This is a genomic window from Lysinibacillus sp. NPDC058147 (genome assembly GCF_042884205.1).
Classification (GTDB): domain Bacteria; phylum Bacillota; class Bacilli; order Bacillales_A; family Planococcaceae; genus Lysinibacillus.
The window spans coordinates 148,737-206,407 of the sequence record NZ_JBHVUJ010000005.1; the positions used below are offsets into that span (position 1 = coordinate 148,737).

A 57,671-nucleotide genomic window follows, 5' to 3' on the forward strand; every position below is an offset into this window, starting at 1 on the left:
AAGTCGGTTGCATCACTCGCGCAATTTTTACATCCAACTGATCCACGCAACATCACATTTGTTGCTGCTCGTGGAGGTATTGGACATGAAATGCAAATGCAAGCCAATACACTTGTCTCAACATTTGCCATGCAGATGGATGCAAAGTATCGCACCTTGTTTTTACCGGAGCATTTAAGTGAGCAGGCCTATCAAGCAATGCTGACAGAGCCAATGGTAACTGAAATGATGAAATATTATGATCATGCAGACTGTGTCATTCATGGTATTGGTTCGGCAGAGGAAATGGCTGTTCGTCGTAATTCATCGCCTGAAGATTTACGGATACTCGAAGAAAAGGGTGCAGTTAGTGAAGCATTTGGCTATTATTTCAATGCAGAAGGCGAAATTGTACATCGAATTCGAACAATCGGTATTCAGTTAGAGCAAGTTCAAAGAAGTAAGCAGATCATTGCAGTTGCTGCTGGAAAACAAAAAGTGAAGGCAATGCTATCGTACTTTAAGGTAGCGCCTAAGCAAACTATTTTTATAACGGATGAGGTAGCCGCAAAAGCTATCGCTGAAAGTTTAACTTCTTAATAAATTAACTACGGAACTCGTATTTCAGCGGGTGCTACAACACTCTCTGAATGAGAATAAAGCCAATTGTGGATATTATAAATGTCCGAGGCAAAATTAATTATTTAAACAATATTGGAGGAATTGACAATGGCATTAAAATTAGCGATTAACGGATTTGGACGTATTGGACGATTAGTATTTCGTGAAGCTATGAAGCACGATGAAATCGAAGTGGTTGCAGTAAATGACCTAACAGATGCAGGTCAGCTTGCACACTTATTAACTTATGATTCAGTACACGGTATCTACGATGCTGATGTTTATGCAGAAGGCGATTCTTTCGTAGTAAATGGAAAAAAAATTAACGTGTATGCAGAAAAAGATCCTGCTAATTTACCTTGGGGTGAACTAGGTGTTGATGTAGTACTTGAATGTACAGGTAGATTCCGCTCGATGGAAGAAGTGGGAAAACATGTTCAAGCAGGTGCAAAGAAAGCTATCCTTTCGGCTCCAGCGAAGGGCGAAATGCCAACGTTTGTAATGGGTGTTAACCATGAGGATTACAACCCTGCAACAGATGATGTTATTTCAAACGCTTCTTGTACAACGAACTGTCTAGCGCCAGTTGCAAAAATACTTGATGAAAAATTCGGTATTGAGCGCGGTATGATGACGACAATTCACTCTTATACAAACGATCAACGTATCCTTGACTTCCCGCACTCTGATCCACGTCGTGCACGTGCTGGTGCAGTGTCAATGATTCCAACAACAACAGGAGCTGCAGTAGCAGTTTCAAAAGTATTACCTCAACTAAAAGGTAAATTAGATGGCTTCTCTATGCGTGTACCAACACCAAACGTTTCATGTGTTGACTTAGTAGTTGAGCTAAAATCAGAAGTAACAAAAGAATCCATTAATGCTGCATTAAAAGAAGCTTCTGAAAACGAGCTTAAAGGCATTTTAGGATACAACGAATTACCTTTAGTTTCAATTGACTACAATGGTAACCATAACTCTTCAACTGTAGATGGTCTTTCTACAATGGTATTAGAAAATAGTATGGTAAAAGTTCTAGCATGGTATGATAACGAAATTGGTTACTCTACTCGTTTAATGGACTTAGCTTTATATATCGCAGAAAAAGGATTAAACACTAAATAAGTGTCATAATTCGAAAACTAAAGTAAAAAGTGTGACATAATACTGCTTTTTGCGCACAAAAAGTATAGCCTTTATAATATCTTAAAGATATAATATACAAGGGTAATGGGAGTAAGGGAAATTTACCCTTACTCCTTTTTTATACGAAATATAAGATGAACACGTGTTAAATACATGCAATAGGCGTATTCCTTATGATGGTTATGCAATTGCAAGACATAGTACGTGACTTTTGCTACTATAAAAGCAAGTAAAGGGTACTTCACCATAACGTGGGTTGATTTCGTTCCGATTGGGTTTTCTAGGAGCAGCATATGAGCCATAAAATCTCTAACTTCCAGTGATGAAAGTTGGGATGACATTACGAAAAAAGTAAATAACGCTATGTGATGATGGATCAACTATTTTTATCTAATACAGTTAAGTGAATGATGTGAGGAGCCAAGATGGGTGAATCCAGAAAAATTCACGAATAAAACTTTGAAGGGGGTTTCTTCATGTTAAATAAGAAGACGATGAAAGATATTGATGTAAAAGGTAAGCGGGTATTTGTACGTGTTGATTTTAATGTACCGATGGCAGATGGTGCGATTACTGACGAAACACGTATTCGAGCAGCAATTCCTACAATTGAATATTTAGTGGAACAAGGTGCCAAAGTAATTTTAGCTTCTCACTTAGGACGTCCAAAGGGTGAAGTAAAAGAGGATATGCGCCTAACTGCAGTAGGTGTACGTTTAGCTGAATTAATGGGTAAACCTGTTACAAAATTAGATGAGTCGATTGGTCAAGAAGTAGAAGAAGCTGTTGCAAATATGCAAAATGGCGACATTATTCTTCTTGAAAATGTTCGCTTCCACGCTGGTGAAGAGAAGAATGATCCAGCATTAGCAGAGCAATTTGCAAAATTAGCGGACGTTTATGTCAATGATGCATTCGGTGCAGCTCACCGTGCACACGCGTCAACTGAAGGAATTGCAAAGTATGTACCAGCAGTATCTGGTTTCCTTATGCAAAAGGAGTTAGATGTGCTAGGTAAAGCTCTATCTAACCCAGAGCACCCATTTACAGCTATTATCGGTGGTGCCAAAGTTAAAGACAAAATTGGTGTTATTGAAAGCTTATTAGAAAAAGTAGACCATCTAATTATCGGTGGCGGTTTATCCTTCACATTCATTAAAGCGCAAGGCTATGATATCGGTAAATCTTTATTAGAGGAAGATAAAATCGACTTAGCAAAATCCTTTATTGAAAAAGCAAAGGCAAAAGGCGTGCAATTACATATGCCAATCGATGCCGTTGTCGCAAACGAATTTTCAAAAGATGCTGAAACACAAATTGTAGATGTAGACGCTATTCCAGCGGATTGGATGGGCTTAGATATTGGTCCGAAAACAGCTGCTAAATATGCAGAAGTTATTAAAAATTCTAAATTAATCATTTGGAATGGACCAATGGGTGTCTTTGAAATGGATAAGTTTGCGAATGGTACAAAAACTGTAGCTGACGCTATGGCAGCAACAGCTGGTTATACAGTAATCGGCGGCGGTGATTCTGCAGCAGCAGTAGAAAAATTTGAAGTTGCCGATAAAATGGACCACATTTCTACAGGTGGCGGTGCATCGCTTGAATTAATGGAAGGCAGAGAGCTTCCTGGAATTGTGGCATTAAACGATAAATAAATCAAAACATAAACGTTTACTAATGAAAACATAGGAGGCAATAACGATGCGTAAACCAATTATTGCAGGTAACTGGAAAATGTATAAATCATTTGAAGAGGCTATTCAGTTTGTTGATGCGGTACAGGACAAACTTCCTTCAAGTGATAAAGTAGACGCTGTTGTTTGTGCACCAGCACTTTACCTACCTACGCTTGTGCAAGTTGCTAGTGAATCTGAATTAGCAATTGGTGCACAAACGATGCATTATGAAAACGAAGGTGCATTCACTGGAGAAATTAGTCCAGCTCAGCTAGCAAGCGTGGAAGTAGACTATGTTATTTTAGGACATTCTGAACGACGTGAATATTATAACGAAACAGATGAAGCCATCAATAAAAAGGTTGCTGCAGCACTTGCGCATAATATCGTACCAATTATTTGCTGTGGAGAAACGCTTGAGGAACGTGAAGCGGGGACAACTGAGCAAAAGGTTGCGCATCAAATTACAGCAGCACTTGCTGGTTTTGGAGCACAAGAAGTGGAACATATGGTGATCGCCTATGAACCTATTTGGGCAATTGGTACAGGTAAAACAGCTACAGCAGAAGATGCTAACCAAGTATGCGGAGCAATTCGTGCAGTAGTGAAGGAATTATATAACGATGAAACGGCCAATGCTGTACGTATTCAATACGGCGGTAGCGTAAAACCTGAAAACATTCAGGAATTATTATCAAAAGAGCATATCGATGGCGCTTTAGTTGGTGGAGCAAGCTTACAACCAGAATCATATTTAAAATTATTGGAGGCGGCAGCTAATGCCTAAAAAGCCAGTAGCATTAATCATTCTAGATGGCTTTGCATTTCGCGATGAAACGTTCGGAAATGCAGTAGCCCAAGCAAACAAACCTAACTTCGATCGTTTTTGGAATGAGTTCCCGCATTCAACTTTAACTGCTGCAGGTGAAGCGGTAGGGTTACCTGAAGGTCAAATGGGGAACTCTGAAGTTGGACACCTAAATATAGGTGCTGGACGTATTGTCTACCAAAGCTTAACACGCTTAAACAAATCTATTCGTGAAGGAGATTTCTTTACGAATAAAGCATTATTAGATGCAATAGCACATGCTAAAGCTCATCAATCTAAGCTTCATATTATGGGTTTACTTTCAGACGGTGGCGTACATAGCCATTATGAGCATATGTTTGCACTATTAAAGCTTGCCAAACAACAAGGCTTAGACAAAGTCTTTGTACATGGTTTCTTAGATGGTCGTGATGTTGGGCCATCAACAGCTTTAGGCTATATTGAAGAAACTGAAAAACAAATGAAGGACATTGGCGTAGGTCAATTCGCTTCAATTCATGGCCGTTACTATGCAATGGATCGTGATAAACGCTGGGATCGTGTAGCCCTTACTTACAATGTACTGGTTGATGGTGTTGGTCAAACAGCTGACAGCGCAGCAAGTGGCGTAGCTGAATCATATGAGCGTGATGTAACAGATGAGTTTGTTATTCCATTTAGCGTTCAAGAGCAAGGAGAAGCAGTGGCAACAATTGAGGATAATGACGCTGTTATTTTCTTCAACTTCCGCCCTGACCGTGCTATTCAACTATCTAAAGTGTTTACAAATAGTGAATTTGATGGTTTTGCTTTATCAGCTAACCATCCAAAGAATTTAAAATTTGTATCATTCACACATTACAGTGATGAAGTGCATGCTCAAGTTGCGTATGAAAACGACAACTTAAAAAATACGATTGGTGAAGTGTTAGCTTCTAATGGCAAAACACAGCTTCGTATTGCAGAAACAGAAAAGTATCCGCATGTTACATTCTTTATGAGTGGTGGGCGTGAGGAGAAATTTGAAGGGGAAGAGCGTATTTTAATTGCATCTCCAAAAGTTGCAACATACGATCTAAAACCTGAAATGAGTGCTTATGAAGTAACAGAAGCATTGCTTGCAGAGATTGCGGCCGATAAATTTGATGGCATTATTCTTAATTTCGCTAACCCTGATATGGTTGGGCATAGCGGAATGTTAGAGCCAACAATCAAGGCCATTGAAACAGTCGATGAATGTCTTGGTAAAGTAGTAGATGCACTCCTTGCAAAAGGTGGCGCAGCTATTATTACAGCTGACCATGGTAACTCTGATGAAGTTCTTACTTTAGAAGGGGCTCCAATGACAGCTCATACAACAAACCCTGTTCCAGTAATTGTGACAAAACCAAATTTAATGTTAAGAAATGGTGGCATTTTAGCCGATTTGGCGCCAACCATGTTAGAATTATTAGAGGTGTCACAACCTTCTGAAATGACAGGTCAATCATTAATTGAAAAAGAGGAGAATTAATTATGCCATTTATTACACAAATTTATGCGCGCGAAGTTTTAGACTCACGTGGGAATCCAACGGTAGAAGTTGAAGTATTTACAGAATCAGGTGCTTTTGGACGCTCAATCGTACCATCAGGTGCATCAACAGGTGAATATGAGGCAGTAGAATTACGCGACGGTGACAAATCTCGTTACCTAGGCAAAGGTGTATTAAAAGCAGTTGAAAATGTAAACACAATTATTGCTCAAGAATTAGAAGGTAACTACTCAGTTCTTGATCAAGTAGTAATCGACAAAGCTTTAATCGAGCTAGATGGCACAGAAAACAAAGGTAAACTAGGTGCCAACGCCATTCTAGGTGTATCAATGGCAGTTGCACATGCTGCGGCAGATTACTTAGATGTACCTCTTTATCAATATCTTGGTGGATTTAACTCAAAACAACTACCAGTACCAATGATGAACATCATAAACGGTGGCGCTCACGCTGACAACAACGTAGACATTCAAGAATTCATGGTAATGCCTGTAGGAGCAGAATCATTCCGTCATGCATTACGTATGGGTGCTGAAATCTTCCACAGCTTAAAAGCAGTACTTAAAGCTAAAGGCTATAATACAGCTGTAGGTGACGAAGGTGGTTTCGCACCAAACCTTGGTTCTAACGAAGAAGCCATTACTGTAATTTTAGAAGCAATCGAAAAAGCTGGCTATAAACCAGGTGAAGAAGTAAAACTTGCAATGGACGTTGCTTCTTCTGAATTATTCAATAAAGAAGATGGCAAATATCACTTAGACGGTGAAGGTGTTGTCAAAACTTCTGAAGAAATGGTTGAATGGTACGAAGAGCTAACAAACAAATACCCAATCATCTCAATTGAAGATGGCTTAGACGAAAACGATTGGGCTGGACACAAATTATTAACAGATCGTATTGGCACTCGCGTACAATTAGTAGGCGACGATCTATTCGTAACAAATACGAAAAAATTAGCAGCTGGTATTGAGCAAGGTGTTGGTAATGCAATCCTTATCAAAGTAAACCAAATCGGTACGTTAACAGAAACATTTGAAGCGATCGAAATGGCAAAACGCGCTGGTTACACTGCAGTTATCTCTCACCGTTCTGGTGAATCAGAAGATGCAACAATTGCTGATATCGCAGTTGCTACAAACGCTGGTCAAATCAAAACAGGTGCTCCATCTCGTACAGACCGCGTAGCTAAATACAACCAACTTCTTCGCATCGAGGACCAACTTGGTTCAACAGCTGAGTATCTTGGTTTAAAATCATTCTATAACTTAAAATAAGCTATTACTAAGTAGCTTTACTAACATCGCCTCAAAGGTATGCAAATACTTTTGAGGCGATTTTTTTGTTGTTTATCGGCGGGGGTTATTGGCAAAGTGATCGGGTGGTGCAGGAAACTGATCAGGTAGTGCAGGAAAAGGGAGGAAAAAGTGATCGGGTAGCGCAGGAAACTGCTCAGGTAGGAGGACAAAGTGATCGGGTAACGCAGGAAACTGATCAGGTAGGAGGGAAAAGTGATCGGGTAGCGCAGGAAACTGCTCAGGTAGGAGAGAAAAGTGATCGGGTATCCCGAGAAACTGCTCGGGTAGGAGGGAAAAGTGATCGGGTAGCGCAGGAAACTGCTCAGGTAGGAGAGAAAAGTGATCGGGTATCCCGAGAAACTGCTCGGGTAGGAGAGAAAAGTGATCAGGTAACGCAGGAAACTGCTCGGGATTGTTATCGGCAAATTCCCCGATAAAGAAGGTTATAAGATCTACCTAATAGCAATGAATAATACGCTGGCCAACTATGGATTTATAGGTACTTATTACTAGTTGAGTCAGACGTAAAAGAATGATAGAATCTTGAATGGAAATGTAGTAAATTATTACTACATGTAAGAAAGGTGATTGATAAAAATGCAACAACAAACTTCTGAAAAAAACTATATAGTAATGATTTTACTATGTTTCTTTTTAGGTGGCCTAGGAATACATCGTTTCTACGTAGGTAAAATTGGTACTGGTATTTTAATGATTATAACTTTAGGTGGACTAGGTATCTGGGCATTGATCGATTTTATTATGATTATTATCGGCAATTTCAAAGATAAAGAAGGAAAAGAAATAAAACCTTCTTAATTATAATGGAAAAGGCGTCAGTTAACTGCAGTTAGCTGGCGCCTTTTTGAATGGAAAAATGTTGTTTACTATGAACTTGAAATTAAGTTTTAAATAGAATTATTCCCATTTAACATAGAAACAGTTACTTGTTATGAATTTTTAATTTTAATAAATATACAAGATGGTCATCATTTATCATTTTTTTCACGTCATTCTCGTCCTCCAAGCTATATGTTCGTAAAGAGTTTCCTTTTGATTCTCTGTATACACCCAATACATAAGTTTCATTTAATTTTAATTTTACTGTTTCATCTTCAAATGCAGAGTACCATCCACTTATACTACTTTCACTAGATTGAATTTTGTCGATTTTTTGAGGGATGGATTTAACACTTGGTCCATAAAGAAAAGCAAAGGATTCATCATCTGTATTTATTATCCCAAACCCTATATTGCCTTCCTCTACTTTGTTTGGACTTTGCCCATATGATAGTGTCAGTAATGAATTAGACTCCAATTGCCCATCTTTGTAACTCTCAACCCACAGATCAACCCAATTTTTATCGGCATGATTTAATTTGAAACTATAGTCAAACAGTATACCTAAATTTAAATCTTTGAAAGTACTCGCATATTTAGAATCGGTGTTAATTGAAATAGTCGCTAATTCTGTTTCCTTTTGACTAGTACAACCTGAAAGAAATAATAAAAATAATGTCGATAGGATACTAAAAATAAAATATTTATTTCTCAATAAACCTCACCTTTCAATCAATTTACTGACTTTACCAAAAAAGGCAACTCCCTTTATAGATTATTATTCGACAAATCTTGTAAAAAGTCCTTGCCATGCTTTATAAGGAAAAAATGTACTTAACAAGTGCAGTATTTAGTCCGTTATTATATATTTAATTCAAAACATAAATTACCTATAGGGGAAAAGATTAGGAAATACAATATTGAAAGGAAAGTGGTATGACTATGAAAATTTTTGAGACAGAACGACTTATCCTTCGTTTACAAACAACAGATGATGCAGATTTTATCCTTGAGCTAGTAAATGATCCTTCATGGTTGCAGTTCATTGGTGATCGCGGTGTGAGAACAGTAGAGGATGCATGTGAATATATAGTAAACGCACTTCGTATGTATGAGCAATTTGGATTTTGTTTTTATTTAGTTGAAAGAAAAGAAGATCAAATCCCCCTTGGACTTTGTGGTTTAAATAAAAGAGTGTCGTTAGAAGATGTGGATATTGGCTACGCTTTTCTTCCTAGGTATTGGGGAAAGGGATACGCCTATGAAGCGGCCTCAGCGACATTGGCATATGGCATAGATAAACTAGGACTAAATCGTATTGTGGCTATCACAACTCAAGATAATCACGCTTCAGCCAAGCTACTCGAAAAGATAGGCTTGGAGTTCGAAAGATTAGTCCAGTTTTCCAATGATGCTGAAGAACTTAGACTTTTTTCATTTGATAATCAATAAAAATTAATATGAAAGCAAAGGTGAGCATGTGAATATTAGAGAAGCGAATAAATTAGATTATCCGGAATTAAGAAAAATCTATCTTGAATCCCGTCGTGAAAATTTCCATTGGGCGGTCTTAGAAGAAATGACTTTAGACGATTTTGATAAAGATACTATAGAAGAACATATAATAGTAGCGGAAGAGGATCATCAAATACTTGGATTTGCTTCATTATACTTGCCAGATAACTTCATTCATAATTTATTTATTCATCCTAATTTCTTAGGGAAAGGTGTAGGGGGTCACTTACTAAATGCTTCCGTTAACAAAATGAATAAACCGTTAAGATTAAAATGTGTATCTGAAAATCATAAAGCGTTGAAATTTTATGAGAAGAATGGTTGGAAGAAGGTAATTGAAGAAGGGGAGAAGGAAAAATATTGGGTTATGAAATATGAATAAAGGATTAACAAGGTATTAAATAAACTTCACATAAGAGGGGTTCCGAGTTCATTTGTAATGAAGAAGGGGGGCAGGAGCATGAATTTTAATATGAAGGAAGCTATTGAAATTCTGGAGCGTACACCGCAAACATTGGAGTGTTTATTGATCGGATTATCAGATGAGTGGCTACAATGCAATGAAGGGGAAGGAACATGGAATGCTCATGAAGTGATAGACCATCTGATTGAGGGAGAGAAGAATAATTGGATGCCACGATTAGAATTTATCCTTAAAGAAGGTGAAGGAAAGGCATTTCCCCCATTTGATCGATATGCTCATTTACACAAAGAGAATGAAGGTTCTATTCAACAAGCATTATTGGAATTTAAGGAGATTAGAGCTATAAATATAAACAAGCTACAGGCTCTTCTTAATCCTGATTTGCAACTAGAATTGCAAGGGTATCATCCTGATTTTGGTGTAGTAAAAGTAAGGGAATTACTTTCTACGTGGGTTGTTCATGATTTAACGCATATCTCTCAAATTGTTAGAGTAATGGCAAAGCGATATACAACAGATGTTGGACCGTGGAGTGAATACTTAGGAATATTAAAAAAGAACTAAGGTAACGGTGCACTCTCGCACAAAAATACATCTTATTAAAAAAGAGACAGTCTTAAGTGAGTAACACTTTAGACTGTCTCTACGTTCATTAAACGAGAACAATGCACTTTATTTCTGTGCCCAATATTTGTCTAGCTCTTGATCTAGATAGACCCAGCCCTTCCATGCAATATGAATCGTATCCATAATGAAATAAGGATCATAGTCATGACCTGAGAAATCAACAAATGGAACACCATTATCAGTCAATATCTGGTTCATTTTTGCGTAATATTTTTCACGACGATCAGCAGGATATTCAGTGTAGTCATACCAATGACCGTTTACTGGGATAGAAACGAATAGAGGCTTTGCACCAGCATCTTTTAAAATATCAATGACAAGCTGTAAATCCTCATATTCAGGTGAAGTCGTATAATCTTCGTTTTTGCGCATTCCTTCAAACTTTTTAATATTAGCATTTACAAGACGTTTATAAAATCTGTTTTCAATCATTAAATCATTGGAAACACGTTTTTCGCCATATTTTTCGGCATTTTGTAGTTGTTGCTCAAAGGTTTGGTCAACAACTAGTTTGTCATTGTTTTTTAACTTACTTCCTTCTCGAGGGAAGAGCGAGTAATACAAATCTTTTTTCTCTAAAAGTGCCTTTTGGACATGGCCGGCCATCACTGCAAGTCGCCCGATGATTGGTTTTTCCTTACCACCAGATAATTTATATTCATAAATTGTTTTTAGCAGCTCATCACGATTGACAGTATCAAATTCAAGCAGGCGTTTCATTCCTCGATTTCGAAGATCTTCATCAATGTCCTTATTATATGCTAAATCATATGCATGCAACATCGAATAGTTAGGAGAAAAATGTAATTCATTCATTCCCTTTTTCGTAAACCATTGTGGGGAAACGATGAAGACAATTTTCTTATCCTTTAAATTCTTTTCCTGTGCAGCAAAATTTAAAAAGTGTGTAATAGACTGCATTCCACCACGCCCGACCATAAATGTCGTATACGGAGCATTTGTAGCTCGAGCATAATTATAAGGGTGGAAAGGGTCAAAACGATTTAATTCTGAGGAGCCGTATAAAGGCAGAGTGTTAGGCTCCTGTAACATCCGCTCCTGGAAATACATCCCTTGGAACACTAATGGAGACATACTTGTCTTTGCCTGCTCTACATCTTCATCTGAAATCCAAGCTTTTATCCAGGAATTAGGGAAGAATATCAAGGCGGCAAAAAGAACAAAAGCAATTAATATTGATAGAAAGCCTTTCTTAATCATTGTCTTTCAGCTAATTCCGCTGCAATACGATTTGGCGTGTTCCATTCCTCACGGTTGAAATCAGTAATTGGCACTGAAATATTAAAACGGTTTTCAATTTCCACTAATAAATTAATTGTACCGAATGAATCAAGAAGTCCTTCTTCAAATAAATCGATATCTTGGTTTTCTAAAATGATATCGTCCTCACATAACTCTACTAGCATTTCTAAAACTTGTTGTTTATCCATATTATAAATCTCCTTTATTGTTTAGGCTGCGGTATTCATAAAAACATGAACAGAGCCATTAATTAAAATAATGTTCCTGAAAAAATATAGAAACCAAAGCAGATGGCGTTAAACGTAATAAATACGCCGATTGCATGAGTCCATTTATTTTTCGGCCAAATCTTACGCTTCTTATTCCAACGTTCAAATTTATCGAAGCAGATAATTAACAGGGCATGGTAGAGACCGTAGACAACAAAGTGCAATTCTAATCCGTGCCAAATACCCATTAAAAAGAACAGTAAAAAGAAGCCAAGATAAGAAACTGTATATTTGTTTTTAATCCATTTTTTCTTAGTCATCCAAAGTACGAAGCGCATATAAACATAATCCCTGAACCAGAATGAAAGGCTCATATGCCAACGGTTCCAGAAGTCTTTAATATTGCGACTCGCAAATGGACGGTTAAAGTTAATTGGCGTTTGAACACCCATAATGCGACTGACACCAACTGCAAAAGCACTATAACCTGCGAAATCAAAAAATAGATAAAAACTATACATATACATATACGCTATTTGCCCTTGAAAAGGTGTCAAATAGTTATAAGTTTGATTTGGTAAATAAATAAGTGTGTAGTTGTATATTAAATAAGCCAAAATAAATTTATATAAAAAGCCTACAAATATATAATTGATCCCACTTAACAGGAGCTTTTGATAGTCTTGACCAGATGGCACTGTGTGCATATCTTTATAAAAGCGTCTCCAACGATCAATAGGTCCCGAAGTTATTGTTGGGAAGAACAGTAAGAAATAAGCAAGCTCAACTACTGAAATTTTATCCTTAATTAAGCCATCACGTGTTTCTAAAATCATTTGTACCGACTTAAAGGTAATATAGGATACCCCTAAAAATCCGAATAAATTATTAAGGCCAAGCATAGGCAGAACCTTCACAAGTACAAGTGGCAAAATGGACAGCAGTACAGCAATTACGAATACGGACGTGCTATTCTTCTGTGAGCGATATTTTTGGTAACCGACAATTAATAGTAACTGAAATACTGTAAATAGTATAAGAGAAGTTGAGCCATTAAGGGAGTTACCAAAGATAAGAGCTAACACGATAATCGAAATAAAGATATTATAGCGTTTAGCTGATTTCCCACGTAGTCCTAAAATAATGGTTGGCAATAATAAAATACCAATGATGATGAAGAAAAATATATTTCCATAAGCCGTCATACTGTTTCCATAACCGCCAATCCTTTACGATCAACTTTACCGTTAGTATTTAAAGGTAAAGTGTCAATGTATTTGAACGTTTTCGGAATCATATAAGATGGTAAATACTCCGCTAATAATGTTTTGAGCTGCTTCGTCATTTTGAAGGCAGAGTCTGTCAATGGTTCTCGTAGAACAACAAATGCACTTAGTGAAACAATTTCATCATCTTTTGAAATAGGTATAACAACACAGCTAGCAACAGCTGGAAGATTGCCAATTTGCTTTTCAATTTCCTCGATTTCTAAACGATAACCGTGTAGTTTCACCTGAAAATCTTTTCGTCCAGAAAAGAACAGATAGCCATCTTTTTCATAACCAACGTCCCCAGTTTTATAAATACGTTGATCCCCTATTGTAGGAAACGCTTTAAGTGTTAAATCAGGTGCCCCAAGATAACCTGCACTTACAGTCGGTCCAGAAATAATAATCTCGCCATCTTCTTGCAAGGATAGATTAGGCTCAGATAGAGGAGCGATTGGTAATTGGTCAAATTGTTCCAAAAGTTCCTTTGTTACTTCTACATAGGATACAGCAACGGTTGTTTCAGTAGGACCGTATAAGTTAAAAATAGAAGCTTGTGGGAAGCGCTGCATTAACTCTTTAGATACGGATACTGGTAAAACCTCTCCGCAGAATAAAAATGTATCTAAAGAAGGCATTAACGCCTGATCCCATTCTTTGTTCATTAAACATATCTTCGCAAATGAAGGTGTAGACGTCCAAACGCGAATATCAGATGAAGCTAATGACTCAAATAACGCTTTTGGATTAGCGATTTGCTCTTGCGTAATAGCGTAAAGTGTTTGCCCACTAACGAGTGCAGGATATAAATCCATCACAGATAAATCAAAGGAATAAGGCGCTTGATTTAGAAACACACCAGACTCCTGTAAAGGGAAATGTTCATGCATCCAAGCAACAAAATGTGCTAAATTATCAGCTGTAATTTGAACACCTTTTGGCTTTCCAGTAGAACCGGATGTGTAAATAATATAATGAATTTCTTGATCCTTAACCCAAGTTGAAGGCTCTGTCGAAATGCTTGTAGCTTGAGCCACTAAATCACTTACTTCTACTACAGGGACTGCTTGATTCAAGCTTAATGCTTCAGTTTTAAGTAACAAGCAGGCCTCAGAAGCTTCTATAATAATCTGTAATCTTTCAGACGGTGTAGAAGAGTCAACCGGTACATATGGATGACCTGCCTTTACAGCACCTAAAAAGGCAACGATTTGTAAAGGTGACATATGCCCGTAAACAACGATAGGTTGTTGTCTTTTTAAATCAAGAGCCATTAAATATTGTGCTACACAATCAGAAAGTTGCCAAAGCTCACCATACGTTAAGGACTCACTATTGGTTTGATATGCAGTTCGGTGTGGATGCTGCTGTGCCACTTTTTGAATAGCCTCTAAAATACTTAACATAGTTTATATCTCCTTTTTTTAAAATTCCGTATATATAAATGGTCCTGCGTTCATATCATGGAAGCCATGAATAAGAAACAAGAGCACCAAAATGATGAAATAAAATAACGTAAAGCCTATAAAACGTAAATGCTCATTATTTTTAATGGATTGCATTTGTCCACCTCCAATTAAAAATGAAAAAAGATTATAACTTTGTAAATATACTAAATAAATAGACATTTTTTCAAGTTTTTTCTAAAAAATTAATCTTTCATTAATTAAATTTTTAACACTGTTTTGACGGATTGTAGATAAAAATGTTGCTAAATTTCTAGATATTCATAAAATCATAAGATTAATTTAAGGTAAAATTAAGGTTTCGAAAAAGTGCCTAAAATACAGGGAAGAAAGTGATTTTTAAATACTCTTTGGTCCACCTCAACTTGAAATTTACTAAACTTATAATCATTTTTTATTATCGCTGTTTTTGCGCTTCATGTGTACTTAAAAAATCCTTAAATATAGTAATAGGACATTTGACAACGATTTATGCAACTAACCATTTGTTTGGTTAGTTGCATAATAAATGAAAGTAAAAACAAAGTAAAATCAAAGAAAATTCGAATAAAATATGAAATGCAAAGGAGGATAAACAATATGGAAGCTTAGTAAGGACTGTTGCAGAAACGTATTTTAGCAAAAAGAAAAGCGCCACCATCAAGTTAATTATCCTTATGATAGCGCAATTATTCTTATCCCAGTACAGAATCAAAAGTAGGTGGGAGATTAACTCCTGTAAAAGCCCGATTGGTGAAGACTAATAATCAGTGGTCGCTGATTATAGGTTCACTTAAGAGCATTTAACACTTTTTTAGAAACGTAAAAATCAGTGCCATTGTAGACATTGATGGTGTCAAACGTATGCGTTTTCGCTGTCTTGGCTTGTTCGTATATTAAAATGTTCTTATTAACTGGGAGTGTAATGGTTACATCATTTTTTCGTGCAATAAATTTAGGGTTTTCTTTATCAGTTAAGTCAATTTTGGATGTGTAGCCTTTTTCAGTGAAAGCCTTCGTTGCAGGTATATATAAATCATCCGTAAGCTTCTTTAAATCGAAGTCCATAAACTTTGCCATTGCATGTGCTAAATCCGTGTTTTCTACAAGTCCTGTAATTTTAGATGGTCCGAATGAGTATAAGAATACATCATCACCAGTATGCCCACCGGTTGTAAAGCCAATGTTGGCGCGATTTGCAAGCATTTTTACCATTTCATCTCCCGTATCTTCAGCTAATTGTAATGTTGTTAGCTCGTCCACAGATAGATCATCTAATCCGTAAAGTGCAGCGACTTCTACAATATTTGATTTATCTTCTTTTAATTGGCTTAGCGCACCTTCAATAGTCATTTTAGCTTTCTTAAGAGGAGCGATATAGGAAGAGACAGGTGTGTGGGGATAAGTTCTTGAAGTGTTGGTATTCCCCATTGAAATACCACTGTTGGCATGGTCTGTAACAGCAATGACCATAGTATTACCATCTTCTTTTGCAAAATCAACAGCTTCCTTGACTGCAGCATCAAACGCTAAAATATCGCTAATCATACCAATTGTGTCATTGGCGTGCGCAGCCCAGTCCACTTTACTACCTTCTATAAATAGAAAGAAGCCGTGTTCATTCTTTTTAAGGGTATCAATAGCTTTACCTGTCATCTCAGCAAGAGTTGGCTCGGATGCTCTTGTTTTGGCACGATCTATATCGTAAGCAAGGGCACCTGGAGCAAAGCTACCCCAAATTTTTGACGCTTTACTTTTTAAAAGCTCATCACGCGTTTTAACGATGTCGTAATTTTCTTCCTTAAGGACATCCACTAAATTCTCGCCATCTTTACGAGCATTTTTAGTTGTGCCTGGTGCCAAAGACTCTAAGCCACCGCCTAACACAACATCAATGTTTTGATAAACTTGCTGCTCTGCGATGTCATCATATTGGCTTCTATGTTTCACATGAGCAGAAAAGCCAGCTGGTGTAGCATGTTGAATTTCCGAAGTAGAAATCAATCCAGTTGCCTTGCCTTGCTGTTTAGCTCCTTCTAAAACATTGGCTACAGGCCTATAAGCGTCCTCTTTGGCAATTTGCTCTAGCCCTGGTGAATTAATAACGGATGGTAGCACACCCACAAATTTATTATTTGACTTATGACCAGTTGCTAACGCAGTAGCGGCAGGAGCTGAATCAGTAATGGCTGAATCGGCAGAGTATGTACGCACTGCCCCTGATAAAATTTCATCCATCGCTAAGCTTTTACCTTTGTACCAACGAGAAAGTGTAACGGCATTATTACTACTACCATCCATAACGAGCATAATCACATTTGTTGGCTTCCTTACTTGAGAGGCTTGTACTTGCGGCCCTGCGATACTAATTGACGATAAAGCAATGGCACTAGCTAACAACAATGAACTCCATTTTTTTGATTTCATGATTTTTCTCCTTTTGGTGTATTCACAAGTAAGCTTAAAGGAAGGTTAAAGTAAGGATGAATTAAGAGGGGATATTGTTAATTCTTAAAGCGTGAGGTTGATTTGACTAGGCGTTTCCCAGGGGCTAATCCCCTAGGAATCGCCTAACCAATTTTTATCATGTGTGTGTAGAAAATAGAATCTGACTTACTATCTAGTGAAGAAGGCGTAGGTTATAAATTTTGTGAATGCTTTTCACCGTCAATGGTTTCGTATAATAAAGCCCCTTTATCATCAATGAACAGGTTTAGAACCTCTTCCTCTAATAACACTTCTTCTGAGCCGTCGTTTAAAAATATTTTCGTTAAAAAGCCGGCATTATCATAATCACTGCAATAAATCGCATCGTCAGAAGCCGCCAAGTAGTAGCAGGATGTTTCTGTAATTTGTTTGTTTTGTTTTGTTACTAAATCATAGGCGTATACCATACCATCAGCTATGCTATTATAATAAATAACGTTTCCAACAGTATCTGTGTACCACATATCATGCATAAAATCGTATGCATTACTTGTAGCAGCAAAATAGTTTTCATTTGCCCATACATGATCTTCACTTAGTTTCTCGTCATTTACTAAAAAATATGCGTAGGCAATAGCATAAGGTTCATCAGGATTGACATCATTCCAAGTCGTATCAACATGGTACCAATCACCATTAACATTTACTAAATTCCATGCGTGAAGCTGATTATCGCTATAGCCGTATACATATTTAGCATCAAGGCCAGCCGCCAAAAATAAACGATAGGCTAATAGTGCATAAGCTTGACAAACGCCAGTTTTTTTACTGATTAATTCATAAACGGACTGTCCTTCTAACGCATCTTCATCAGAATAAGTGGCTAGTTGTACGACAAAGTCATTAACGGCTTTAGCACGATGAAAATCATCCATGTCTTTTGTAATAAACTTATTTGCAAATTCCTGAACATAAGCATCAACTTTCTTTTCCTTCTTGGCATCCGTTATATATGTAAAATCAAACTCTACCTCGTAGCCATTATCTACTTCCCGTACTTCTCCGTTAAAATCATCGATATATCCTGCTGTATAAGGATTAACGAAAGAAATTATGTTATAAATATCATTTAATTGTTTTTCAAATGTATCCCAATCTAATTTGCCTCTATACATTACTGTAAAGTGAGGGTCAAATTCTGCTACATGCTTTTCGACTTTTCTTGAAAATTGTAGCAAAGCGGGATCTTCCTTGAATAATGTCGTTGAAAAAAGATCTTCCGCAGAAAACTCAACTGATTGTGCTTTACTAGTAGGCTCCTTGTGATCCATAGAGGTCTCTTCTCTAGATTCAGGTTCCTCTGGTAATGCTACTTCGATGGCTTTGATAACAGCCGAGCAAGCGGTAAGCATGCTTAAAATAATAAGCAAAAAAATCAGCAATATACTCTTTTTCATAATTCCTCCCATTATAATTATATTATTGGCGCATCACTAAAACGTGAAGTTGATTTCAGCGCTTTCCTGCCCATCCACACTCCAGGAATGGTCTATGTGGCGACTATGTTTTTAACTATTATAGGATAATGTGGATGCAAGGTGGTATGTTGATTTTTCGGTAAAACTAACCGGTAGAGGGATATTGAGGGCATTTATTAATCTCAGTTTGTCAAGAGAACCTTTTTTTGTTATAATGTGATATGTTGTGATGTTCGAAGTTCGGGAGGTGCAGTGAATGCATACAGTAGTATTAGTTTCATTAGTTATCGTATCAATAGCGTTAATCGTTGTAGTATTACTTCAATCTAGTAAAAGTGCAGGCTTGTCAGGTGCCATCTCGGGTGGAGCTGAACAACTATTTGGAAAGCAAAAAGCACGCGGTATGGATCTAATCCTTCACCGTGTAACAATTGTGTTAGCAATAATATTCTTTATTTTAGCACTCGCTATTACAAAAATCTAATAGTTGAAGATATATCGCCTAACCTTATTGGTTGGGCGTTTTCTTTTATGGTTACATAGTTGGTTCAGCAAAGCGAAGCGGGGAAATACCCGCGAATTTGCAAAATGGCGGATGGAAAAGCTAGTGATGGATAGGATCCTCAAAATCGTGGATAGAAGAGCCAAAATGATGGATAGGATCCCCGAAATCGTGGATAGAAGAGCCTAAATGCCGGATAGAATCCTCAAAATGCTAAAAAAGCCCATAAAATTAATCAATAAAACCTCTAACAATCGCCAAAGCTTTTGAGGAAGCTTCGGTATGGCTATAATGGTTATAGTATGTATTTGGATGAAGGAGAGCTCGCAATGAAAAAATCGTTATCACAGCCTTTTTTCTTTCAGGCAGGACCTAGAGCAGTTTTATTATTGCATGGATTTACGGGAAGCTCGGCGGATGTGCGAATGCTTGGTAGATATTTAGAGAAAAAAGGGTATACTACATTAGCACCTCATTATAAAGGTCACGGTGTGGAACCAGAGGAACTTATTACAACAGGTCCTGCTGATTGGTGGCAGGATGTCGTAGCCGCGTACAAACAGTTACAGGATGCGGGTTATGAAGAAATTGCGGTTGCTGGCTTGTCATTGGGTGGTGTAATGGCTTTAAATGTTGCGCTGAATAACCCGATTAAAGGTATAGTGACAATGTGTTCCCCAATGACGATGCGTACAACAGATGTTATGTTTCAAGGTGTACTAAAATATGCAAGGGACTATAAAAAGTTCCAAGGTAAAGACGAGGAGCAAATTGAAGCTGAAGTTGCGTTAATTGCCGAAAAGGGCATGCCATCTTTACAAGAGTTGCGAGAATTTATTGCTCGGACACGTCAGGAAATTGACATGATTTATGCACCAATTTTTGTCGTACAGGCGACAAATGATGAGGTAATTGAGACAGAATCTGCCAACATTATATATAATCAAACTGAGTCACTTGAAAAACAGATCAAGTGGTATGAAAACTCAAAACATGTTATTACGTTAGATCAAGAAAAAGATCAGTTACATGAAGATATTTATCGCTTTTTAGAAAGCCTAAATTGGGCACAATAAAACATATAAGGATTTTCTCATGAAGGAGGGAAATTATGAAAGACCAAAAAGATACACTACAAAGTCGTTTACTCGATTTTTTCGGTGAAGAAGAATATAAACCATTAACCGTTGGTGAAATCGAAGACGTATTTGGCTTTGAAGATGCTGACGAATTTAAAGAATTAGTGAAAACGTTAGTGCGTATGGAGGGGCAAGGCTTAGTTGTACGTTCTCGCTCTAATCGTTATGGCCTGCCAGAGCGCATGAATTTACTTCGAGGTAAATTTATCGGACACGCGAAAGGCTTTGGCTTTGTGACACCTGATATTGAGGGGATGGATGATGTTTTCATTCCACCGCATGAAATAAATGGTGCGATTAACGGCGATATCGTTTTAATACGTGTTTTAAAGGAATCATTCGGTGATCGCCGTGAAGGAACTGTAACAAAGGTAGTAGAACGTGGACAGACGAGCTTTGTTGGAACGTTCCAAGCAAATCGAGGCTTTGGCTTTGTTGTTTTAGATGACAAAAAACTACCGATGGACATTTTCATTGCTAAGGGAGATACGTTAGGGGCTGTCGACGGACACAAGGTTGTCGTTGAGGTAGCTACTTGGCCAGAAGATTTAAAATCAGCAACAGGTTATATCACTAAAATTTTAGGGCACAAAAATGATCCAGGTGTGGATATCTTATCTATTTTATATAAACATGACATTCCACCTGAATTCCCTGAAGAAGTGGTTGCTGCTGCACAACGAGTACCAGATGAAATTACAGAGGCAGATTTAGAGGGCCGCCGTGATTTACGCCACGAAACGATTGTGACAATCGATGGAGCTGACGCGAAGGACTTGGATGATGCTGTAACCGTAACGAAAAATGTAGACGGTACTTATAAACTTGGCGTACATATTGCAGATGTTAGTTATTATGTAACACAAGGCTCTGTAATAGATGTTGAAGCTTATGATCGTGCAACGAGTGTATATTTAACAGACCGCGTTATTCCAATGATTCCACACCGATTATCGAATGGAATCTGTTCATTAAATCCACAAGTTGACCGTCTAGTACTGTCTTGTGAAATGATTATTGATGCAAATGGTAATGTGATTTCACATGAAATTTTCCAAAGTGTCATTAAAACAACTGAGCGTATGACATATAGAGACGTTTACAAAATTTTAGAGGAGCAAGACGCAGAGCTAATTGCCCGCTATGAGCCACTAGTACCAATGTTTAAACATATGGCTGAGCTGTCTAACATTTTACGTACTAAACGTGAAATGCGTGGTGCTATTGACTTTGACTTTAAAGAATCTAAAGTGATCGTAGACGAAGATGGCTGGCCAGTAGATATTGAATTACGTGAACGTACAGTCGCTGAGAAATTAATTGAAGATTTCATGCTAGCTGCCAATGAAACAGTAGCAGAGCACTTCCATTGGATGAATGTACCGTTCCTTTACCGTATTCACGAAGATCCAAAGCCAGAAAAGCTACAACGCTTCTTTGAATTTGTCACGAATTTCGGTATTTTAATCAAAGGTACAGGAAACACAGTACATCCAAAGGCACTACAAGATGTATTAAAAGCCATTGAAGGTATGCCAGAGGAGCCTGTTATTTCAACGATGCTTCTACGCTCAATGCAGCAGGCAAAATATTACCCTGAAAGCCTAGGTCACTTTGGTTTATCAACTGATTTCTATACACACTTTACGTCACCAATTCGACGTTATCCTGACTTAATTGTCCATCGTTTAATTCGTACGTATTTAATTAATAAAGATACTTCAAAAGAAACAGTTGCACAGTGGAGTATGGCGATGGATGAAATTGCTGACCATACGTCAGAACGTGAACGCCGTGCTGTCGATGCAGAACGTGATACAGACTCACTGAAAAAGGCACAGTATATGTCCGATAAAATTGGTGAAGAATTCGAAGGGATCGTTTCATCCATTACAAACTTCGGGATTTTCGTGGAGCTACCAAACACGATTGAAGGACTTGTCCATATTAGCAATATGACAGATGACTACTACCGCTTCGATGATCGTCAAATGATTATGATAGGTGAACGTACAAATCGCCAATTCCGTATTGGTGATGAAGTTACAGTACGTGTAGCAAATGTTATTATTGAGGAGTCATCAATTGACTTTGAAATCGTCGGAATGGTAACTTCTTATGGACGAACTCGAAAAGCAGCACCTACTGTTATTCACGCACGCAAAAATTATAGCGACAACAAAGATGGTCGTAATGGCCGCAAAGGTGGTCGCAACGGGGAAGAGCGAGGCGGACGCAACAGTCGCAGTGGCCGCAACGAAGAAGAACGAGGCGGACGTGGCAGTCGCAGTGGCCGCAACGAAGAAGAACGAGGCGGACGTGGCAGTCGCAGTGGCCGCAATGAAGAAGGACGAGGCGGACAAGGAGAGCGACGTGAAAACGACCGTGATCCACGAGGACGCCGCAAAGATGGCTCAAGCCCAGGCCCTAAAAAAGGCGTGAAGCAAAAGCAAAAGTTCTACGAGGGCGTCGCTAAGAAAAACAAAAAGAAAAAACCAAAACGTAAATAACGCAAAAGTATTTGTGGAGGCACCAATTAACGCTTTAAAGCAATTTGAAGCGGGTGCTTTCACTTTATCAATAAAAGCAGGTTAACCCTGCTCAACCTTTAAGTAGAGGGTGAATAATATGGCAAAAGGTACTGGCAAAGTATTAGCACAAAACAAAAAAGCCGGGCACGACTACTTCATTGAAGACACAATCGAAGCGGGCATGGTGCTTACAGGCACAGAAATTAAATCCATCCGTGCGGGAAGGGTCCAACTAAAAGAATCCTATGTACAAATTCGTAGCGGTGAAGCATGGATCAACAATATGCACGTCAGCTCATTCGAACAAGGCAACCGCTTCAACCACGACCCACTGCGCGCCCGCAAGCTACTGCTTCATAAAAAGCAAATCGGCGAGCTAGTCGGTGCCGTAAAACGTGACGGCTACACAATCGTCCCATTAAAAATGTACATTAAAGACGGCTACGCCAAACTCTTAATCGGAGTCGGCAAAGGGAAAAAAGATTACGACAAACGTAACGACATGCGCAAAAAAGAAGCAAAACGCGACATGGAACGCGCCTTCAAAGCAAAAAATCAAGATTAATAGATTGTTAGAAAGCTCACTATTTTTGGATGGTGAGCTTTTTGTATTTCTATTAGAAAGCTATTATGAAATAAGAAAATCATTGTGAGCTAGCCAATTTTTTCTATCATTGCGGGACACTTGAACTATAGCTAATTTTGTTTTATAATATGTATTACTGAATGCCAGATTACATGGTAGCGTACTTTTAGCTCCCACCGTACTAGAAGAAATTCTAGCTCCTTTACTTGAACGAGGCTACATGCTTCGATTCATATTCAAGGGGACGTTACGGATTCGACAGGGATGGTTCAAGCTTTGGTCGCGCGTCGGAGGTCTCGGCTCCGTCATCAACGGAAGTTATATAATAACTGGCAAACAACAAAACTTAGCTTTCGCAGCGTAAGCTCTTAAGCGCTCTGCCTCTCTATCGCCCATGTAGAGAACGTAGGGCCCAACTTTAGTGGGATACGGTCGGTGGTGCAACCTGAGTCACCGGCAAGAGATTTCCAGGTTAGCGTACAGGACGCCTGTTTGTCGGCATAATGTTACGTGAATCGTAAATAGGCAAACTACACGCGTAGAAGCTGAAGTATTGGAGTTTCTGGACGCGGGTTCGACTCCCGCCGTCTCCATTTTTTAGAAATCAAATGATTTCATTGAGTGTCAAAATCCTTGATATATAAGGGTTTTGACACTTTTTTAGTTTCAATGGATTTCATTGATTTTCATTTAAAAATAGTCAATTTACAGTCAAAAAATAGTCAGTGATTTAACCTTCTAAATAATCCACGAATTTTTGTATGGCGCCTTCCTTGGCCTTTTTCGTGACGTGTGTATAAATATCTAAAGTAGTCTTTACATCAGAATGGCCCAAACGGTCTTGAACTGCTTTAATGCTTGCACCAGCTTCAAATAAAAGAGAACAGTGCGTATGGCGTAATCCATGTGGTGAGACCCGCTTCAACGTATATTTATTTTGTACACTATACATCCACTTTTGCACTTGTACTGGCTGGATATATTCATTTTTTGTATTGCTGAACATCAATTGATTATTCTTCAGCGTATTTATACCTAGTTGAATATATTGCTGTTTTTGGAGCTTATTCCATTCTTTTAAGATCAATAAAGTTGTTTCATCCAGTTTAATTGTGCGTGGCTTACCGGTCTTGGTCGTTTTTAAATAAAGCTTTGTTTGTTTACCACGGCCAATTGCTTTATTAATTGTGAGTTCACTTTCTACAAAGTTCACATCGTTCCACGTTAATGCTAGTGCCTCACTTTTTCTCATCCCTGTATAGGCAATTAAACGTAGTAGGGCAAATGCCTTGAAGTTAAGATGCTCTTTTGCCTTTTCTAGAAAGGTAATTAGCTCATTTTTTATATAAAAGTTTTCGCTACCTTCTTCTACACTTTCAGTAAATGCTTTTTTTACTTTGGTTTCAACATGGGTAAATGGGTTCGTTTGAATAAAGCCATGTACAATAGCAAAGTCTAAAACTTTTTTCGCGTAAGATTTAATTGTACGAGCTTTTTGAACCTTTGCCGCCCACTCGTTGTAGTGTTTTTGGCAAATAGCAATGGTGATTTTTTCAATACGATAATGTCCCATGGCAGGTAAGATATGATTTTTAAAGTAGCCAACTGTTTTAACAAACGTACTTTCTTCTACAGTTTTTTCATATTGAATTATCCAAATATCATATACTTCCTGGTAGGTTTCAGCGCTCTTTTGTTTGTATGAACCTTCAGATACTTGAAGTTTAATACGTGCTAAAGCGAGCTCAGCTTCTTTTTTTGTTTTAAATCCACGTCTTGTAGTGTTTTTTGCTTTCCCAGTTAGTTCATCTGTACCTAGAAAGACGCGAAACATATATAGCGTTTTACCAGCTTTATTTTGGTAACTTTTTATGGGTGAAGAATTGTTTTTAGCCATAGTGATCCTCCTAATATCGTTGCGGGGGCAAGATATAAAAGAGAGGATTGATCCTCACAGTTATAATATATAATTTAACTGGGGAAAAATCCTCTTGTAGAACTTGATTAAGAGCTGTATTCTTCTAAAAAGCGATCGATTTCTTTTTTTGCTACTCGTTTTATGCCCTCAATTTCGCATACTTTTAAGCCAAGTAAACGAAATTTTTTGAATGTATTGTATGAGACGCCAGCGTAAATAGCTGCTTCTTTTAACGAGAACCATTCCTTTGGAAAGGTGAATTCATATCCTTGATTCAATTAGTCCACTCCTAGCGTTTAATTTATAGTATTTTAGGTACTATTTAGTTAAAAGCTGATTGAATTTATCATAAGTTTTTCTACCATTGGTATTGTATTTCTTCTTAAGTTTTTCAAGTAAATAATTTTTTTGTCTAGTATCTTCAACAGAAATATATTTTTTTTCTAAGTCATTATAATTTTGCATTTCAAAATAATCTTGAGTCATAAATTGAACGAAAGTAATTCTCCTCTGAAGTTGTCCAAATGAATCAACCGTTTTTTTATGTCTGAAAATTTCATCATAAAATTGTTTTGGGCTATATGGGGAAGTGATGATGAATATATCAATCATTAGGGATTTATCAAAAAAACGGCTTGGAGCTTTGGGGTTTTCTCCAAAAGGATCAAGCATTTTCAATAAATCATCATAATTAAAAGTAGTTGGTCTCAACTCATCTAAAATCACAAGATGTTCGCCATCATAATGTTGAAAGCTATCTCTGGATGAACCAGTAATGAAATATTTTACATTTTGTTCATCTGCATATTTTTTAGCTAGAGCTGTTTTTCCAGTTCCAGAGCCACCATATATCCATATAACCGTAATCGGTTCATTTTTACTTTTCTGCTCTTCTAACCAAACTTTAGATTTTTGTTCTTGTACCTGCTGATAGACATCATTGATCTGCTTTTTTGCCTTAGCAAATTGTGAGCCTGTCAAATTTAAGATAACTTCATCTTTTGATAGTTCGTCAGCTCCTAATTGATCAAGCAAACTTTTAATAATTTCACTATCTTTCATTTTATTTTTCTGTTCGATTTTTTTGGTTATATCACTCATCAATGTAGGATAATCAAAATTAGCTTTTACTTCCTCAAGCTGATATTGATATTTACCTTTTGCTTCTTTTGTTTGATGAACAAGGTAAGAGTAAGCATTGTTAACATTTCCTCTCCACTGTTGAAAGGATGATATTTGTGGTTCGTTTAGAAGCTTTGCAAGTCTTTCTAAACTCCTTTGGTTTTCAAACTGTAATACTACATGAACGTGTTTCTCAACCGAGTTCCCTTCTTCATTCATATCTTTATCATGTATAATTGCAGCAATTTTTAAAGGTTCCAAACGTTCCACCAAAGTTTTTACGATACTATTTAGTGTCTTCCGTTTAATAGACGATGGCAAATGTGAAAGTTGTTGCTGATACATTACATTAATTGCTTTGGGCTACCCATTTGACTACCTCCCTTAAATGTTATTTTGTCAGATTAAATAACACTTCTTGATAAATTTTAGCTATTATTAAATTTGAATAAAAAGACTGTGAATTGCCGACATCATTGGTTTTGCTAAAATTTTTAGCTATCTACTAAGCGGTGGTATAACAAGCCCTACCACCGCGTTAAATATAGATTTCTTTATATATTTGGCTATTAAATTTGATAATTTATCTTTTGTGGTGCTTTTTTGGCTTTTCGTTCCGAGCCAAAGCACCACGAATTTATTTTCGTTTTGTACCAATGAGCCATAAACTTAATTTATTACGTTCAAAAGTTGAAATAATGTACTCAGGGTACATACTTGAAATATGCTCTTTTATTTGTTCCTCATATTCTTTAAGAATTTTTTGAGATTGTGCTTCTCTGGGAACTTTGATAAACAGATTTAATTCTTTATAAGTTAAGTCAAGCACACATTTATTTACTGAACGATTGAACCTTGAAATTGATAGGTTCTCCGATTGGGATTGTCTATCTGTATCACTCATTGGAATTTTTTGATGTTGCTTCAAGAATCGTCTGAATTGAAGAGTTCCGACAAAAGATTTTCCTAAATTGATTAGGGAATCATTGAAGATTCTCTTTATAATTTCTTGAAAAATCAAAACGACTATTAGAGCTGGAAGCAGGATGTTAACCATCTCTACTGTTCTAGAAGCAAGTCCAATTCCGTGAAGAATCTGACTTACAAATGGGATACTTTTATCTATCTTTAACCACATTCCATATAGGATTTTTAGTAGTATTGAAAACACAATACTTAGGGAAAGTAGTAATGCTAAAAACTGAATTAAATTGTAGATTCTCATAAAATAAGTTTTCTTCATTACAAAATCCCTCTTTCCGTATAAAACGTTGGTGTAAGAAGTGGCAAAACTTGATATGGATGTTCACTATCAATAATTTGAATCAGTCCTGTTCCTTTGCCGATTGGAATTACAATTCCCTCTGGGTTCAAATCAGGGAACAAGAATTGAATGGTTTTGCTGCTAATATTGCCAATCTGAACTAGCACGTTTGCTTGTTCTCGTACACTCACAGGGACAGCATTAAAATCAAAGCGTTGAGAAACAAGAACTAAATGACACCGTGTTGCCCGTCCTAGTAGTGCAATAGAACTTAATAACGACATGAACGAATCCTTGATTTGCTTATTCACACCCTCTGACAAGGCAAGAACTTCATCAATAACAACGGTTAAATGTTCAAATTCATGTGTTGGATTTTCATATAAAGTTGTTTGTCTTTCATAAATGATACTCAAGACTGAACTTAAAGCATCGTTTACTTGACTGACAAAATCACTTTTAGAGCGATTGCTTACAGGGTGTATCACAGAGATATTATGTGTTCTTGCCCATCTTGACGGACTATCAAATTTAGGATCAACAATAATTAACTTAGACATGGAATTCAAAACTTCCAATAGATAGGTTAAAAAGTAAGATTTCCCGCTACCTGAGTTTCCTGCTATGACTATTCCAGTTACCTTGTTATAATCAACACTTAAATTTTTCATAATTTTGATTTGATTAGCTTTATTTTTTAGTATATATTCCGTCAGGTTTGATATAATTAAACGCTCACTAATTCCCTTGAACCAAGGAAAGAATAAGGCTCTTTGGACATGAATATCTTCTGTTTTTATTGGTACAAAATAAGCTGAATTTTGTTTTAAGAGAGTATATCTGGGATAAAGACTGGCATTTGCTATAATAAAAATCTTTAGATATAGTTCATCATCAATTAAATAACCCGCAGGAGTGCGGGGGACGAATAAAAATCCACCCTCTTGAACCTCAACAAAAAATGAATTTGTGTAAGTCGATTCTCCATTCATTGAGAGAGCCATATTAAGAGCTTGATTCAGATATTTTTCAATTTCTGTTTTATTCATTATTTCACGACTTTCAAACTATCAGCTTTAAAATAAACATTGGAACGAATCTCAATCCCTTGTAGGTTTTCAAATTCCACAATAGAAAGAAATGGGGGAAGTTCAGGCTTTTTATCAAATTTAACAGTGAATGGGTTGAGTCCTTCTTGCACAAACCAAAGTTTATAACCTTTGATGGTGTCGGTGCGTTGTTTATCAACATACTCAAATTGTGTTTCAATAAATGTAGTTGCACATTTTGTTGGTACATTTGTAACGATGAATTTGCGAGCAGTAGCTTCTGAATATTGATTGGATTGTGTAAATACTGTTTTCATGATAAAAACCTCCTGTATGATAGAATTAGGAATCAGCAACTTCCTAACTTGCGAACTAAACGATTTGCAACTCGTCTAGTTAAACAGCTATCAAAGTCTTGCCGAACTTTGATAAACTTAGTTTATGACATTTCTTTTCATACTAGGTTGTCATTGAGGATGTAGTTTTACATGAATTTACAAACAAATCTACCAACAAATTTTAGGCACAAAAAAAGAACAGAAATGTTTCTGCTCTTTACATATGCTATTTAGCGAATTTATCCAATTCCTCATCAGTTAAAAGTTTTAATAGATTATTTTGAATATCAATAAATTTTTCAATGGATTCATGAACCTCTTCATTCATTTTTTCTTGTAATCGTTGAATAATTTGACTATTATTTGTGAAATAACCTGGAATGTTTTGGTTCTTGAAATGTTTGTTTTCATGCCATTGTTCCATAGCTTCCCATATCTCTTCTTTAGAATTGAAGCCTGAAGCTTCAAATATTGGGCTCTCTTCAAACATTGGTATATCTTCGAGTGTTCGTCCAACACCTCTTGTATTGATAGCTCGATTTAAGAGTTCATCAATTTCAACTTCTTTAGTGAAATTAACTGCGGGGACTTCTCTTAAAATTATTCCATGCTTTAAAAATTTAGCATTAAGTTCTGAATTAGGTAATTCTGACTTTTGTATTATTTCAAAAGCTTTTTCTATTAGCTTCATTTTTTCTTCTGTTTCCTGATTAGATAGCTTCCTTGATTCAAATCCATCAAAATTATTAACATATATTTTAAAATGTTTATCTCTTGTTGTTTGTAATGGAATGGTATCCTGAAATGATTTAGATAAATCTTCGTCTAAAAATTCATCTATTAAATTTTTAACCATAAAACCAATTTTGAAAACACCATTTTTTTTCAATTTCTCTACTACATCGGGAACAATTATCTTTTTGAACTGCTGAATGAGCCATTGATTAACTTTTGAATTTATACTTGAATATTTAAAATCTTCAAAAAGGCCATCTGATATCTCAGCTCTAAATGAGCGAATAAATTTTTCTCTACATATTAACCATAATTTATCACTCATATCGTAGAGGTCAATTACAATGTTTTCATTAATTGGCTTAGTTCTAAAATCACGTTCAATATTGATAAATTTCCCATTTAAAAGCATTTGACGATCGAATTCTTTGCTTACGACATCCATAAAAATTTCATTGCTTTTAAGAAAGTTATATCGCATTAAGTCAAATTCAGCGAAAGCCTCAGCCATTGATAATGAAGACTTTTGAAGCTCTATATCAAAATTATCTATATTGTTATATAAATATGAATCAGTAGCTAGGTTTTTGAGACGAATTAATCTAAAAGATTGTTCAAAAATCAATAATAATGTCTGTTCAAATTCTTTTGTATTTCCAAAAATTATTTCTTCCGAAGATTTACCAAAAGCGTTAGTATAGTCAAAAAGAACTGTTTCAGTAATAAAGTTACCACTTTTAGGAATTGCTGCTTTTTCTATTCGACTAACAGAAGATTTATCAGATACTTTTTCCATTGAAAAATTATACTCTTCTCGCAACTTCTTACATCGCTCTGCAATTAAAGGTGCTAAACTTTTTTCTAAATCAATCATAAAATTCCTACTTTCTATTCTTTTAAAAATCATTCCATAAATAATACAGTGACTTGTATTGCGTTTCCTGTAACGATCACTTTCAATACCCTAGGCTTGGTATCGTTTGATAGGAGCTTTTATCCAGTATTGGCATTGTATTTTCTAAATCTTTTTTATTAACCAAGTGATGAATCATATAGTTATGTGTTTGAGAAAAGATAGCAGGATAGATGTCAGCAGGTCTTTGACTAAATAAAGTAAGATAAAATCCGGAATTCCATCCTTCTTTTATTATAACTTCTTCAAACACTGATAATTTATAATATTGCCTATCATTCCCATTATTTTTGAATTCACCATTTAAAAAATTATGATCTTCGTCAATAATTAAATGTTTACTTCTTTATATTTATTGTTCATCAATAATATTCCCACCCAAAAGTAATCGTTATCAATATTATACTATAATTTGTAAATTATTATTTTCTAGACTAGAAAAAGATAAATTATACATATTAAAAAGCATCATCACCATTATGGCAAAGAAGCTTTACTATCATAAATTTGAATTAACATTGGCCCAGGTATAAAGCAAGTGATAATTATCCGGAAAGAATACGTTTAATACAAAAAATAATAGAGAATTTACTAAGAAAAGCGCTCTTACAAGTTGATAGGGAAATCTTCAAAAACTTTTTGAATCAAGATTATATAAAAATATTATTAAAAAGAAACGGTTTTAAAAATGAACTCTAATTGAATTTTCAACGTTTAATAAAATCTCTATATTAAAAAGTTTAGTATTTAATAATTCAGAAGAAGGTATGTCAATAAACAGTGTAGTTTATGGTATGGATGAAAATTCTAGTTTTTTATATTCTGAAACAGAGGAAGAAAAAACTAAATTAAAACTTATTCTAGATAAACTTCCCTGTAAATCCCGGGTATTTAAAGACGGTTAGTAATTATTAAAGTTACTCAACAAGAAGAAAGGTAGTGATTATTTATCCACTACCTTTCTTTTATTTACTTTACCCTATCCAACGTTACCGTGAACCGTATCATAAGTAAGTGCGGTTTAAAAGCAAATCCTAAGAAAAATTAGGATTTGCTTTTTTTGATTTACATTCATTAAATTAATTTAAATTAATTTCTTAGTAAGTATACAAATGCATTGGATATTTCTGTTATTATTGAGATATGAAATCAAAGTAAATAAAGGTGGCATATTCATGACAATTGTTAATATAAAAATGGATTTTTTTAAACATGATGCTCAAGCAGGAGGTTTTTTCCCAAATACTCACGCCAATCCTGGTTTTAGTATAGATAAATTTCTGGGGGAATCTGGACAAAATTATTTAATTGAAGGCATAAGAGGAACTGGAAAAACACATATTTTAAAAATGATTAATCAAAAATGTATAGACGATTTTCAGCAGAAAAAAATATTACCTGTCTATGTTTCTTTAGCTAGTGTTCATGAATGGGTTGAAAACGATGTGAAATTATTTAGAATCCATTTGTATGCTAACATTGTTACACAGATAATTAAAACGATGGAACAAAATAAAGACAAAATTAAATTAGCTGGTAATAACAATTTTCAAAAGTCTGTAAAAAAGATAGCTCAAATGTTTGGATTAAATAGTAGTGAAAATGTTGATGTCTTAATTGAGCGTATAAAAGAATTAAGTGAACAGTTATTATCAGATTTAAGTTACAATCCAGAGACTATCAAAACTGTATTTGGTACTCAATCTAATATGGGGACTACTGCAACAGCGAAGGTATCTATACCTTCTGTAGGTTCTTTAGGAGTTACTTCAAATGCATCATATGGTGAATCAGAACAACAAGAATTCCTCTATGTAGGCAATAGCTTGTCTCATAGTAATGCAGCAAGTTTTTTAGTTAACTTCATATTAGAGATGAAAAACATTTTAAATCACAGTTATACATTTTTATTAATTGATGAGTGTTCAGAAGTAAGCAAAGAGGCTCAAATAGAGGTATTTAGATTATTAAAGTTGATTAGAGGAGCTTTAACTGATGAAGTTAATGAAAATGCAGCTTATTTTTGTGCTTCAGTTTATCCCCCTCCAATAACTCATTATCCTTCTAATATTAATGGGGATTCGTTTAACTTTGATGTGGGTCATGATGCTATTATGGAATATGTTTCAATGGATGAACTATCAGATGATTATATAGATTTTTATAAGACACTTACTAATAATAGAATACGTGAGATGTTATCTGAACAAGGGTATGTGAATTATTTAGATATTATGGAAAATGAAAAATGTTTAATTTTAGCTGCTTATTTTTCAAATGGTAATGTAAGAAGATATATAGAAATTTTAAAGCACGCTTATGATAATTTAATCCAAAGAATTGGTCATAAGCAATCGGCAACAAATGTAGAAAAAATAAATTCCAAAGATGTAGAGGAAGCATTAAGCTCAATTGTACCAAATCAAGTATTAGCTTCTAATAAACTTACTACAAATGATTTCCGTATTTTAGACAATATTGTTACAAAAATGAATAAAAGAAATAAGAAGAATGAGACTGAAAATAAATCTAAGGAAGTTAAGAATAAACTTCCAGCTAATGTTTATTTTACAGTTTCTAGGTCTGAAGCATTACAATTGGGTAATTTATTTATGCAAGGTGCTATCCATGACAAAGGTAAAACAAGGGTAAAAAAATATTATAAAAAGGATGGATTAAGAGGTCCTTTGTTAATGCTAGACCTATCGGTTGCCTTTCATGAAGGAGCAATTGATAGAAATAGAACATCTGACATTTTCGCTAAAGACTTGTCTAAAAATGCTAAAAGTGGTTATTTATGGTGTCAAGATATTTCTCTTGAATAGCCTTATCAGTTATTATATGTATTTTAATAGCGAAATTAATGTTTCATTGTATTCAACTACAAAAAATGAAACATTAATTTTGTTTTTTTTTGAAATGAAAAGGAATTCACATAACAAAAAACGTTAATTCCGACAATATATTATAGGACTACTATATCTATAGACAGATAAAGCAACCGTAATAATGTTGCTAATGATGCGGAGTCCAAGGTATGAGGAGGAATATAATATAAATGGCAGTGAAAAATGGTTTGTTTTTAGCAAATGAAAAAAAGGTAGTAAGTGGACATACTAATTACAGAGCAAAATCGTATTATCGTTTGAATAAAATACAATTTAAAATCGAAAAAAATGAAGAATCTAAATTTACACAACTCAAGCAAATCGTCGAATTTTCAAATGAATTCGAAAGGATTGAAACTCAGATTTAAGGAAAAAATTTATGTTTGACGATATGGCTTAATTAATAACGGTGGTGGCAAATCAAAATGAAACAGATTAGTTGTTTAGAAGATTTTAAGGAAATGGAAGTTAAATATATCAACATTTGGTTGAATACTTAAAACAGGAGTTTTATGATTTATATAGATACATGAGTAATGGAGAAAAGATAAGTGAATTTACTTTATCAGCTAGAAATGCTATGAACTATTATTTTTGAGGTTAAAAACAGTTAAAGAAATCGAAGATTATAAGGAGAATGGTTATGCCCCATACACTGAATAAAGATAATAATAAAATTGCTGTATTCTGTGAGGAAGTTTTAGAACTAGAAAGTGCAAAACTCCCTGATGAATATTCATTAATGTTCTTAATAAAGACGACTTCGCTACACCCTTATTGGATGTAACCTGGATGGAGGAGAAATACCATGAATAAAATGATAAATCTGCTATCTCCTTTAAAAGTGGAAAGAGCAAAATCCCTTTTAAAGCGAGCAACACGTTATCAAGCAGAGTTGTCCCAAACACCACTTGAACATGAAGTAATAGATAGAGCTACTCCTATTGTGTGGTTTGGGAACGCTTCACCTAATAATTGGGTAACCATTGCAACAAACCCCTCTTCAAAGGAATTTCTTGATACGGATGGTACTTTGTTATTAGGTGAAAAATCACGCTTTTATGTGAGGGGAAAAGGGGTTTCTTTAGAAGAATATGAAAAAAACGATAAACAGTTAGAATCAACAATAGAAATGTATAACTCTTATTTTGAAAGAGATACAGCATATCGAAGTTGGTTTGGTAAGATAAACGGGGCTAAATTGGAAGGCTTTCTAAATGGCATGGGAGGTTCTTTATATTCAACTCATAACATGAAAGAAGTTGTACATACGGATTTTTTCCCTATTCCTACTAGAAGTCAGATGAGTAGGATAAGCTCAAAAAATAATCTTCTTGAATCACAATTTGCAAAAGATTTCATTCGAGATACATTAGATTTTCTAAGCCCCTCATTGATTATTGTGTTAGGAAAAGAGCACTGTTCCAGACTTGCATCAGGAAAAGAGTTTATTTTTAATAGTCCCAAGTCAATAAAGGATTTTCCAGATGCACAGTATCAAATTGGCTTTTATCATCAATTGGAAGTGCCGGTAGTTGGGCTACACTTCAAACCATCTGAGCAATTTATTGGATTGGGAGGAAGCAAGGCCGATTTAAATGGAAAAAATCATGGCGAATATGCTAAAAAAGAAGCATTAAATGAAATGGGAAGCGAAATAATGACTGAATTAAAGGTACTTTTTCATAATCACCTTTTCTAAAGGAAAGTTAGAAAATAAAATTTGGAGGAAGGTTAATTGTCAAAAGTAAATGTAGACCCCCTATCAATATTAATTAATGATACAAGAATCCAAAGGCCGAAGTTCTTAACGGAACTATATCACTGGGAGCGTGAAGAAGTAAATGATAGCCGATGGAATACTAGTTTTGGTGTTTATGTTTTTCTTTGATAAAGCAGGTGACGTAGCTTATGTTGGAAAGACATCGCCTTTCGGTGATAAAACTAGATATTCGGGGTTCCCAGCAAGAAAGGTAGTAGATATAAGTAGGATAAAGAGTCATTTTAATGGTAGCGGTGGAACAAAAATGTGGAAATACTACTATAAAGTTAAATTGTATGGATTTACTGATTTTACTTCCAGGGATATATATGAATCATGGTGGATAGATAACTTACTTACAACCTTACGGAAATCAGCAGGGGCGTTACTACCCTTTTGTGCAACCAAATACTAATCTTAATAAAAATAACTGGTCAGATGAACAAAAAGACTCGTTCATAGAAGAAGTTCCTCCTGAAGATATAGTTTTATGGAGATATTGGGTGACTGTAACAAGTGTGGATATAACAGTAAAGGATTGGATTACCACTCATAAACTTAGTTTTTTAATTAGTCTTGCCAATCAAGGTATGACTAGTGTACTCGATATATATAGACAAATACGAAGAAGAGCAAGGGCATAAACATAGAAACAAAAAACCTCATATAGATAGGTTACGGTGAACGGTACCATAAGTAAGTGCGTTTTTATGAAATATAGAAGCAGCACCATTCCAGATGGATTGGAAGGTGCTGTTTTATTAGATGAAAATTTGTTGCATAAAGGCTTGTTTTTGAACTTGCAAATTAAATAGTTTTTCTTCTGCAAAATTGATTTTTTTATCAAATTTCTCAAGAAAAGATGAAATAGTCTTTTGTTCCTCAAAACAAGGTATCTCGAAACATATTTCATAAAACATATCAAGATTTAAATTTCTGCGAACAATACTAGCACCTTGTTCAGAGGAAATTTTATAGTTATAAAACATTTCCGGGGTTACAAGAGCATAAGCTATATATGATTTATCGAATTGTTCATTAATATCGAAGATTTTATATGAAGGCGATACAATACCGATATCATACTTTGAATTGTAATTTATATTTCCTAGCCATAAGTTTTGAGGGCTTAAAACTACTTGATATTTTTTTAATATTTTATATCCAGTGTTATTTTCACTTGCAACTTGGCGATTAAAGTATTCACTTTGTAACATCAATCCTTTATTTGTAGAGGATATAACAGGAAACTCATTATTTTCTTTAGTTTTTTGAACAAATTCTGTTAATACTTCTTTTAAAGTATATTTTTCCCATTTTTCAAATTCTTTTCCATTTGTATCTTTGAATCTTAATTCTTTACTGAAAACCTTCTGCATATAGCCTTTTTTCTGCATGTTTAATGTTTCTATATTTTGTTGTTGAATTTGAATTCTTCTAGAAAGAATACTAATGAAGTTTTTTAAATTTTTTTGTACATTTAAAGGCGGAAGTTGTACTTCAAGACTTTCGAAGTCTGTTCGAGAAATATTCTTCATACTTGCACTTGTCCCAGTAGCATGATCACTAATTTTTTTTGAGTACTTTGGTGTGGATAAAAGGTATGCAAAGTATTCAGTATCTACAATATTTTCATTAACTTTAATTAGCCATAATTTATCTGACAAAAATAAATTAGGATAATCTTTATCTACATATCCAACCATACCAACTAATTCTTGTGTATTACTTCTATTTAAAATTATTGAATTATTAATAGGATTTAATTTTGCACGATGAAAGTCTTCTTCTAGAATTTTTTTATTTTCAGAAGGTATAAATACACCGTTCTTAACACAACCCGTTTTCAATACGCCATTTTCATTATTTTTACATTTTAAATTTGTACTATTTACACTAACTCCTGATTGTATATCTTCAATAATTTCAGAAATAATATATTTTTTTGTATTAACTTTGGTCATAAAGTTAAACCTCCAACGCTTTAAAATACTTCTCTAACTCTTCATTTACTTTTATAATTTCTTTATCAATTTCACTCAACCGTTTTGCAACAGCTTGTAAGTCAATTTCTTCTTCTTCTTCAAAAGTATCAATATAACGAGGGATATTAAGGTTGTAATCATTTTCTTTAATTTCACTTAAAGTAGCGGCATATGAATATTTCTCGATTGTTTTACGAGATAGGAATGTCTCAATAATTTTTTTTACATTGTCGTCTGATAAATGATTTTGATTTTTTCCTTTTTCAAATTCATTTGATGCATCTATAAAAAACACGTTATCGTCGTATTTACGGCATTTCTTGAATACAAGGATACATGTTGGAATACTTGTACCATAGAAAATATTACCTGGTAATCCAATCACTGCATCTAAATAGTTCTTCTCTTCAATTAGATACTTACGAATAGCTAATTCAGCTGCGCCACGGAATAGTACACCGTGTGGAAGAACTACTGCAAACGTACCATTATCATCTAACTGATGAATAAAGTGTTGAATGAAGGCAAAGTCTGCTTTTGATTTTGGTGCGAGTTTTGCATAAGCACTAAAACGTTCATCATCTTTGAATTTATCAGCCGCGCTCCAGTTCGCTGAGTACGGTGGGTTAGCAACAATCGCTTCAAAACGTTGATCCATATGCTGTGGCTCTTCTAATGTATCGCCATTACGAATGTCGAAGCGTTGGTAAGGGATATCATGTAATAACATGTTCATTCGAGCTAAGTTATATGTTGTTGATACCTTTTCTTGCCCATAATATTTGTGTACCTTTGCTTCTTGTCCTACACGAAGTAGTAATGAACCAGAACCACATGTACCATCATACACATCACGAATTTCAGTTTTCCCAGCAGTTACAATCTTCGCTAAGATTTTTGATACTTGTTGAGGTGTATAGAACTCTCCAGCTTTTTTCCCTGCATTTGCTGCGAATTGAGAAATCATATATTCATAGGCATCGCCTAATACATCGATTTCCGCATTGTCTTGTTCAAATGGGATTTCCGCAATGTTTACAATAACTTTGCTAATTAAGTTTGAACGGTCTTTTACAGTACGACCTAAACGTGATGATGTTAGATCCATATCATCAAATAGGTTTTGGAAGTCGTCTTGACTTTCAGTACCTATTGTAGATGATTCGATTGCTTTTACACCGTTTTGTAGCATCTCTACATCAAAGCTACCACCATTTGAGCCTTTTTCGATCTCATCAAGGAAGTGAGAGAATAGGAAATGTGGCTCTACTACATAGCCTAATTCATCAATTAAGTACTCTGCTAAATCTTCACGGTATTCTTCATCTGCCCATGCATCTGCAAATGAGATATCATCATCTTTTAGTAAGACCTTTGCTCGTGATTCTACTTTTTCAGATAAGTAGCGATAGAAAATTAATCCTAGAATATAATCTTTAAATTCACTTGCGTCCATTTGTCCGCGTAAGTCGTTTGCCATTGCCCATAATCGTTTATGCAATTCAGTTTGTTGCTGACGTTGTATTTCACTTGTTGTCATTGGTATTGCCTCCTTATGTAGTACGATTCACTTTATATAGATTTAGCGTGAATCGTTACAATTCCTCTTCATACTTGTTTTATTATGCCCCATATTTATCTGTAAAGTCACGAATGAAGCTAGTAATAGCTTTAATGGCTTTGTTCTTCTCTAGGAAGGATCCAGCTAATGAGTCCATGATGACGTTTTTTTCAATCATATTTGAATACTCATATGAAGCGACTTGTTCGCGTAGAATTTGATCCTGTAGATTTACCTCTTTCGCAAATGCTGCTAACTCTTGTTCACTCATTTGTTCTTCGTACTTATTGTAAGCATCAATTATAGATTCTTCGGCTGATAATGAAGGTGCTACTTTTTCTAAGAACCCTTTAATGAGCTCTACTTTCAAACGTAGCTTTGGATCAGAAGCATGCTCCAGCTCCTGTATGATGAACTTAATTTCTTTTGTTCGTTCCTTTTCATTTTTTGTATTTAAGCTTGCAATTAAATTTAAGATATAGCTGACATTAATCTTATCTGTATGCATCAACTCTAATTCGAAATCGATATCATGTAAGATGGATACCTTAGTTGGTTCACTACGTTTATACTCATCATATACCTTGAGGTATTTGCTTTTAAAATCTTCATAGGATTGCTGTGAAATCGTTAGTTCTGATTCGTCAAACTCAAAGTCAGAGAAGGATTGTAAGCGTTGCAGAAATTTCGTTACTTGTTTGAATGCCATAATGAATTCACGTTTTTCTTCTTCTCTTTCTAATTTATCTACTTCCTCTGGAGTGATAGCAATTTCACGTAATTTTGCTACAGCATCTTTAAATGCATGTAAGTATTCATTAGAGCTACCCATTAGTACAACATCGACATTATCTGTACGTGAAAATAATTTAATAGCATCATCCGTATTTTGTTTAAGGTTACGGTAGTTGATGACGTTTCCGTATGGCTTTGTTGATTTTTCTACACGGTTTGTACGGCTATACGCTTGGATTAAATCATGGTAAACCATATTTTTATCTGTATATAGTGTATTCAATGGCTTACTATCAAAGCCTGTAAGGAACATCTTCACGACTAGTAGAATATCAATTTGTGCTTGCTTTACCTTTTTCGATACGTCAGAGAAGTAACGATCCCACGTTTCCGTAGAATAGTCGGTATCATACATCTTGTTGTAATCCACTATCATTCTGTCTAATGCTTCGCGTGAATGCTCCGTAGTTCCATCGCTTTCCTCATTTTGTCCGTAAGAGAAAATCCCAGCAATCTTTAAGTCATGCTTCTTCGCTTTGAAAATATCGTAGTAGCGAATGAGTGTTGGAATAGAATCAACAGTAAACATGGCACAATAGCCTTTGCTTTTAGAACGGCGTACGTGGTTTTCAAGAATGTGGTCTGCTACAAGATTTAGACGATCTTTATGATGCCACACTTCATCCGTATCTATGGCTTGTACTTGTGTATTATCTGATTCATCAATACGTGCATTGAATGTTTTGATATATTCCACAGAGAAACCTAATACATTGCCATCACGAATTGCATCTTTAATTAAGTAGTGATGCAAGCATTTTTCAAATAAATCAGCTGTTGTACGTCCATCTTGGCTTTTATTTTCTTTAAAGCGTGGCGTACCAGTAAAGCCGAAATACTGTGCGTTTTGGAAGTGATGATCGATTTCTTTTCGCATATCACCAAATTGACTACGATGACATTCATCGATAATGAACACAACTTTCTCTTTCTTGTAAGGCTCCATGACAGCCGCATACTTAGGATTCTTCACCGCATTGTTCATCTTTTGAATTGTTGTCACGATGAAACGTTTCATCGGATTTTTAATTTGTTCAATGAGTATTTCTGTTTTATCTGTACGGTCAACTGCATCCTTTTGGAATTTGTTGAACTCCGCAATTGTTTGGCTATCAAGGTCTTGACGGTCAACAAGGAAGAATACCTTTTTGATTCTTTCTCCATCTGCTAAAATCTGCCCAGCTTTAAAAGAAGTTAAGGTTTTCCCCGAACCTGTTGTATGCCAAATAAAGCCATTATTATTCGTTTCTGTTGCACGATTTACTAGTGCTTCAACTGCATACACTTGGTAAGGACGCATCACCATTAATGCTTTTGATTCATCGTTAATGACCATATAACGGCTAATCATTTTCGCTAAATGGCAGGGCTTTAGGAATGTACTCGTAAATTCTTTTAAGTTGGTAATCAGCTCATTGTTTTCATCCGACCAGAAAAACGTAAAGCCAAATTGAATATCATGATCAGAGTTTGAGAAGTATTTCGTATCAACACCATTACTTACGATAAAGATTTGTAGGAAACGATAAATCCCGTTGAAGGTATGTCTACGATAACGTTGGATTTGGTTAAAGGCTTCTTTGAAATCTAGGCCACGTCGCTTTAATTCGATTTGTGTTAGTGGTAACCCATTAATCAAAATTGTGACATCATAACGATTTGTATAAGTTCCTTTTATAGTTGTTTGAGTTGTAACCTGGAAAAGATTTTTACACCAATCTTTTGTATTCATTAATTCTACATACAGTTGAGTTCCATCTTCACGTTCAATTAATAATTTGTCACGGAGGATCTTTGCAGAATCATAAATACTTTTTCCTTCTATTAAAGTAAGAATACGTTTGAACTCGATATCAGTAATAAGTTGGTCTTTTAATTTATGTTGATTGAATTTATTTAATTGGTTTTTGAAATTGAGTAACAGCGAATCATAATCTGGAATATCAATTGAATGATAACCAATGTTTGTTAGCTGTTGGACTAAATTTTTTTCTAGTTGTGCTTCGGATTGGTAGCTCATATAAAATACTCCTTAATCTGAAATAAAATAATATGAAGTTTATTATTCTTTAATCTTTTCATTATATTATAATTATAACTGCTAGAATAAAGTTTAGGTAATCAATTAATACATACAAATAATCTTTATAAGAAAAGGGGCAATCAATGAATTCTTTAGAGACTAAAATAGAAGATGTTTTGAAAAAATTTTTTGAAAAAAATGATATTGATTTGGATTATGTGAAATTTGATTCAAAACTTACAGCATTAGAAAAAAATAGTAAAGCATGGATTGAGCAATTTGACAAAACTGATATGGAAGTATATTTAAACTTACTTGGTAAATTTAAATACATGACCAGACTTTCCGTAATAAATGAATTAAGAAATCTTTTTGAAGTATATAAAAAAATAGAGCCAAATTATGTTGATACAATATTTGTACCAGTTTCATCTTTTGGAGGAATATATAATGGCGCAATAAATATTGTAGAATGTTTTGAAGAAGTTTTGGAGGAAAACGATGAAATAACAAAAAAATCTATACCTATTGATCCAGTAGCATATTACAATACCTTTGATTTGAGTTCTGTAAAAAATGTAGTATTTTTAGATGACATAATAGGTAGTGGAGACACTTTTATAAATTTTTTATATAGAATTAGTATGGATATTCCAAGTTTGATTGGTGACAGGAAGATATATTTACTTTCGTTATTTAACTTAGAAAAAGGCATTAATAATATTGAGGGAATGCAAGATTTAGATTGGGATATCACTTTAATTAATACTATTCTTGAAAAGAGTATTTTTGAAGATCCATCTATTAATGAAGATCAAAATAAAAAAAAATTATATAAATCTGTAGTACGTAAATATGAGCGACGGTTGGCAAAAGAAAAGAGCGAAGAGGTTTATATAATGGGGTATAAGAGATCAGAAATATTATTAGGGTTATTTTATAATACACCAAATAATACATTATCCACTTTTTGGAAAAAGATGGAGATTGGAAACCTATATTTCCGAGAAAGGAAGATAGGCATATCTACAAAATTAAAAATGATGATTTATTAAAGGATATAATAAAATACAAGGAGCAAAGAATAAAACGGACGGAGTTCATAAAAATGCAAATAGAAAAAAATAGAGGAGGAAGATAATTTGATGGATATAGAAGAGCTTGATTTTAGACATTTATTAATATTAGTTTTTTTAAATGAAAGAAAATATGTGTACAATACATATGACATAGTAAATTTATTAGATCTTGACTATGATATTCTAAGAGGATTTTTTGATGATTTGTTAGATATAGAGTTAATTGAAAAAGATTATAGAACAAAAAAGTATATATTGTCAAATAAAGGTTTGACGGAATTAAAAAAAAGAAATTTGCTAAACTTTAATTTGGAATTTTTAATTGAAAATGATTTTATTGAAAATGAAAAAGATGAAAAGTATATAGAATATACCGGAAATATTCTTTATTTACCTAAAGAGTTTGAAATATAGGAAAAAATTAGATAAAATAGATATATGGGTTCTCTAGAGAGGGATGCTGTAGTCGGCATCTTTTAGTAAAAGCTACTATATGAATGACAAATTAATGAAGATCACTTTAATTTGTCATTCAGATGTTATGGTTGTTATTAAAGAAAAAAATGGGTAGAGAACCCATTTATCAAAATAACTAAGAGGTATTTGAAATGTCTTTTTTAATTCAAATAGTAGAAAATCTACAAAATAGAAATTATGATGATTACTTGATTCAAAGGGTAAAGGAATATACATCAAAATTAGTAGAGGCTGATGTACCTGTAATTTATGATTTAAAACATTTGTCATTATATTTACATACTTCAGAAAAACAACTAAATGCAATTATAGATAATCCAGAACTTAGTTATACTAAAAGAATAATTAGATCCAAGAGAAGGAAAAAAAGAGAAATATATATTCCTAATGATCAGTTAAAGTATATTCAGAAATGGATTTTAGAAAATATATTATATAAAATTTCAGCTTCAAAATATTCAAAAGGTTTTACCCCAAATAAATCTACATACGATAATGCATTGCCTCATATTAATAAAGCGTACGTTTTAAATATTGACTTTAAAGATTTCTTTATAAATATAAATTCAGAACAGATATTTTATATATTTAGTAAAATAGGATATAGTAATAAAGTTTCCGAGTATTTAACCAAATTATGTTCATATAATGGTATCCTTCCGCAAGGAGCCCCTAGTAGTCCATATATATCTAATCTAGTTTGTTTAGAGTTAGATAATAAAATTGGGGATTTTATCTCAAATAAAGAAATAAATTATACACGATATGCAGATGATCTATCTTTCTCGTCTAATTCCGATTTGAATTTATATATAGAACAAATTGAGTCTATTATACTTGATGAAAATTTTAAAATAAATAAGAACAAATTTAGATTACAAAAGTGGTACGAGAGACAAATGGTTACTGGTTTAGTGGTAAATACTAAGGTTAATGTGCCTAGGAAATATTATAGACAAATAAAACAAGAAATATTTTATTGTAAAAGATATGGTGTAGCTTCACATATGGAAAAAAGAGGGTTTAGTTATTCAAATTATAAATATCATTTATATGGTAAAGCACTTTATATAAAAATGATTAATCCTGAAAAGGGGAAAAAATTAATAGAAGAACTAGACGAAATTCCATGGCAATATTAATACTGTAGTAAAATTATGTAGTCAAATACATAGCCAATAAAATGATTTGCCCCCGCAACCCTTGATTTAACAGTATCCATAAACGGCAGGTTCGACTCCCGCCGTCTCCATACATAGAGAGGCTGTAAAAGCAGTTATAACCCTTACCCTTTTCTTCTCTATAGAAAATAATATATTTGAACTAGTTATAGACCTTCTAATATACCAATTAGGAGGTTTTTTAATTTTAGAATAAAGATAACGCTGCTAAATATGTTCAAAAATTTTCTAATAAATTCTATATTGATTCTAAAAAATTATTTATAGAGCCTGACTATACAGAGTTAATCATTTTTACCTATTAATGAACTTTTTGACAATATAGTAATCATAAATTATAGTGAAAATACAATTTTCATATAATATTAATCAACTATACGGAAAGTTTAATGGACTATTAAGGGTGAATATATGAGTAATTTTATTGTAATGCAAAATGCTACACATGATGAAGAAATTATCGGAGGATATATGTGGTCTCCACAAAAAAATAAAAATGGAAATAGCAATCATGCGTATGAACGAATGGCTACAATTAAGGCTGGTAATAAAATTTATAGTTGTTATGATCAAGCAATTCGGGCGGTAGGCATAGCAACATCAGATTGTTATATTGCAGAACAACCGCATGAGCTACAGGAGAAAAATTTATGGTCAGATGAAGGATATAAGGTTGATGTAGATTACAAAATATTAGAACAGCCAATTATGATAAGAGATATTTGGGGAGATATGGAATCTGATCGACCGCAAAAATATTCAGCCTTTCAAGAAAATGGGCGAGGGAATCAGGCATATTTATTTCCTTGTCCCGAAGCTTGGGCTAGTTTGTTCGACAGCTTTCTTAACGAAAGTAACCTAGAAGCAGAGGCAGAACTAATAGAAGATGGTGAAATTAAAGAGGAAACGTTCGCGAATTCTAGTTACGAGCAGGGAGAGACTAGAGTTAGTAATAAGGTAGCGAGAAGTGCAAGCAAACGTAGCCGAGTAGTAAGTCAACAACAGCTACAAAAAGACCTGGAAAAGCGTAAAAAAATCGGTGATATTGCAGAGAAAAAAGCATTTGAGTATGTTAAAAAGAAAGTAATAGAAGTATTCGGTGAAGAATACGGAGAACAAGTTGAGCATGTAGCGCAAACACAGGGTGATGGATTAGGATACGATATTACAGCATTTGATTATTTAAACCCACAGTCTCCTCCAAAACCAATTAAAATCGAAGTGAAGGGCACAACATCAACAAGTACAAGCGCGGTCTATTCAATTTCTTACCCTGAATTGGAAAAATTTATTCAGTACAAGGATGAAATGTGGCTAGTACGTGTATATGGTGTAGGCAAGAATCGAGAGATGAAAATGGAAATAGATAATGACTTTAGTAGTTATAACTCAGTCAGTGATTTGTTAGCACGTAAGTATGCATATATTCCATCAACAATTGATGTATATGGCACACGAGTGGAAGACAATGAATGACGATTTAAAATATTTTATTCTCTCCATAATAAGAAAGGTCCGATAGGATAATAATTTATATTAATATTGAAATGCAGCAATCTTCGAATGAAGCTCGCTGCATTTTCTTGTTATTAACCTTCCTCAAAATCTAAATCCATCCGCTTTATTGTAAAAGTTTGAACGTTCGACACACCAACATTGTATAAAAACATTAGCTCAGTAAGTTTCATCCCATCAATTAAAATTAATGATTTATCAATACTCTCGGAATATTCCATTGCTTCTTTTGTAAAACGAGATGTAGTGATTAAAAATTACTTTGTTTGCTTTAAAGCCTACCAAGCTTCCTACAAATGCTTGGATATCAGGTCTTGAAACTGGATTTGCCCAACGTTTTCCCTATAAGTAGATTTTATCTAATCCTAGAACGCCTTCTTTCACAATGCCATCGATTCCACTATCGCCAGATTTTTCTACAGCTTTCCCTTTCTAGATTTGACCAAATCAAAGCTAATACAAGATCATATTTTGATTGGATGATTGTTTCTTTCCAATATGAGCAGCTGCCATAATATCACAAAAAAAGGAGCATAGCTAAAATATAGGCCATGCTCCCTTTTTAAGGCTAGATTTAAATTTACTCTATTGTCGATTATTTTACTCCACTTAATTCGACTAAAATTTTGGATTGGTTTTTGTCGTTTGTTAACGCTTCAAAACCTTTTTCAACGATTTCATCTAACTTTATTTGACTTGTGATTATTCCTTGTGGATTTAGTTGACCAGTGCTCATTGCATCAATTGTTCTTTGGAACATTGTTGGTGTATAAACAATTGAAGATAAGATATTCACTCCAGTGTTTGTAAGATGAATTGGATTCCACTCGATTGGTCTCGCAAAAATAGAAACAATCATCATATTACCACGTGCTTTTGTTACATCAATAGCTTGTTTAAAAGTAGGCGCAACTCCAGCAACTTCAAAGGACACATCCACTCCATCTGATACAATAGCTCGAACTGCTTGAACAGGATCTTCTTTACCAGAGTTAATAATATGGGTTGCACCTAATTCTTTCGCTTTTTCTAATCGATCATCAGATAAATCCAATACGATGACTTTACTTGCACCAGATGCTTTAGCAGCGATTACTGTTAATAATCCAATTGGTCCAGCGCCGAAAATTGCAACTGAATCTCCTAAAGTAACTCCAGCATCTTTAACAGCTTGTACAGCTACAGCCATCGGTTCTACTAAAGCACCATCTTGTAATGTTAGGTTGTCTGCTAAACGATGTACATTTGATTCAGGTACGTTAGCATATGTTGCAAACCCACCGTTTCCATGTAATCCGATGAAATTAAATCCATCATAGCGATCTATATCTTCATGTTTCTTTCTATATGTTAATGTAGGATTGATTACCACACGGTCTCCTACTTTATAGTTTGTAACCATAGAACCAACTTCTTCGATTACACCAGCAAATTCATGCCCCATTGTCAGCGGTGCAATTTCTTTAGTTAAATCCGCTTTTTGATCAACTGGTATGAATACTGGTCCTTCTTGATATTCATGTAAATCACTTCCGCAAATACCGGCCCATGCTACTTTTACTTTCACTTCATCTTCTCTTAAAGCTCGTAATTCAACGTCTTCAACTCTAATATCTTTTACACCATGCCAAACTGCTGCTTTCATATACCTTGCCCCCAAACAATTTAATTAAAATGATGCCATAAAATAACATCTTTAATAGCCGTTCGTGCATTTTCAAAATTCGAGGCTTCTATACACTTGATAAACGTATGAATGGACATATGATAGGATTCAACTAGATTCATTTTCCATTTAGTTTGTGCTGCGACATTTGTAACAAATATGGTTTCTTTAAAGAAACGTAACATCGCAATATTTCCTGTAATAACAAAAAACAATTCTAACAAGTGGGCAAACGATACGACATACTCGTAAATATTTTCAACGGACTTTCTTTGTTTCATGGTTTCAAAACGAAGTAATAGCTCATTTTGAAAATCGGCATTCCACTTTTGTTCACACTTTGTAAGTGCAATATCCAACAAGTGATAAAGCGTCTCTAAATAATCCTTCAATTCCTGATCCGAAATAATTTTAACACTTACACCTTTATGCTGTATTTTTTCAACTACACCATCTTTTTGTAAAAGATATAGAGCCTCTCGGACAGGTGCATGACTTACTTGTAGCTCTTTTGCGATTTCCGATTCTATCAAACGCTGACCTTGTACATAATGACCTGAAAATATGCGAAATAATAATTGCTCTGCTATTTGTTCTGCAATTGTTTTTTTTGAAATTGAATTTTCACTAAATCCCATCAAACCACTCCAATAAATTTATATCTCTTTATTTTAATAGCTGGGTGTATAGAGTGGCTAGTAAAAATGTTATATATTATAGATTATCGATAATCTATACGTTATTTTAATATGAAATTTCTTTGCTTTCAATTATTTTGCTTTAGTTTACCGGTACCAACAATTTAACAGTACATTATTCAATTTTGATAGGGCACCATCTTTAACAATGAAGGGGCACTGGAGATCGCATAGATTAAAGAAGCAGAAGGAAATGACACAGCAGAACAAATGGTACAATCAACAGTCAATGACTTTACTCAAATGATAACTGAATTAAAACAGGGAATGGAAATTGCGAAATCCGTAAAGGATGAAATTACTGGAGATATGCTTTTGGCTATATATTCAACTCTTGAAAACATATATGGATGTTAAATTCTTTCTTAGGAAAATAATATGTAAAACACTTTTTTGTACCCAGCATGTGTATGAACGATAGGATGTAAGTTCCGAACGCCGAATACAGAAGTAGAGATTAGTCGAGTGCAAGGGTGTGCACTTACCCAGGGACGTCTAAATATCAGGAGGACCAATCTCTTCACGTATGGCTTAGCCTGAATTAGAAAAATTCATTCAGTATAAGGATGAAATTTGGCTAGTACGTGTTTATAATGAGACAAATTTAAAAAGCTCTATAGGTATGGCGAGATGACCATATACTATTGAGCTTTTTGTAATCAATTATTCTTTTCTAAGATGTATCTTATTTTCTTTTTATTTATAGATAGAAAGATTGATTCTTTACTAAACAGTTATAATCCAAAAAATACTAACAGTAAAGGCTAATACCACGCCAGCATAAATCGAACCTAAAGCATATTTTTTTAAAATAAAATTATGAATACTTATCGTCAAAAAACAAAAAGCGAGTATAACTTGTTTCCAAATAGGTTTATTGAAACTTTCTTTATGCCAAATAAAATCATAAAGAAGACTGATTACCATAATAGTAAGTATTACTACAACTATTTTCTTTAGTAAATTAGATTTCTCCAAAACCTATAGATACCCCCTTAATAAGGCTTTGAACCAAAGTACCAATCTCCATTAGCCATTGACTGAATAAATTGTTCAATCAAAACTGGTATTTTTTCAAAATAAAGAAACTAATGCTAAAAGTAAAAATGCCATAGTAAATGTTATTGTATATTCCTTATAATCATTAGGTATAAATTGACTGGTGATAAACGCTATTACTGCCATTACTATATAAGTTAAAATGCTTTTTAATTTTGTATTTTTTATTGTAATTAAATACATTAATGATTCAGCAAATAAAATGATAAGTAAAGAAATAAGTAAAAGAATAAATATACGTATTAATACATAACCCAAAGTTTTACCCTTCTTTTCTTCTTGGTAGTCATAGACAAAATAAAATTCACCTCTAACTATTTCTTTTACGAGGTCGAAAGAGAAAAAAGAAAGAACCTTTGAGTGAGTTTCCTCGTTCTCGTGTTCTTTCTTTTTCTATCACCGAAACCTGTTGTAACTTATTAGTGATTAAGCTTAGACTTCTTATTTTTTAAGAATTTTACTATCAAAACGATAATAATTGTCCAAAAAGCAAAAAAACCTATTGTAAAAAAAACATCAAGGTAATTCACCATCGCTATTACCTCCTCTAAATGTGGATTATCTAAAATGGTATTTCGTAAGTAACATCCCTTTTATATGCAATTCCTTGACCGCCTATGGTTGCACCATAAGCTTTTGTTCCATAAACATAAGCTGTGCCGCCTGTTTTAGATTTATTTAAGACATAATCAGTACTGTTTTCGGTATATGCTATTGGAAATGCAAAACCAGTCTGAGAACTCCACACAACAACCTTAGTAACTATCCCACTAGAATTACGTGTTACTTTTGCATATGAAGTAATTGTAGATACGCCTGTAAATTCCCATGTTGAATAAGTTTTTGTGCCTGCTTGCGATGCTCTAAACAAAATTGGACTTGATTGTTCTATAACCAATTCTTGTTTTTCTTCATTTTTTAAAAATTCTTCAAATTCCTCTATTGAAGAGAAATTTAATGTAGCATCATTTTCTTGCTGCTCATTTATAAATGTAACATCTGTAAGATTATATTGCTGTGCTAACGTTTCTAAATCTTCATAAGTAATATCTATATCTTTAGCAGATGCTTTTTCGGCTGAAAAAGCAAATAAAAATAAAATGGTAAATAAAGTTAAAAAAGAATATAAATATTTTTTCATATTAAATATAACACTCCTTGTAAAGTTATATTTTAGAATGCATGATATTTATTCCTTATTTACTTTTACCCGGGTATGTTAATAGCATATCAGTAGCTATTAATATTTCAAAATCAACTTTTGTTGATAATTAAACGAAAATTGATAAAACTCAGAAAGATATACTCTGTTTTGTAGTTTGATATCACAGATGATACTTATATGAGAGAAAAGAAGTCTAGTAAAAACTAGATTTCGGCATTTAAATAGAGTTATTAAATTACTTTAAAGTCATATAGAGAGCCCTATGCACCAGTCTATAAAAGTTTCAAAATCATCTTTTGTCAATAATTAAACAAAAATTGATAAAAGTAACTATCTTTTGCTTTTTAACACGGCAAGTATTGAGGTGTGTAACACATTGGTGAGGACTAGATTTTGAAGTACTGCAGAACGTATAGGTTGTTAGTAAAGCGAAGAGAGTGTGGTTCACTTTGAGAACAAAGTAGAAATAGTTAATGAAGAGATGGAGATAGTGAAAACCATACCACACAAAATCCCACGGAAGTTGAGTTTTCCGTGGGGTTTTTTTGTTAAGGTTATTACCAAAATGACGATATGACTCCCTATCCTTGATAAACACTTTCACATGTATCAGGTGCGGGTTCATAGAAGCAATGGTTTTTAAATTGACCAGTAAAAGGTTGACCGTACCATGTTGGAGGACATGGTGCGTATGGATTGAAGTACCAAAGTGCGTATTTCGCTGGATGATCTCGCCAATAATCCAGAGTCAATTTTGCTAATCTTCTTTCATTAGGTCGCGCTCTTTGATAAAACATATTCCCTTTTTGAACAGCTTCAAAAGAATAATTTCCTCCCTGTACCTGATAAATGACATCATTAATCGTTCTTAAATCTTTAAAGTCTGGACATTCTGCTATAACACGATTCACAATGACATTGCCAACATATAGCATTCCTTGGTTTCCTTCACCTACTGCTTCCGCTCTCATCATCCTTGCCACTAAGTCAACATCAGAATTTATATATTTTACTCTTGGCATTTTTTCACCTCCACCATATAGTATGAAAAAAAGCCTTCATTATTGAAAATCAAAATTATTTGTTCGGAAAATTTTGAAAAGTCATTTCGGAATACTTTTGTGAAAGTGAGTTAACAATTCCCTTTAATTTATTTTGAAAACGCCAAGTACAAGCAGTTATGTTTTATAACACATGATTTTTTTAATGCTTTTTAACGAATGTATAAATATTTAAAATAACTCCTATTACGAACACAATGATTGCATTTAATGCAAGGATCAACGCCATAAATCCTCCTGCAAAAGCAATTCCTTCTCTTGTGTTATCTGGTTCAAAGGATTTTGCATAACTGATCCCTAAATATACAAAGCTACCGACTATTACTGGAATTAAAAACGCCATGCCAATTGCAGAAGCCCATAAAGGAAACTTCTTGTTTTTGTATAAATATGATGCTAAATAATCACAAACTACAATAGATAGTAATAGAACGATCCAAATAATAGCATCTCCATCCATTCCTAACCACCCCTTTGATTATAGGTTAATTTAATTTGTAACTTTTATCAATTTAAGGGAATTTCATCTTCTGTTTTTACTCGTGGCATTTTTCGCCTTAAAGATATAGTATGGAAAAATGCTACATTATTGCGACGCCAATCAAAAAAACACGCCATCTATGCTGTAAGTAAAACAACAAGATGGCGTGTTGATTATCAATTATGCCTCGGCATAATTGCGTCCGGAATCGGCTTTGTGCTTAGGCCTGCAGGATGCAGGTCAGTTAGCCGTTATCGCATGGATGCGATGATTTTAGGCTAACATCCTATATTAACTCCTTTCCGATTCCGTGACATCCGCCGGAGGCTTTAACTTCTTCAGAAAGAAGTTAGAAATTCTTTTTGAAGTAAGGCGTTTTTTTCATCACGATACATACTGGAATCGCGATAATTAAACCGACAACGTTTTGAATGACGTCTCCTGGAATGGATGCCATAGGGGCAACCCAGCTTTTGAACATAATTGCTTGCCCGATATAGTAGACCGCAATCATCACAGGCATTGAAACAACTGCTGCAAAAATGTTTAATCCAATGTTATCGCCTTTATGTCCTTTAGACCAAGCGATTTTTCCGACGATGGCGCCTTGTAATGCGCGAGAGATAATTGTAGTTGGCGCCCAAATTAACCAGCCACCTACGATATCGAATAAGCCCATTCCGATTGCTCCAGCAAGTGCGCCTTTTTTAGGACCGAATAAAATCGACGTGATCAAAAGCATGGATGTCCCTAAATGAATAAGCCCACCTTGCCCGAATGGTAGTTTAATATTGATGAACATTGTCGCGACGAAAACAAGTGCTGCAAGAATGGATGTAATGACTAAATCAAATGTTTTCGTGCGTGGTTTTGTATAGGATTGACCTTGTATATTTTGCATTTGCATAATCCTCACTATGATGAATTTTTCGATAATTTGACTTTAGCAAAGGACTGACTATCGTAAAAGTGCCAATTTGATAAAAATATTAAAGGTCAGTTTGGTTTTTCTATTAGTGAGTGCATTTTCGCATCTATTTAATTATGATACGATGAAGAGAATACAAGCAGGATTAGTTAGGTGGAGAGTGTGATGAAAAAAGTTGCTGTAATTCAGGATATGTCATCATTTGGGAAGTGCTCGTTAACGGCTGCGATGCCTGTGCTGTCAGTGATGGGTGTTCAGGCGGTGCCATTACCAACTGCAATATTAACGGCGCAAACAGGATATTCGAGTTTTTATTGTGAGGATTTGACGTCAAAGATGGATTACTTTGTGGATGAGTGGAGCAAGCTCGGTGCGACCTTTGATGGCATTCACACAGGCTTTGTGACAGGGAAGGAGCAAATCGATAACATCTTTCGTTTTTTAAACGTGTTTCATTCGAGTGAAACGACGCTGCTTGTGGATCCGGTAATGGGCGATTTGGGCGAGGTGTATAAAATGTATACAGGCGAGTTGCTTGATCGTATGAAAGCGCTAGCGAAGTGTGCAGACATTATTACGCCTAATGTTACGGAATGTTGCTTGCTTACGGGATTGTCATACGAGAAGTTACAAAGCTATCAAGATGATTCAGATTATCTTCAAGCATTAGAGGAAGCGGGACATCAGCTACAACAGGCAACCGGTGCGAACGTCATTATTACCGGTTTGAATCCGCCGCCAGCAGATGCGAACAAGCGCTATGTAGGCAATATGTATGTCGATGCAGATCGTTCATTTTCTAGTATCCGAGAATACAACGGCGAGAGCTATTCAGGGACAGGTGATTTGTTTGCATCTGTCATTATGGGTGGCATGATGCGCGGGCAGGATTTAGTTGAGTCAATGAAGCTTGCAGAGTCGTTTTTAGCTGCTTCAATTGAAGCTACGTCAAAGGAGCAAATTCCGCGCGAAGCAGGCGTGAATTTTGAAAAGTTTTTACGAATGCTACTTTAAAATTCTTCGAGTTTTATAATATTTTCTGGGTTCAACCCTTGATTGAAGGGCGTCGGCTGTATAGCATGCCTTCTACTACTAGGGTTTGATTTCTTGGAAAAAGGTAATAATGAAAATCATGAATTGGGGAGGTGTATAATGGATTCAATTAGATATTACGTAGTGCAAGTAGATGACCGCTATTACCAGGGGGAAGTAGACCTTCATACATTCACAGATGATGAAGAACAGGCCTTTGCGTTTACGGATATTGTGGCAGCAAACGAATTGGCTAATGAGATCAAAGGAATCGTCCTGACAAGAGAAGTCAGCTATAAGGAGCTAGAAGATCTTTCAGCACAATATCTGGTTGAGTACGAAGCTTTGCCAAAAGAAGAGCGTGACACGATAGAGTCATTTTGTAGAGAGCTTAGTATAGGAATGTATGAATAAATGCCGAATCGAATCTTTTCGGTTCTTTTTTATGTAGTTTTTGACTTAGCTCTAAAACATGGCACTTTTTTAATTTATTCAATGAAATAGTGAATAGCCTGTAGCCACGATAAATGGTTGCGGGCATTTTTTGTAATATAAAGTGTGATTTGTGCATGTAGAATTAAAATGTGGTGATAAAATTGAAACTACTAGATGAACTTTAGGCTGCATTTTTAAATGGGAATGATAATAACATATCGTATATGTTAAACCGTCGAACGGGTGAAGTTCTTTGGAATATAGGAGGTTTTAAAAAGATGAATCAGACAACAAGTTGGCGACCTAGAGGTTTTCTTCAGTGGCTGCTCACAATCCTCTCTGTAATAGTAGGGTGTTTTATCATTATAGTGGCATACTATATTTTAAATCCAATTAATATGGATAAAATAATGAGTCTGCTTGCATGGGGGGCTTCTATATTTCCAATTATTCTAGTAGTTACAACATTAATAATAATAGTTTTATTAGCTCTTTCTTTTTGGAAGAAAACCTTCATTGCTCTTATAGTTCTAATTCCTATTTTGTTGTTATTAATTTTTTTAATTGTACAGCCAATTAGTAATATAAAAAGCTATGCTAAAAGCGAGAATGTATCGGTTTCTCTTAGCCCACATTTTTTCTATAAACAAGATATCTCAACAAAGCCTAGTGTAGATGTGGTGTATGGGAAAACTACGGACGGTATTGAATTAAAACTAGATGTGTGGCCAGCAAAGAAAAAATCAGAGGATGTTCTAACACCTGTCATTGTTCAAGTGCATGGGGGTGGTTGGGTAAGTGGAGATAAAGGCCAAGTTCAAGACTGGAATCAGTGGATGAATGATCAAGGGTACACCGTTTTTGATGTCCAATACCGAATGCCTCCTGAAGCAGGTTGGAATGATGAAGTAGGGGATGTTAAATCGGCGTTAGGTTGGATTTTGCAAAATGCAGATACGTATAAGATTGATCCGAACAGAATCATTTTAATGGGAGAGTCTGCTGGGGGAAATCTAGCTATGCTGGCTGCATATAGTATGGGAGATAAGCGTTTACCACCATCAACTGATGTTCCGGATGTACCGATCAAGGCGGTAATTAACATGTATGGGCCGTCAGATATGACTAAGTTTTATAAGGACAATCCAAGTAAGAATTATGTCCAAGATGTTATGGATAAGTACATTGGAGGTTCACCATCTGAATACCGTGAGCGTTATGAGATGCTTTCCCCTATAAGCCATATCCAAAAAAATACGCCACCAACAATTACGTTTTTAGGAACGAGCGACCGTATTGTTCCTGTAGAGCAGGCGATCGTACTGGATGAGAAACTGACTAAGAGTGGTGTAGCGCATGAACTTTATCTTCTTCCAAAGGTCGATCATGGCTTTGATGCAAATCCAGGTAGTTTGAGCACGCAATTTGCCAAGGAGAAAGTAAAGGCATTTCTTCAAAAATATAATAAATAATCATAATGTAATAGGAAAACCTTTGAAGACATTAACCCTTCAAAGGATTTTCTATTTAGCAAGTACATGTAGAATTATTATCCGTCCCAAAGTAAATATGAAAATGCTTACTGCAATTTGGATTGAAAAGAGTATTACAATGCTTACAGTTTGTACTATTCAAATATTCATTAATAGTTAATTCCTTTTTACATACGCCACAAAATATTGCCTTTTCATCAAAGTTTTCTTTCTTCCAAGGCTGAATTTTATGATTTGCATTTTCCTCATGACATTTATAGCAAGGATAATACTCTCCACAACATTTAAATTTAATTGAAATAGTATCTTGCTTATTAGAATAGTGCTTACATCTTCCTTGATCATCAATAACATTTCCTAGAATCTTCATATTTCAAACCTCTTTTCAACTTAAATGGTTTCATTTCATGCTTAGATTAAAACTTCGCTAGATGTAATCAATTTATTATATTGCTCCGCCATCATTCTAAAATGATGTTTTTCGTGGATGGCAAGTAGCTGGATAGATTGAATAAGGTTAGGATAGTGTGCAATAGGGTCTGGGAAGACAATATGCCCGGCGATATCCTCCTCGATATTTTTTACTAATTCTTGCATTACGCTCGTTTCGTTCACTAGTAATTGCTCAATTTCGTCACTGCTTAGCGTAAAACATATTTTTGAGGGGGGCACTAATATTCCTGGTGCTCGCATGCCTCGTCCTTTTTTATTTTTATATTCCTCATAAATATCATGTATTTCAATGGCGAATGGCTTATTTTTTCGCATTTTCGCGTAAGGTGTTAGTAGTAAGGAAAACTTTGTTGCTGTTTTAAGCATTTTTAGGATTAGATAAAGGTGATAGAAATGTTCACCGATAGACCATTTTCCTTCTTTTTCACGATGCCACAGTTGTTCCTGCGAGAGTGACTGAATACAAGGTAGGTAGTGAGATCGCTGCTCCCTTAATGTATGAAAATGATGGGCCATACTGTTAGATTTCATATTTTTCATTCTCCTTTATGCTGTTATTCCTATTTTAGGGAATTATCTTTTGGAAGTACATAAAACACTATTAGTAATTGTCGATAAAAATGAAAAGTATCGTAGGAGGGATAAAAATGAACAGTAGATTTTTAACAACTGCAGATGCTGAAGCTTATCGGAATTTAAGATTAGAGGGGCTACAAAATAATCCAGAGGCTTTTGGTTCTAGCTTTGAGGAGGAAAAAGATTATTCGATTGAGTTGTTTACCAGCAGATTTGAATCACAGGGTTCTTATACGATAGGGATATTTGATTATGAAGAATTAGTAGGCGTAGCAACGTTAGTGAAGGAAAGTAAGCTTAAGTTAAAGCATAAAGCGAGTATCTTCGCTGTTTATGTTTCTCCGAAAAAGCGTGGACTTGGCATTGGCAAGCGTTTAATGGTTGATGCAATTAACAAGGCAAAAGCGTTAAAGGGAGTTGAGCAGCTTACTTTAACGGTTGTGTCAACGAATACTTCAGCAAAGAAACTGTATACTTCTTTAGGGTTTGAGCTGTTTGGAACGGAGAAGAGGGCATTAAAAATAGGTCAGGAATATTTTGATGAGGATTATATGGTTTTGTTTCTGAAATAATTGACTAATAAAAACTCCAATAGCTTTTCAGCTTTTGGAGTTTGTTGTTTTTTTATGACGAGCCCTTATGAAATACGTTACCCGTTTTATTTTTCAGTAGCTTTATGCTCAATACTATATTGATGATT

The 57,671-nt window shown here is 34.8% G+C and carries 58 protein-coding genes and 1 other RNA gene (2 of these 59 cut by a window edge); 28 read left to right on the forward strand and 31 right to left on the reverse strand.

Annotated elements, in window-relative coordinates:
* The 6 genes from ACFVT8_RS16200 to eno form a co-directional block, all read left to right on the forward strand.
* Positions 1-579: the 3' portion of a sugar-binding transcriptional regulator gene (locus tag ACFVT8_RS16200; protein ID WP_387083526.1), read on the forward strand. 450 nt of this gene lie to the left of the window's left edge; only the last 579 of its 1,029 coding nucleotides appear in the window; the start codon falls outside the window, past its left edge; its stop codon occupies positions 577-579.
* Positions 580-708: 129 nt separating this feature from the next.
* A complete protein-coding gene (gene gap, locus ACFVT8_RS16205; RefSeq protein ID WP_387083527.1) occupies positions 709-1,725 on the forward strand; it encodes a type I glyceraldehyde-3-phosphate dehydrogenase in 1,017 nt (338 codons plus the stop codon).
* Between the two features lie 497 nt (positions 1,726-2,222).
* Positions 2,223-3,407 carry a phosphoglycerate kinase gene (locus ACFVT8_RS16210; protein ID WP_387083528.1) on the forward strand — a complete coding sequence of 395 codons (1,185 nt, stop codon included), beginning with the start codon at positions 2,223-2,225 and terminating at the stop codon, positions 3,405-3,407.
* 46 nt (positions 3,408-3,453) lie between these two features.
* Positions 3,454-4,215: a triose-phosphate isomerase gene (gene tpiA / locus ACFVT8_RS16215; RefSeq protein ID WP_387083529.1), complete on the forward strand. Its 762-nt coding sequence runs from the start codon at positions 3,454-3,456 to the stop codon at positions 4,213-4,215.
* Complete coding sequence (gene gpmI / locus ACFVT8_RS16220; RefSeq protein WP_387083530.1) at positions 4,208-5,749, forward strand: 2,3-bisphosphoglycerate-independent phosphoglycerate mutase; 1,542 nt, start codon at positions 4,208-4,210, stop codon at positions 5,747-5,749. The genes tpiA and gpmI overlap by 8 nt, the downstream gene beginning before the upstream one ends.
* A 2-nt stretch (positions 5,750-5,751) precedes the next feature.
* Positions 5,752-7,044: a phosphopyruvate hydratase gene (gene eno / locus ACFVT8_RS16225; RefSeq protein WP_387083531.1), complete on the forward strand. Its 1,293-nt coding sequence runs from the start codon at positions 5,752-5,754 to the stop codon at positions 7,042-7,044.
* A gap of 20 nt (positions 7,045-7,064) precedes the next feature.
* Here the strand turns inward: eno and ACFVT8_RS16230 are convergent, their stop codons facing one another.
* Entirely contained in the window at positions 7,065-7,490 is a 426-nt protein-coding gene (locus ACFVT8_RS16230) for a hypothetical protein (RefSeq protein WP_387224302.1), read from the reverse strand.
* Positions 7,491-7,662: 172 nt separating this feature from the next.
* On the opposite strand from ACFVT8_RS16230, the gene ACFVT8_RS16235 reads away from it, so the two are divergent.
* Positions 7,663-7,884, forward strand: a complete 222-nt coding sequence (locus ACFVT8_RS16235) for a TM2 domain-containing protein (protein ID WP_387083534.1) — start codon at positions 7,663-7,665, stop codon at positions 7,882-7,884.
* A gap of 124 nt (positions 7,885-8,008) precedes the next feature.
* Here ACFVT8_RS16235 and ACFVT8_RS16240 read toward each other — a convergent pair whose 3' ends face one another.
* A complete protein-coding gene (locus ACFVT8_RS16240; RefSeq protein WP_387083535.1) occupies positions 8,009-8,620 on the reverse strand; it encodes a hypothetical protein in 612 nt (203 codons plus the stop codon).
* 227 nt (positions 8,621-8,847) lie between these two features.
* Here ACFVT8_RS16240 and ACFVT8_RS16245 point away from each other — a divergent pair, with 227 nt between their 5' ends.
* From ACFVT8_RS16245 to ACFVT8_RS16255, 3 genes are all read left to right on the forward strand, one after another.
* Positions 8,848-9,357: a GNAT family N-acetyltransferase gene (locus tag ACFVT8_RS16245; protein ID WP_387083536.1), complete on the forward strand. Its 510-nt coding sequence runs from the start codon at positions 8,848-8,850 to the stop codon at positions 9,355-9,357.
* A 28-nt stretch (positions 9,358-9,385) separates the two neighbouring features.
* Positions 9,386-9,802, forward strand: coding sequence for a GNAT family N-acetyltransferase (locus ACFVT8_RS16250; protein WP_387083537.1), 417 nt, complete (start codon positions 9,386-9,388; stop codon positions 9,800-9,802).
* Between the two features lie 78 nt (positions 9,803-9,880).
* Positions 9,881-10,408: a DinB family protein gene (locus ACFVT8_RS16255; RefSeq protein WP_387083538.1), complete on the forward strand. Its 528-nt coding sequence runs from the start codon at positions 9,881-9,883 to the stop codon at positions 10,406-10,408.
* A gap of 108 nt (positions 10,409-10,516) precedes the next feature.
* On the opposite strand, the gene dltD is transcribed toward ACFVT8_RS16255, so the two are convergent.
* The 7 genes from dltD to ACFVT8_RS16290 all read right to left on the reverse strand — a co-directional run bounded on the left by dltD (position 10,517) and on the right by ACFVT8_RS16290 (position 18,540).
* On the reverse strand, positions 10,517-11,692 hold the full coding sequence (gene dltD / locus ACFVT8_RS16260) for a D-alanyl-lipoteichoic acid biosynthesis protein DltD (RefSeq protein ID WP_387083539.1): 1,176 nt from the start codon (positions 11,690-11,692) through the stop codon (positions 10,517-10,519).
* A complete protein-coding gene (dltC, locus tag ACFVT8_RS16265) occupies positions 11,689-11,922 on the reverse strand; it encodes a D-alanine--poly(phosphoribitol) ligase subunit 2 (protein ID WP_387083540.1) in 234 nt (77 codons plus the stop codon). The genes dltD and dltC overlap by 4 nt, the downstream gene beginning before the upstream one ends.
* 62 nt (positions 11,923-11,984) lie before the next feature.
* Positions 11,985-13,148 (reverse strand): D-alanyl-lipoteichoic acid biosynthesis protein DltB, encoded by a 1,164-nt coding sequence (gene dltB / locus ACFVT8_RS16270; RefSeq protein WP_387083541.1) that lies wholly within the window; start codon positions 13,146-13,148, stop codon positions 11,985-11,987.
* Positions 13,145-14,617, reverse strand: a complete 1,473-nt coding sequence (gene dltA / locus ACFVT8_RS16275) for a D-alanine--poly(phosphoribitol) ligase subunit DltA (protein WP_387083542.1) — start codon at positions 14,615-14,617, stop codon at positions 13,145-13,147. Before dltA ends, dltB begins: the two co-directional genes overlap by 4 nt.
* A gap of 18 nt (positions 14,618-14,635) precedes the next feature.
* A complete protein-coding gene (locus ACFVT8_RS16280; protein ID WP_387083543.1) occupies positions 14,636-14,773 on the reverse strand; it encodes a teichoic acid D-Ala incorporation-associated protein DltX in 138 nt (45 codons plus the stop codon).
* 672 nt (positions 14,774-15,445) lie between these two features.
* Positions 15,446-17,083, reverse strand: a complete 1,638-nt coding sequence (locus ACFVT8_RS16285; RefSeq protein WP_387083544.1) for an alkaline phosphatase — start codon at positions 17,081-17,083, stop codon at positions 15,446-15,448.
* Positions 17,084-17,295: 212 nt separating this feature from the next.
* Complete coding sequence (locus ACFVT8_RS16290; protein ID WP_387083545.1) at positions 17,296-18,540, reverse strand: transglutaminase domain-containing protein; 1,245 nt, start codon at positions 18,538-18,540, stop codon at positions 17,296-17,298.
* A 277-nt stretch (positions 18,541-18,817) separates the two neighbouring features.
* Between ACFVT8_RS16290 and secG the strand changes: the two genes are divergently transcribed.
* From secG to ssrA, 5 genes are all read left to right on the forward strand, one after another.
* Positions 18,818-19,045: a preprotein translocase subunit SecG gene (gene secG / locus ACFVT8_RS16295; protein WP_387083546.1), complete on the forward strand. Its 228-nt coding sequence runs from the start codon at positions 18,818-18,820 to the stop codon at positions 19,043-19,045.
* Positions 19,046-19,392: 347 nt separating this feature from the next.
* Entirely contained in the window at positions 19,393-20,139 is a 747-nt protein-coding gene (locus ACFVT8_RS16300; RefSeq protein ID WP_387083547.1) for an alpha/beta hydrolase, read from the forward strand.
* Between the two features lie 35 nt (positions 20,140-20,174).
* The gene (rnr, locus tag ACFVT8_RS16305; protein WP_387083548.1) at positions 20,175-22,712 is read left to right on the forward strand and encodes a ribonuclease R; all 2,538 of its coding nucleotides are present in this window, start codon (positions 20,175-20,177) and stop codon (positions 22,710-22,712) included.
* A 118-nt stretch (positions 22,713-22,830) separates the two neighbouring features.
* A complete protein-coding gene (smpB, locus tag ACFVT8_RS16310; protein WP_387083549.1) occupies positions 22,831-23,298 on the forward strand; it encodes an SsrA-binding protein SmpB in 468 nt (155 codons plus the stop codon).
* A 261-nt stretch (positions 23,299-23,559) separates the two neighbouring features.
* Positions 23,560-23,915: a transfer-messenger RNA gene (gene ssrA / locus ACFVT8_RS16315) on the forward strand.
* 134 nt (positions 23,916-24,049) lie between these two features.
* On the opposite strand, the gene ACFVT8_RS16320 is transcribed toward ssrA, so the two are convergent.
* From ACFVT8_RS16320 to ACFVT8_RS16350, 7 genes are all read right to left on the reverse strand, one after another.
* Positions 24,050-25,216, reverse strand: a complete 1,167-nt coding sequence (locus ACFVT8_RS16320) for a site-specific integrase (protein WP_387083550.1) — start codon at positions 25,214-25,216, stop codon at positions 24,050-24,052.
* A 107-nt stretch (positions 25,217-25,323) separates the two neighbouring features.
* Positions 25,324-25,515, reverse strand: coding sequence for a hypothetical protein (locus tag ACFVT8_RS16325; protein ID WP_038188781.1), 192 nt, complete (start codon positions 25,513-25,515; stop codon positions 25,324-25,326).
* A gap of 40 nt (positions 25,516-25,555) precedes the next feature.
* Complete coding sequence (locus tag ACFVT8_RS16330) at positions 25,556-26,704, reverse strand: Rep family protein (RefSeq protein WP_483869505.1); 1,149 nt, start codon at positions 26,702-26,704, stop codon at positions 25,556-25,558.
* Between the two features lie 292 nt (positions 26,705-26,996).
* Positions 26,997-27,602, reverse strand: coding sequence for a hypothetical protein (locus ACFVT8_RS16335; protein WP_387083552.1), 606 nt, complete (start codon positions 27,600-27,602; stop codon positions 26,997-26,999).
* Complete coding sequence (locus tag ACFVT8_RS16340) at positions 27,602-28,672, reverse strand: P-loop NTPase fold protein (protein WP_387083553.1); 1,071 nt, start codon at positions 28,670-28,672, stop codon at positions 27,602-27,604. Before ACFVT8_RS16340 ends, ACFVT8_RS16335 begins: the two co-directional genes overlap by 1 nt.
* Positions 28,672-28,989: a hypothetical protein gene (locus ACFVT8_RS16345; RefSeq protein WP_387083554.1), complete on the reverse strand. Its 318-nt coding sequence runs from the start codon at positions 28,987-28,989 to the stop codon at positions 28,672-28,674. Before ACFVT8_RS16345 ends, ACFVT8_RS16340 begins: the two co-directional genes overlap by 1 nt.
* Positions 28,990-29,236: 247 nt before the next feature.
* A complete protein-coding gene (locus ACFVT8_RS16350; protein WP_387083555.1) occupies positions 29,237-30,619 on the reverse strand; it encodes a hypothetical protein in 1,383 nt (460 codons plus the stop codon).
* A 1,214-nt stretch (positions 30,620-31,833) separates the two neighbouring features.
* Here ACFVT8_RS16350 and ACFVT8_RS16355 point away from each other — a divergent pair.
* From ACFVT8_RS16355 to ACFVT8_RS16375, 5 genes are all read left to right on the forward strand, one after another.
* A complete protein-coding gene (locus ACFVT8_RS16355) occupies positions 31,834-33,483 on the forward strand; it encodes a hypothetical protein (protein ID WP_387083556.1) in 1,650 nt (549 codons plus the stop codon).
* A gap of 233 nt (positions 33,484-33,716) precedes the next feature.
* Positions 33,717-33,914 carry a hypothetical protein gene (locus tag ACFVT8_RS16360; protein ID WP_387083557.1) on the forward strand — a complete coding sequence of 66 codons (198 nt, stop codon included), beginning with the start codon at positions 33,717-33,719 and terminating at the stop codon, positions 33,912-33,914.
* 275 nt (positions 33,915-34,189) lie between these two features.
* The gene (locus ACFVT8_RS16365; protein ID WP_387083558.1) at positions 34,190-34,333 is read left to right on the forward strand and encodes a hypothetical protein; all 144 of its coding nucleotides are present in this window, start codon (positions 34,190-34,192) and stop codon (positions 34,331-34,333) included.
* 21 nt (positions 34,334-34,354) lie between these two features.
* Positions 34,355-35,248, forward strand: coding sequence for a hypothetical protein (locus tag ACFVT8_RS16370; RefSeq protein ID WP_387083559.1), 894 nt, complete (start codon positions 34,355-34,357; stop codon positions 35,246-35,248).
* A gap of 142 nt (positions 35,249-35,390) precedes the next feature.
* Entirely contained in the window at positions 35,391-35,723 is a 333-nt protein-coding gene (locus ACFVT8_RS16375; protein WP_387083560.1) for a hypothetical protein, read from the forward strand.
* Between the two features lie 346 nt (positions 35,724-36,069).
* Here ACFVT8_RS16375 and ACFVT8_RS16380 read toward each other — a convergent pair whose 3' ends face one another.
* From ACFVT8_RS16380 to ACFVT8_RS16390, 3 genes are all read right to left on the reverse strand, one after another.
* Positions 36,070-37,272 (reverse strand): restriction endonuclease subunit S, encoded by a 1,203-nt coding sequence (locus ACFVT8_RS16380; protein ID WP_387083562.1) that lies wholly within the window; start codon positions 37,270-37,272, stop codon positions 36,070-36,072.
* Positions 37,273-37,276: 4 nt separating this feature from the next.
* On the reverse strand, positions 37,277-38,833 hold the full coding sequence (locus tag ACFVT8_RS16385) for a type I restriction-modification system subunit M (RefSeq protein WP_387083563.1): 1,557 nt from the start codon (positions 38,831-38,833) through the stop codon (positions 37,277-37,279).
* A gap of 82 nt (positions 38,834-38,915) precedes the next feature.
* Positions 38,916-41,669, reverse strand: coding sequence for a type I restriction endonuclease subunit R (locus ACFVT8_RS16390; protein ID WP_387083564.1), 2,754 nt, complete (start codon positions 41,667-41,669; stop codon positions 38,916-38,918).
* Between the two features lie 146 nt (positions 41,670-41,815).
* On the opposite strand from ACFVT8_RS16390, the gene ACFVT8_RS16395 reads away from it, so the two are divergent.
* The 4 genes from ACFVT8_RS16395 to ACFVT8_RS16410 all read left to right on the forward strand — a co-directional run bounded on the left by ACFVT8_RS16395 (position 41,816) and on the right by ACFVT8_RS16410 (position 45,885).
* Complete coding sequence (locus ACFVT8_RS16395; protein WP_387083565.1) at positions 41,816-42,727, forward strand: phosphoribosyltransferase-like protein; 912 nt, start codon at positions 41,816-41,818, stop codon at positions 42,725-42,727.
* Positions 42,728-42,814: 87 nt separating this feature from the next.
* The gene (locus tag ACFVT8_RS16400; protein ID WP_387083566.1) at positions 42,815-43,165 is read left to right on the forward strand and encodes a hypothetical protein; all 351 of its coding nucleotides are present in this window, start codon (positions 42,815-42,817) and stop codon (positions 43,163-43,165) included.
* A 194-nt stretch (positions 43,166-43,359) separates the two neighbouring features.
* Positions 43,360-44,370: a reverse transcriptase family protein gene (locus ACFVT8_RS16405; RefSeq protein ID WP_387083567.1), complete on the forward strand. Its 1,011-nt coding sequence runs from the start codon at positions 43,360-43,362 to the stop codon at positions 44,368-44,370.
* 450 nt (positions 44,371-44,820) lie between these two features.
* Positions 44,821-45,885, forward strand: coding sequence for a protein NO VEIN domain-containing protein (locus ACFVT8_RS16410; RefSeq protein ID WP_387083568.1), 1,065 nt, complete (start codon positions 44,821-44,823; stop codon positions 45,883-45,885).
* A 113-nt stretch (positions 45,886-45,998) separates the two neighbouring features.
* On the opposite strand, the gene ACFVT8_RS16415 is transcribed toward ACFVT8_RS16410, so the two are convergent.
* From ACFVT8_RS16415 to ACFVT8_RS16455, 9 genes are all read right to left on the reverse strand, one after another.
* Complete coding sequence (locus ACFVT8_RS16415) at positions 45,999-46,145, reverse strand: hypothetical protein (RefSeq protein ID WP_387083569.1); 147 nt, start codon at positions 46,143-46,145, stop codon at positions 45,999-46,001.
* Entirely contained in the window at positions 46,123-46,230 is a 108-nt protein-coding gene (locus ACFVT8_RS16420) for a hypothetical protein (RefSeq protein ID WP_387083706.1), read from the reverse strand. The genes ACFVT8_RS16415 and ACFVT8_RS16420 overlap by 23 nt, the downstream gene beginning before the upstream one ends.
* Before the next feature lie 289 nt (positions 46,231-46,519).
* Positions 46,520-47,569 (reverse strand): 2,3-butanediol dehydrogenase, encoded by a 1,050-nt coding sequence (locus tag ACFVT8_RS16425; RefSeq protein ID WP_387083570.1) that lies wholly within the window; start codon positions 47,567-47,569, stop codon positions 46,520-46,522.
* A 20-nt stretch (positions 47,570-47,589) separates the two neighbouring features.
* Entirely contained in the window at positions 47,590-48,228 is a 639-nt protein-coding gene (locus ACFVT8_RS16430) for a GntR family transcriptional regulator (RefSeq protein WP_387083571.1), read from the reverse strand.
* Between the two features lie 786 nt (positions 48,229-49,014).
* Positions 49,015-49,266 carry a hypothetical protein gene (locus tag ACFVT8_RS16435; RefSeq protein WP_387083572.1) on the reverse strand — a complete coding sequence of 84 codons (252 nt, stop codon included), beginning with the start codon at positions 49,264-49,266 and terminating at the stop codon, positions 49,015-49,017.
* Positions 49,267-49,909: 643 nt separating this feature from the next.
* Complete coding sequence (locus ACFVT8_RS16440; protein ID WP_387083573.1) at positions 49,910-50,488, reverse strand: hypothetical protein; 579 nt, start codon at positions 50,486-50,488, stop codon at positions 49,910-49,912.
* 605 nt (positions 50,489-51,093) lie between these two features.
* On the reverse strand, positions 51,094-51,534 hold the full coding sequence (locus ACFVT8_RS16445) for a cell wall hydrolase (RefSeq protein WP_142509340.1): 441 nt from the start codon (positions 51,532-51,534) through the stop codon (positions 51,094-51,096).
* Positions 51,535-51,715: 181 nt separating this feature from the next.
* Positions 51,716-52,033 carry a hypothetical protein gene (locus ACFVT8_RS16450; RefSeq protein ID WP_387083574.1) on the reverse strand — a complete coding sequence of 106 codons (318 nt, stop codon included), beginning with the start codon at positions 52,031-52,033 and terminating at the stop codon, positions 51,716-51,718.
* A gap of 370 nt (positions 52,034-52,403) precedes the next feature.
* Positions 52,404-52,955: an ECF transporter S component gene (locus ACFVT8_RS16455; protein WP_387083575.1), complete on the reverse strand. Its 552-nt coding sequence runs from the start codon at positions 52,953-52,955 to the stop codon at positions 52,404-52,406.
* Between the two features lie 192 nt (positions 52,956-53,147).
* Between ACFVT8_RS16455 and ACFVT8_RS16460 the strand changes: the two genes are divergently transcribed.
* The 3 genes from ACFVT8_RS16460 to ACFVT8_RS16470 all read left to right on the forward strand — a co-directional run bounded on the left by ACFVT8_RS16460 (position 53,148) and on the right by ACFVT8_RS16470 (position 55,921).
* Positions 53,148-53,996, forward strand: coding sequence for a pyridoxamine kinase (locus ACFVT8_RS16460; RefSeq protein WP_387083707.1), 849 nt, complete (start codon positions 53,148-53,150; stop codon positions 53,994-53,996).
* Positions 53,997-54,134: 138 nt separating this feature from the next.
* Positions 54,135-54,428: a hypothetical protein gene (locus ACFVT8_RS16465; protein ID WP_387083576.1), complete on the forward strand. Its 294-nt coding sequence runs from the start codon at positions 54,135-54,137 to the stop codon at positions 54,426-54,428.
* 299 nt (positions 54,429-54,727) lie between these two features.
* Complete coding sequence (locus ACFVT8_RS16470; protein ID WP_387083577.1) at positions 54,728-55,921, forward strand: alpha/beta hydrolase fold domain-containing protein; 1,194 nt, start codon at positions 54,728-54,730, stop codon at positions 55,919-55,921.
* 55 nt (positions 55,922-55,976) lie between these two features.
* On the opposite strand, the gene ACFVT8_RS16475 is transcribed toward ACFVT8_RS16470, so the two are convergent.
* Both ACFVT8_RS16475 and ACFVT8_RS16480 read right to left on the reverse strand, forming a co-directional pair.
* Positions 55,977-56,312 (reverse strand): CHY zinc finger protein, encoded by a 336-nt coding sequence (locus tag ACFVT8_RS16475; protein ID WP_387083578.1) that lies wholly within the window; start codon positions 56,310-56,312, stop codon positions 55,977-55,979.
* Between the two features lie 41 nt (positions 56,313-56,353).
* Positions 56,354-56,926 (reverse strand): DinB family protein, encoded by a 573-nt coding sequence (locus tag ACFVT8_RS16480; RefSeq protein WP_387083579.1) that lies wholly within the window; start codon positions 56,924-56,926, stop codon positions 56,354-56,356.
* A 116-nt stretch (positions 56,927-57,042) separates the two neighbouring features.
* On the opposite strand from ACFVT8_RS16480, the gene ACFVT8_RS16485 reads away from it, so the two are divergent.
* Complete coding sequence (locus ACFVT8_RS16485; RefSeq protein ID WP_387083580.1) at positions 57,043-57,543, forward strand: GNAT family N-acetyltransferase; 501 nt, start codon at positions 57,043-57,045, stop codon at positions 57,541-57,543.
* 52 nt (positions 57,544-57,595) lie between these two features.
* Here the strand turns inward: ACFVT8_RS16485 and ACFVT8_RS16490 are convergent, their stop codons facing one another.
* A protein-coding gene (locus ACFVT8_RS16490; protein WP_387083581.1) for a hypothetical protein crosses the window boundary here: on the reverse strand, positions 57,596-57,671 show its end. 149 nt of this gene lie beyond the right edge of the window; 76 of the gene's 225 nt are visible here — the last part of the coding sequence; its start codon lies off the right edge, out of view; the stop codon is at positions 57,596-57,598.

What these genes read in the sequence shown, in the direction of transcription:
- gap (WP_387083527.1), top strand. Translation starts at nt 709, where the DNA reads ATGGCATTAAAATTAGCGATTAACGGATTTGGACGTATTGGACGATTA.
- ACFVT8_RS16210 (WP_387083528.1), top strand. Translation starts at nt 2,223, where the DNA reads ATGTTAAATAAGAAGACGATGAAAGATATTGATGTAAAAGGTAAGCGG.
- tpiA (WP_387083529.1), top strand. Translation starts at nt 3,454, where the DNA reads ATGCGTAAACCAATTATTGCAGGTAACTGGAAAATGTATAAATCATTT.
- gpmI (WP_387083530.1), top strand. Translation starts at nt 4,208, where the DNA reads ATGCCTAAAAAGCCAGTAGCATTAATCATTCTAGATGGCTTTGCATTT.
- eno (WP_387083531.1), top strand. Translation starts at nt 5,752, where the DNA reads ATGCCATTTATTACACAAATTTATGCGCGCGAAGTTTTAGACTCACGT.
- ACFVT8_RS16235 (WP_387083534.1), top strand. Translation starts at nt 7,663, where the DNA reads ATGCAACAACAAACTTCTGAAAAAAACTATATAGTAATGATTTTACTA.
- ACFVT8_RS16245 (WP_387083536.1), top strand. Translation starts at nt 8,848, where the DNA reads ATGAAAATTTTTGAGACAGAACGACTTATCCTTCGTTTACAAACAACA.
- ACFVT8_RS16255 (WP_387083538.1), top strand. Translation starts at nt 9,881, where the DNA reads ATGAATTTTAATATGAAGGAAGCTATTGAAATTCTGGAGCGTACACCG.
- dltD (WP_387083539.1), bottom strand. Translation starts at nt 11,692, where the DNA reads ATGATTAAGAAAGGCTTTCTATCAATATTAATTGCTTTTGTTCTTTTT.
- dltC (WP_387083540.1), bottom strand. Translation starts at nt 11,922, where the DNA reads ATGGATAAACAACAAGTTTTAGAAATGCTAGTAGAGTTATGTGAGGAC.
- dltB (WP_387083541.1), bottom strand. Translation starts at nt 13,148, where the DNA reads ATGACGGCTTATGGAAATATATTTTTCTTCATCATCATTGGTATTTTA.
- dltA (WP_387083542.1), bottom strand. Translation starts at nt 14,617, where the DNA reads ATGTTAAGTATTTTAGAGGCTATTCAAAAAGTGGCACAGCAGCATCCA.
- ACFVT8_RS16280 (WP_387083543.1), bottom strand. Translation starts at nt 14,773, where the DNA reads ATGCAATCCATTAAAAATAATGAGCATTTACGTTTTATAGGCTTTACG.
- ACFVT8_RS16285 (WP_387083544.1), bottom strand. Translation starts at nt 17,083, where the DNA reads ATGAAATCAAAAAAATGGAGTTCATTGTTGTTAGCTAGTGCCATTGCT.
- ACFVT8_RS16290 (WP_387083545.1), bottom strand. Translation starts at nt 18,540, where the DNA reads ATGAAAAAGAGTATATTGCTGATTTTTTTGCTTATTATTTTAAGCATG.
- secG (WP_387083546.1), top strand. Translation starts at nt 18,818, where the DNA reads ATGCATACAGTAGTATTAGTTTCATTAGTTATCGTATCAATAGCGTTA.
- ACFVT8_RS16300 (WP_387083547.1), top strand. Translation starts at nt 19,393, where the DNA reads ATGAAAAAATCGTTATCACAGCCTTTTTTCTTTCAGGCAGGACCTAGA.
- rnr (WP_387083548.1), top strand. Translation starts at nt 20,175, where the DNA reads ATGAAAGACCAAAAAGATACACTACAAAGTCGTTTACTCGATTTTTTC.
- smpB (WP_387083549.1), top strand. Translation starts at nt 22,831, where the DNA reads ATGGCAAAAGGTACTGGCAAAGTATTAGCACAAAACAAAAAAGCCGGG.
- ACFVT8_RS16320 (WP_387083550.1), bottom strand. Translation starts at nt 25,216, where the DNA reads ATGGCTAAAAACAATTCTTCACCCATAAAAAGTTACCAAAATAAAGCT.
- ACFVT8_RS16330 (WP_483869505.1), bottom strand. Translation starts at nt 26,704, where the DNA reads ATGTATCAGCAACAACTTTCACATTTGCCATCGTCTATTAAACGGAAG.
- ACFVT8_RS16335 (WP_387083552.1), bottom strand. Translation starts at nt 27,602, where the DNA reads ATGAAGAAAACTTATTTTATGAGAATCTACAATTTAATTCAGTTTTTA.
- ACFVT8_RS16340 (WP_387083553.1), bottom strand. Translation starts at nt 28,672, where the DNA reads ATGAATAAAACAGAAATTGAAAAATATCTGAATCAAGCTCTTAATATG.
- ACFVT8_RS16345 (WP_387083554.1), bottom strand. Translation starts at nt 28,989, where the DNA reads ATGAAAACAGTATTTACACAATCCAATCAATATTCAGAAGCTACTGCT.
- ACFVT8_RS16350 (WP_387083555.1), bottom strand. Translation starts at nt 30,619, where the DNA reads ATGATTGATTTAGAAAAAAGTTTAGCACCTTTAATTGCAGAGCGATGT.
- ACFVT8_RS16355 (WP_387083556.1), top strand. Translation starts at nt 31,834, where the DNA reads ATGACAATTGTTAATATAAAAATGGATTTTTTTAAACATGATGCTCAA.
- ACFVT8_RS16360 (WP_387083557.1), top strand. Translation starts at nt 33,717, where the DNA reads ATGGCAGTGAAAAATGGTTTGTTTTTAGCAAATGAAAAAAAGGTAGTA.
- ACFVT8_RS16365 (WP_387083558.1), top strand. Translation starts at nt 34,190, where the DNA reads ATGCCCCATACACTGAATAAAGATAATAATAAAATTGCTGTATTCTGT.
- ACFVT8_RS16370 (WP_387083559.1), top strand. Translation starts at nt 34,355, where the DNA reads ATGAATAAAATGATAAATCTGCTATCTCCTTTAAAAGTGGAAAGAGCA.
- ACFVT8_RS16375 (WP_387083560.1), top strand. Translation starts at nt 35,391, where the DNA reads ATGATAGCCGATGGAATACTAGTTTTGGTGTTTATGTTTTTCTTTGAT.
- ACFVT8_RS16380 (WP_387083562.1), bottom strand. Translation starts at nt 37,272, where the DNA reads ATGACCAAAGTTAATACAAAAAAATATATTATTTCTGAAATTATTGAA.
- ACFVT8_RS16385 (WP_387083563.1), bottom strand. Translation starts at nt 38,833, where the DNA reads ATGACAACAAGTGAAATACAACGTCAGCAACAAACTGAATTGCATAAA.
- ACFVT8_RS16390 (WP_387083564.1), bottom strand. Translation starts at nt 41,669, where the DNA reads ATGAGCTACCAATCCGAAGCACAACTAGAAAAAAATTTAGTCCAACAG.
- ACFVT8_RS16395 (WP_387083565.1), top strand. Translation starts at nt 41,816, where the DNA reads ATGAATTCTTTAGAGACTAAAATAGAAGATGTTTTGAAAAAATTTTTT.
- ACFVT8_RS16405 (WP_387083567.1), top strand. Translation starts at nt 43,360, where the DNA reads ATGTCTTTTTTAATTCAAATAGTAGAAAATCTACAAAATAGAAATTAT.
- ACFVT8_RS16410 (WP_387083568.1), top strand. Translation starts at nt 44,821, where the DNA reads ATGAGTAATTTTATTGTAATGCAAAATGCTACACATGATGAAGAAATT.
- ACFVT8_RS16415 (WP_387083569.1), bottom strand. Translation starts at nt 46,145, where the DNA reads ATGGAATATTCCGAGAGTATTGATAAATCATTAATTTTAATTGATGGG.
- ACFVT8_RS16425 (WP_387083570.1), bottom strand. Translation starts at nt 47,569, where the DNA reads ATGAAAGCAGCAGTTTGGCATGGTGTAAAAGATATTAGAGTTGAAGAC.
- ACFVT8_RS16430 (WP_387083571.1), bottom strand. Translation starts at nt 48,228, where the DNA reads ATGGGATTTAGTGAAAATTCAATTTCAAAAAAAACAATTGCAGAACAA.
- ACFVT8_RS16440 (WP_387083573.1), bottom strand. Translation starts at nt 50,488, where the DNA reads ATGAAAAAATATTTATATTCTTTTTTAACTTTATTTACCATTTTATTT.
- ACFVT8_RS16445 (WP_142509340.1), bottom strand. Translation starts at nt 51,534, where the DNA reads ATGCCAAGAGTAAAATATATAAATTCTGATGTTGACTTAGTGGCAAGG.
- ACFVT8_RS16450 (WP_387083574.1), bottom strand. Translation starts at nt 52,033, where the DNA reads ATGGATGGAGATGCTATTATTTGGATCGTTCTATTACTATCTATTGTA.
- ACFVT8_RS16455 (WP_387083575.1), bottom strand. Translation starts at nt 52,955, where the DNA reads ATGCAAAATATACAAGGTCAATCCTATACAAAACCACGCACGAAAACA.
- ACFVT8_RS16460 (WP_387083707.1), top strand. Translation starts at nt 53,148, where the DNA reads ATGAAAAAAGTTGCTGTAATTCAGGATATGTCATCATTTGGGAAGTGC.
- ACFVT8_RS16465 (WP_387083576.1), top strand. Translation starts at nt 54,135, where the DNA reads ATGGATTCAATTAGATATTACGTAGTGCAAGTAGATGACCGCTATTAC.
- ACFVT8_RS16470 (WP_387083577.1), top strand. Translation starts at nt 54,728, where the DNA reads ATGAATCAGACAACAAGTTGGCGACCTAGAGGTTTTCTTCAGTGGCTG.
- ACFVT8_RS16475 (WP_387083578.1), bottom strand. Translation starts at nt 56,312, where the DNA reads ATGAAGATTCTAGGAAATGTTATTGATGATCAAGGAAGATGTAAGCAC.
- ACFVT8_RS16480 (WP_387083579.1), bottom strand. Translation starts at nt 56,926, where the DNA reads ATGAAATCTAACAGTATGGCCCATCATTTTCATACATTAAGGGAGCAG.
- ACFVT8_RS16485 (WP_387083580.1), top strand. Translation starts at nt 57,043, where the DNA reads ATGAACAGTAGATTTTTAACAACTGCAGATGCTGAAGCTTATCGGAAT.